This is a genomic window from Carboxylicivirga sediminis, from assembly GCF_018156225.1.
Lineage (GTDB): Bacteria > Bacteroidota > Bacteroidia > Bacteroidales > Marinilabiliaceae > Carboxylicivirga > Carboxylicivirga sediminis.
Genome location: NZ_JAGTAR010000034.1, coordinates 1 through 57671 on the forward strand (window position 1 = coordinate 1; position 57671 = coordinate 57671).

Annotated in this window: 34 protein-coding genes (1 of these 34 running past the window's edge); 22 read left to right on the top strand and 12 right to left on the bottom strand. The window is 42.4% G+C overall.

Annotated elements, in window-relative coordinates:
- Window positions 1-345 precede the first annotated feature (345 nt).
- From KDU71_RS18315 to gdhA, 4 genes are all read left to right on the top strand, one after another.
- The gene (locus KDU71_RS18315; protein WP_212192556.1) at window positions 346-675 is read left to right on the top strand and encodes a hypothetical protein; all 330 of its coding nucleotides are present in this window, start codon (window positions 346-348) and stop codon (window positions 673-675) included.
- Between the two features lie 218 nt (window positions 676-893).
- Window positions 894-5105, top strand: a complete 4212-nt coding sequence (locus KDU71_RS18320; protein WP_212192557.1) for a PEP/pyruvate-binding domain-containing protein — start codon at window positions 894-896, stop codon at window positions 5103-5105.
- 36 nt (window positions 5106-5141) lie between these two features.
- A complete protein-coding gene (locus KDU71_RS18325; RefSeq protein WP_212192558.1) occupies window positions 5142-8153 on the top strand; it encodes a PEP/pyruvate-binding domain-containing protein in 3012 nt (1003 codons plus the stop codon).
- Between the two features lie 11 nt (window positions 8154-8164).
- Window positions 8165-9502: an NADP-specific glutamate dehydrogenase gene (gdhA, locus tag KDU71_RS18330; RefSeq protein WP_212192559.1), complete on the top strand. Its 1338-nt coding sequence runs from the start codon at window positions 8165-8167 to the stop codon at window positions 9500-9502.
- Between the two features lie 54 nt (window positions 9503-9556).
- On the opposite strand, the gene KDU71_RS18335 is transcribed toward gdhA, so the two are convergent.
- Window positions 9557-10030 carry a hypothetical protein gene (locus KDU71_RS18335; RefSeq protein ID WP_212192560.1) on the bottom strand — a complete coding sequence of 158 codons (474 nt, stop codon included), beginning with the start codon at window positions 10028-10030 and terminating at the stop codon, window positions 9557-9559.
- A 171-nt stretch (window positions 10031-10201) separates the two neighbouring features.
- Between KDU71_RS18335 and KDU71_RS18340 the strand changes: the two genes are divergently transcribed.
- From KDU71_RS18340 to KDU71_RS18355, 4 genes are all read left to right on the top strand, one after another.
- Window positions 10202-10822 carry a DUF4136 domain-containing protein gene (locus tag KDU71_RS18340; RefSeq protein ID WP_212192561.1) on the top strand — a complete coding sequence of 207 codons (621 nt, stop codon included), beginning with the start codon at window positions 10202-10204 and terminating at the stop codon, window positions 10820-10822.
- 35 nt (window positions 10823-10857) lie between these two features.
- The gene (locus tag KDU71_RS18345) at window positions 10858-11457 is read left to right on the top strand and encodes an outer membrane beta-barrel protein (RefSeq protein ID WP_212192562.1); all 600 of its coding nucleotides are present in this window, start codon (window positions 10858-10860) and stop codon (window positions 11455-11457) included.
- A gap of 389 nt (window positions 11458-11846) precedes the next feature.
- Entirely contained in the window at window positions 11847-12287 is a 441-nt protein-coding gene (locus KDU71_RS18350) for an Hsp20/alpha crystallin family protein (RefSeq protein WP_212192563.1), read from the top strand.
- Between the two features lie 189 nt (window positions 12288-12476).
- Window positions 12477-12884: a CARDB domain-containing protein gene (locus tag KDU71_RS18355; RefSeq protein ID WP_212192564.1), complete on the top strand. Its 408-nt coding sequence runs from the start codon at window positions 12477-12479 to the stop codon at window positions 12882-12884.
- Window positions 12885-12910: 26 nt separating this feature from the next.
- Here KDU71_RS18355 and KDU71_RS18360 read toward each other — a convergent pair whose 3' ends face one another.
- Both KDU71_RS18360 and KDU71_RS18365 read right to left on the bottom strand, forming a co-directional pair.
- The gene (locus tag KDU71_RS18360) at window positions 12911-13972 is read right to left on the bottom strand and encodes a PorP/SprF family type IX secretion system membrane protein (protein ID WP_212192565.1); all 1062 of its coding nucleotides are present in this window, start codon (window positions 13970-13972) and stop codon (window positions 12911-12913) included.
- Window positions 13972-18354 (bottom strand): PKD domain-containing protein, encoded by a 4383-nt coding sequence (locus KDU71_RS18365; protein ID WP_212192566.1) that lies wholly within the window; start codon window positions 18352-18354, stop codon window positions 13972-13974. The genes KDU71_RS18360 and KDU71_RS18365 overlap by 1 nt, the downstream gene beginning before the upstream one ends.
- A 305-nt stretch (window positions 18355-18659) precedes the next feature.
- On the opposite strand from KDU71_RS18365, the gene KDU71_RS18370 reads away from it, so the two are divergent.
- A complete protein-coding gene (locus KDU71_RS18370) occupies window positions 18660-19571 on the top strand; it encodes a proline dehydrogenase family protein (RefSeq protein ID WP_212192567.1) in 912 nt (303 codons plus the stop codon).
- A gap of 76 nt (window positions 19572-19647) precedes the next feature.
- On the opposite strand, the gene KDU71_RS18375 is transcribed toward KDU71_RS18370, so the two are convergent.
- Complete coding sequence (locus KDU71_RS18375) at window positions 19648-20943, bottom strand: MATE family efflux transporter (RefSeq protein ID WP_212192568.1); 1296 nt, start codon at window positions 20941-20943, stop codon at window positions 19648-19650.
- A 196-nt stretch (window positions 20944-21139) separates the two neighbouring features.
- Here KDU71_RS18375 and KDU71_RS18380 point away from each other — a divergent pair, with 196 nt between their 5' ends.
- From KDU71_RS18380 to folE, 5 genes are all read left to right on the top strand, one after another.
- Window positions 21140-21742, top strand: a complete 603-nt coding sequence (locus tag KDU71_RS18380; protein ID WP_212192569.1) for a superoxide dismutase — start codon at window positions 21140-21142, stop codon at window positions 21740-21742.
- A 127-nt stretch (window positions 21743-21869) separates the two neighbouring features.
- Window positions 21870-22445 (top strand): superoxide dismutase, encoded by a 576-nt coding sequence (locus KDU71_RS18385; protein ID WP_212192570.1) that lies wholly within the window; start codon window positions 21870-21872, stop codon window positions 22443-22445.
- Between the two features lie 100 nt (window positions 22446-22545).
- The gene (locus KDU71_RS18390) at window positions 22546-23109 is read left to right on the top strand and encodes a nitroreductase family protein (protein ID WP_212192571.1); all 564 of its coding nucleotides are present in this window, start codon (window positions 22546-22548) and stop codon (window positions 23107-23109) included.
- A 130-nt stretch (window positions 23110-23239) separates the two neighbouring features.
- Entirely contained in the window at window positions 23240-23956 is a 717-nt protein-coding gene (locus KDU71_RS18395; RefSeq protein ID WP_212192572.1) for a peptidase associated/transthyretin-like domain-containing protein, read from the top strand.
- A 102-nt stretch (window positions 23957-24058) separates the two neighbouring features.
- Window positions 24059-24682, top strand: coding sequence for a GTP cyclohydrolase I FolE (folE, locus tag KDU71_RS18400; protein ID WP_212192573.1), 624 nt, complete (start codon window positions 24059-24061; stop codon window positions 24680-24682).
- Between the two features lie 66 nt (window positions 24683-24748).
- Here folE and KDU71_RS18405 read toward each other — a convergent pair whose 3' ends face one another.
- Window positions 24749-25303: an outer membrane beta-barrel protein gene (locus KDU71_RS18405; RefSeq protein ID WP_212192574.1), complete on the bottom strand. Its 555-nt coding sequence runs from the start codon at window positions 25301-25303 to the stop codon at window positions 24749-24751.
- A 195-nt stretch (window positions 25304-25498) separates the two neighbouring features.
- A complete protein-coding gene (locus KDU71_RS18410; protein ID WP_212192575.1) occupies window positions 25499-26101 on the bottom strand; it encodes a porin family protein in 603 nt (200 codons plus the stop codon).
- Window positions 26102-26242: 141 nt separating this feature from the next.
- Between KDU71_RS18410 and KDU71_RS18415 the strand changes: the two genes are divergently transcribed.
- Window positions 26243-26821 (top strand): peroxiredoxin-like family protein, encoded by a 579-nt coding sequence (locus tag KDU71_RS18415; protein ID WP_212192576.1) that lies wholly within the window; start codon window positions 26243-26245, stop codon window positions 26819-26821.
- On the opposite strand, the gene KDU71_RS18420 is transcribed toward KDU71_RS18415, so the two are convergent.
- The 3 genes from KDU71_RS18420 to KDU71_RS18430 all read right to left on the bottom strand — a co-directional run bounded on the left by KDU71_RS18420 (window position 26816) and on the right by KDU71_RS18430 (window position 29211).
- Window positions 26816-27274 carry a hypothetical protein gene (locus KDU71_RS18420; RefSeq protein WP_212192577.1) on the bottom strand — a complete coding sequence of 153 codons (459 nt, stop codon included), beginning with the start codon at window positions 27272-27274 and terminating at the stop codon, window positions 26816-26818. The genes KDU71_RS18415 and KDU71_RS18420 overlap by 6 nt on opposite strands.
- Before the next feature lie 64 nt (window positions 27275-27338).
- Window positions 27339-28631, bottom strand: a complete 1293-nt coding sequence (locus tag KDU71_RS23325; protein ID WP_212192578.1) for an energy transducer TonB — start codon at window positions 28629-28631, stop codon at window positions 27339-27341.
- Window positions 28624-29211, bottom strand: coding sequence for an RNA polymerase sigma factor (locus KDU71_RS18430; protein ID WP_212192579.1), 588 nt, complete (start codon window positions 29209-29211; stop codon window positions 28624-28626). Before KDU71_RS18430 ends, KDU71_RS23325 begins: the two co-directional genes overlap by 8 nt.
- Window positions 29212-29453: 242 nt before the next feature.
- Here KDU71_RS18430 and KDU71_RS18435 point away from each other — a divergent pair, with 242 nt between their 5' ends.
- Window positions 29454-31361 carry a vWA domain-containing protein gene (locus KDU71_RS18435; RefSeq protein WP_212192580.1) on the top strand — a complete coding sequence of 636 codons (1908 nt, stop codon included), beginning with the start codon at window positions 29454-29456 and terminating at the stop codon, window positions 31359-31361.
- 268 nt (window positions 31362-31629) lie between these two features.
- Here KDU71_RS18435 and KDU71_RS18440 read toward each other — a convergent pair whose 3' ends face one another.
- The 3 genes from KDU71_RS18440 to aroB form a co-directional block, all read right to left on the bottom strand.
- Window positions 31630-31866, bottom strand: a complete 237-nt coding sequence (locus KDU71_RS18440; protein WP_212192581.1) for a hypothetical protein — start codon at window positions 31864-31866, stop codon at window positions 31630-31632.
- Window positions 31867-32087: 221 nt separating this feature from the next.
- The gene (gene aroA / locus KDU71_RS18445; RefSeq protein WP_212192582.1) at window positions 32088-33320 is read right to left on the bottom strand and encodes a 3-phosphoshikimate 1-carboxyvinyltransferase; all 1233 of its coding nucleotides are present in this window, start codon (window positions 33318-33320) and stop codon (window positions 32088-32090) included.
- Window positions 33321-33365: 45 nt separating this feature from the next.
- Window positions 33366-34436 (bottom strand): 3-dehydroquinate synthase, encoded by a 1071-nt coding sequence (gene aroB / locus KDU71_RS18450; RefSeq protein WP_212192583.1) that lies wholly within the window; start codon window positions 34434-34436, stop codon window positions 33366-33368.
- 225 nt (window positions 34437-34661) lie between these two features.
- On the opposite strand from aroB, the gene KDU71_RS18455 reads away from it, so the two are divergent.
- The 6 genes from KDU71_RS18455 to KDU71_RS18480 all read left to right on the top strand — a co-directional run.
- A complete protein-coding gene (locus tag KDU71_RS18455) occupies window positions 34662-35126 on the top strand; it encodes a hypothetical protein (protein ID WP_212192584.1) in 465 nt (154 codons plus the stop codon).
- Entirely contained in the window at window positions 35101-35751 is a 651-nt protein-coding gene (locus tag KDU71_RS18460) for an outer membrane beta-barrel protein (RefSeq protein ID WP_212192585.1), read from the top strand. The genes KDU71_RS18455 and KDU71_RS18460 overlap by 26 nt, the downstream gene beginning before the upstream one ends.
- Before the next feature lie 239 nt (window positions 35752-35990).
- Complete coding sequence (locus tag KDU71_RS18465; RefSeq protein WP_212192586.1) at window positions 35991-36503, top strand: hypothetical protein; 513 nt, start codon at window positions 35991-35993, stop codon at window positions 36501-36503.
- Between the two features lie 282 nt (window positions 36504-36785).
- Entirely contained in the window at window positions 36786-37895 is a 1110-nt protein-coding gene (gene dprA / locus KDU71_RS18470) for a DNA-processing protein DprA (RefSeq protein ID WP_212192587.1), read from the top strand.
- Window positions 37896-38026: 131 nt separating this feature from the next.
- Window positions 38027-56779, top strand: a complete 18753-nt coding sequence (locus KDU71_RS18475; protein WP_212192588.1) for a PKD domain-containing protein — start codon at window positions 38027-38029, stop codon at window positions 56777-56779.
- 17 nt (window positions 56780-56796) lie between these two features.
- Window positions 56797-57671 carry the 5' portion of a PorP/SprF family type IX secretion system membrane protein gene (locus KDU71_RS18480; protein WP_212192589.1) on the top strand. 196 nt of this gene lie beyond the right edge of the window, so only the first 875 of its 1071 coding nucleotides appear in the window; its start codon is at window positions 56797-56799; the stop codon falls past the right edge of the window.

The following is a 57671-nucleotide window of genomic DNA, read 5'->3' on the forward strand; positions in this document are numbered from 1 at the left end:
CTCAAATCGCTTATAAATGTTTAGTTTCAAGGAATATTTGTGAAAGCATAGCGAGCTATGGTGAACAGATATGACGATGAAAATGAATATTTATAGGTGAAACTCTAAGCTTTTCCTTAAATAATCGATTTACTGCTTTAAATTTCATCACCGTAGCTCGCTACGCTTCTGAAATTTGCATTGTAAATCAGTTATTTAAGAAATTTTGAGCTCTGTAATTTTAATCGAACTCAGGTTTTTAGCATACCTTCTGTCAATAAATCAGGATTGGGTTGTGATCATCTTTCTTTTCAGTAAAAAAAGTTAAGAAATATATTTTCCATATGCGATAATTATTTAGGCTTAATGTTTAAAAATTCAATGGATTACTCTTGCTATTGGCTGTTGATGCAGCTTGTCGAAAAGTATGGCATCATCGGCTCATTAATTAAGTCGGAGATCAACTTTATTACTCCAGTTATTCAATTTATCTGCTCCAATTTTGATTTTATCGACCCAAATACTCATTTTATCACCTCAAAGATTGATTTTGCCGAATTGAGGAGTGACTTTATTTCTTCAGTTATTTATTTAATCTGTTCCAATTATGACTTTATCAGTTCAGATATTCATTTTATTACCTCAATGATTCAATTTATTGAGCTGAGGAGTGTTTTTTATTTCAATTACTTTTAATTTATCGAGTCAAATGGTGACTTTGTCAGCCTGTAATACGATGATGAAGCAGAGATATCATCCGCACCTGGTAATTGAAGATTCTCTTTGGAATAATAGCGAATAAGTTTCACACAAAGTGCTTGAATTTAAAAAAAGCAATTTCCTTGTGAATGAAGACTGTAAATAGGCACTTCTTATCCTTTTTGTGTAACTTATAGCATCTAAGATACCTTATTATGTCATCTATGCCTCATCCATTAAAGCTTCCGGCTACGGGTTCTCAGCGCGTGCTCGATACCTTGAACCAGGTTTTGGAAATTATTCAGCAGGAAAACCCGGTTGATGAAACCATTGAAGAAGTGATAGAAATAGTGGGTAAAGGCTTTACCTACCCTGATATATGTGTGCGTATCCGCTATAAGCAGATTGAGTTTTCGACCAGCGGATTTATGGAGACCTTGAACGGGCTCACTGAGCGCTTTTCAACCATAGATGGTAAGAAAGGCGTTATTGATGCCTTTTATATAGAGGAACACCCGCCAAAAGACGAAGGCGTGTTTTCGCGCGATGAGCGCTCACTGCTCAACCAGCTGGCCCGTATGCTAACAGGTTTTATTAACCGCATTGTGGCCGAGCGTAGTCATTCCGAATCGGTTGAGCGCCTCAAAGAATTATCAACCATTAACCGCACTACACGCATTATCAATGAAGGGAAGTCAATAGATGATGTGCTGCAACAAATAGCATTTATTATGCCCCTTGGCTGGCAGTACCCCGAGTTCACAGTGGCGCGCATCAGCTATGGCGGGCGCGAGTACAAGAGCGAACATTTTATGGAATCGGAGTGGGTGCAAACGCAGCGCTTACATACCAGCGACGGGCAATCGGGTTCCATAGATGTGTTTTATATCAAGGAATTTCCGTCGCTTAATGGTGACCCTTTTTTGGCCGAAGAGCGTGATTTATTAATCAACCTGTCGCGACTGATAACCGATTTTCTGAATAGCCAACTGGCCGCCAAAGATAAGTTTGAACGGCAAGAAAGGGTCAAAGAGCTGCAAACCATCAATGAAACGGCTCGTATTATTGCTCTTCAAATGCCCATTGCATATACCTTAAGTCACATTGTTGACCGCATGCCGGCGGGTATGCAGCACCCCGATTATTCGGTAGCCCGCATAACATTGGAAGGGCAGGAATACTTAAGTCCTGGTTTTGTTGAAACACCCTGGTTGCTGCGTCACTCCTTTGAAACCATCAATGGTAAAAAAGGAACTGTTGAGATATACTATTTGAAAGAACTGGCCAAAACTCAGGAAGAGCTCTTTCTGAATGAAGAGAATGACCTGATACTGAATCTGAGCCACCTGATAGTGGGCTACCTCAACAGCATGGAGGCTCGCAACCTGATGGAGAAGGTGGGGCATCCGCACCAGGTTAGAACCGTTAGCCATGAGTCAGATGTTGTGACCGAATCAACCGGTAACAGCAAGCACCTGTTGCAGAATTTTATGCACCGTAACAATGCGGCGCGGGATATTTACCACGATTTAATGCCCTTTAAAGTCAAGGAAATACTGCTGGTAGCCACTTTGTATGATGCTTATGCCATTGAAAATGAAGGACGATTCACCGAACAGGTGATGGGTGGGTTTTACCAGTTGCACCTCTCGCTATTGCCACGTGTAACAGGGGTTACCACCTATGAGGAAGCCATGGCCAAACTCAGCGAAAAGCACTACGACCTTATTATTGTGATGGTGGGCGTTGAAAAACAGTCGCCCATGGCACTCAGCCAGATGGTGAAAAAGGAATACCCCTACATTCCCATTTTCATGCTGCTCAATAACGATGGCGATATACCATATTTTCAGGCTCGCCAGCGCGAGTTAGGTGTACTCGATGAGATTTTTGTGTGGAATGGCGATCCTAAGGTGTTTTCATCCATGGTTTACCACCTTGAGGACAAGGTGAATGTGGAGAATGATACAGAGATAGGGCTGGCTCGCGTTATTCTGTTGGTAGAGGATTCGGTGCGCTATTACTCCAAGTATTTGCCACTGCTTTATGCCAGTGTGCTGGAACAAACCAAACGCCTGATAGATGATGTGAAAGAGGATGAGCTGTATGCTGTGTTAAGGCATAAGGCACGACCTAAAATACTACTGGCCCGCACCTATGAAGAGGCCCAGGAGATATTTGAAAAGTACCGCGACTACCTGTTATGCCTTATCTCTGATGTGGAGTTTTCAAAAAACGGGCAGCAAAATGCCAATGCCGGTTTTGAACTGGTTAACTACGTTAAGTCGCACATCAAAGATTTGCCGGTCATACTACAGTCATCCAAAATAGAGTATTCGCAGGATGCCTATGAGCTAAAAACTGTTTTTATCAACAAATATTCCGAAAGCCTGATTCAAGATATCAAAACCTTTATCAGCCATTATCTGGGCTTTGGTAATTTTGCCTATAAAGATGCCAATGGTCGCACCATTGCTGTAGCCCGCAACCTGAAGGAGTTTGAACGCACCATGCGCAAAGTACCAGCTGAATCAATCGTCTACCATGCACGGAAAAATCACTTCTCTTTATGGCTGATGGCGCGTGGCGAGATTAGGATTGCCCGTAAGATAGCCCCGTACCGCATCACCGATTTTGAGGGAGCTGAAGAGATACGTTCGTACCTGTTAGAGGTGATTAAGCGGCACCGCGAGGAGAAGAACCAGGGCAAGGTCATTGATTTTGATGAGGTGGAAGTCATTGATGACACCAATATTGTTAGCCTCTCGGGTGGTTCGCTGGGAGGTAAAGGGCGGGGCCTGTCTTTTATCAACACCCTCTTGTTTAATTTTGATTTTGAAACACATGTACCAGGTATTAATATTCGTACACCACGCACTACGGTGGTGGGAGCCGATGAGTTTGAGTTATTTATGGAACGTAACAGTTTCAGAGAACTCATCTTTCGTAACCTCAACTATCACCAGATAAAAAAACTCTTTCTGGGTGGGGAACTGTCTTTATCGCTGGTACAGCGCCTGAAACGCCTGCTGACCATATTTACAGGTCCTATTGCGGTGCGTTCATCCGGCTTGCTGGAAGATAGCCAGAAGCAGCCATTCTCCGGTGTGTTTGAAACCTACCTCTTGCCTAATAATGCCGATACTCAGCAGGAACGGCTTAAAGAGTTGTGCAACGCCATCAAACTGGTGTTTGCCTCCGTGTTTAGTGATTCTGCCAGGGCTTTTACCGAGGCGGTTGATTTTAAAATTGAGGAGGAGAAAATGGCTGTTGTGATACAGGAGGCAGTGGGGCATACGCACGACAATGTATTTTACCCGCATATAAGTGGCGTTGCTCAGTCGTACAACTATTACTCATTTGGTCACATGAATCCCGAGGATGGCTTCGCAGTGATGGCCCTGGGTTTTGGTAAGTATGTGGTGGATGGTGAAAAAGCCTTGCGCTTTTGTCCGGTTTATCCGGACCTGGATAATAACTCGGCCAAGGACCAGTTGAAGAATAGCCAGACAGAGTTTTATGCCATTGATTTAAGAAAGAAAAATCTGAACCTGCTTGAGGGGGAGACGGCAGGACTGGTGCGCCTCGATGTTGATGAGGCTGAAATGCATGGGACGCTCAGTCATCTGGCCTCGGTTTATAATCCCGATAATAATACCATACAGGCCGGACTGGATGCCAGCGGGCCACGTGTGCTAAACTTTGCCGATATACTCAAGTATAAATATATTCCTTTGTCCAGGGCACTGGAAGTAGTGCTCGATGTGGTGAAGGAGTCCATGGGTGCACCGGTGGAAATAGAGTTTGCTGTGGATCTGAAAAAAGACAAGGATGGACGGGCTACCTTCTACCTTTTACAGATTAAGCCGTTACTGGGTGGTGCGCAAAACTACAGCATCAATATGGAGCGCATTAATACCGATGAAATAATCCTGCAATCGGAGCAAAGTATGGGCAATGGCAAGAACAAAACCATTACTGACATCATTTATATAGATAGTGCCCGGTTTGATAAGGCCAAAACAAGGGATATGGCCAGCGAAATTGAGCGCTTAAATGCAAAGATGAAACAAGAAAACAGGCATTATATATTAATAGGGCCGGGTAGATGGGGCACGCGCGATCCGTGGATTGGCATACCCGTCAACTGGACCCAGATATCTAATGCCAAGATGATTGTAGAAACCGATCTGGATGATTTTCCTTTGGAGGCTTCCTGTGGTTCGCATTTTTTTCATAATGTTACCACCATGCAGGTGGGCTATTGCTCAGTGGTGAAGAGTGAGCCCGCATCGTTTATCAAGTGGGAAGTGCTGAAAGATGCCAGGCAAATTGAGCAGACCACCTATTTCAGACATATTCGCTTTGATAAGCCCTTGGTGATGCGCATGGATGGTAAAAAACGGAAAGCAATCATTACCTTGTAGGCACATAAACCAGTAATCAGCGTAACTATTAGTTTAATGACAAACCCACAAAATATACAGCAGACCGGCTATTTTTCTGAAACACCTTTTGGGCACCTGATGCAAAAGCGCATCCATAAAGTTCTGCTAATCTGCAGTGGCTACGATGCCTTTATGTTGGATGAGGACGGGCGTATTGATGAGCAGATTTTCAATGAGTACGTGTCGCTCAACCTGCGTTATCCACCTCATTTCATTCATGTTGAGACCTCTGAAGAAGCTTTGGAGGTGCTGGGTAGTGAGCAAATCGACTTGGTTATTACCATGTTGAGTATCGGCGGAATGGACCCTTTCTCAATGGCCAAAAAGGTTAAAGAATCGTATGAGAAGATTCCGATTGTGGTGCTCACTCCGTTCTCCCGCGAAGTATCGGTGAGGATGCGCCGTGAAGATACGAGTGCCATTGATTATATCTTCTGCTGGCTGGGCAATGCCGACATTATGCTGGCCATTATCAAGCTGATTGAAGACGAGATGAATGTGCAGCATGATGTGGAAGAGGTGGGGGTGCAAGCCATCTTGTTGGTGGAGGATTCGGTCAGGTTTTATTCGAGCTATCTGCCGCTTATCTATCGCATCATACTTACGCAGGCCAAAAAATTTATGGATGAAGGGCTGAATGAACACCAGAAAATGATGCGCATGCGCGGACGCCCTAAAATTATGCTGGCACGCACCTATGAAGAAGCCATCGCTATTTATGAGAAATATGAAGATAATCTGCTGGGAATCATTTCTGATGTATCCTATGCAAAAGGAGGTGTGAAAGATACTGAGGCTGGTATTAAGCTGGCCAGGCACGTCAAAGAACGGAATAAGTACATGCCGTTTCTGTTGCAATCCTCTAATCGCAGCCTCGAAAAGGTAGCTAAGGATTTAAAGGTCGCTTTCTTATATAAGCATTCTTCATCGCTGTTAAGGCGCCTCAAGCATTTTATTAATAAATACCTGGCTTTTGGTGATTTTGTTTTTGTAGACCCTTCCAACGGGCAGGAAGTGGGACGGGTAAGTAGCCTGAAGGAGTTGCAGGAGAAATTATTTCAAATTCCGGATGAATCCTTGTTTTACCATTTTCAGCGCGATCATGTTTCAAAATGGCTCAATGCCAGGGCTTTGTTTTCCATTGCTGAGGTGATTAAATACTTGAAGGTGGAAGATTTTGCCAATCTGGATGCCACCAAACGCTTTTTGTTCGACACCATTGCCAATTTCCGATACAGCAAGTCGCGTGGCGTTATTGCCAAGTTTTACCGCGAACGCTTTGATGAATACCTTACATTTACCAGAATTGGAGATGGCACCATCGGTGGTAAAGCCCGGGGACTGGCATTTCTTAACCTGTTGATAAAGAAGTATGATGCTATCCATGCCTTCGACAATGTATTGGTTACTATTCCGCGAACCGTCGTGCTCAGTACCGATGTGTTTGACGAATTTATGGAGGTGAATGAATTGTATCCGATAGCCTTGTCAGAGGCTAGTGATGAGGAGATACTGAAAGCCTTTGTAAAAGCGCATTTACCAGAGCGTATTCATGGTGACTTGTATAAATTTATTTCCATCGTTAATAAGCCCATTGCCGTGCGTTCATCAAGTGTGTTGGAAGATAGCCATTACCAACCTTTTGCTGGGATCTATTCAACCTACATGATTGCCAATAATGATGAGGAAAATATTGTGCTGGAACAGTTGTGTAATGCCATTAAGTGCGTTTATGCCTCTGCATTTTATAATTCCAGCAAGCGTTACATGGAAGCCACCATGAACGTAATAGATGAGGAACGCATGGGTATTGTGCTGCAGGAGGTGGTTGGTCAGCGCCATGGCGATGTGTTTTATCCAACCTTTTCAGGCGTAGGACGCTCTGTTAACTTTTACCCTATTGAACCTGAGAAAGCCGAGGATGGAACTGTTAATGTGGCCATGGGATTGGGTAAACACATTGTAGAAGGCAGTGCTTCCTTACGATTCTCCCCCAAATATCCGCAGAAAATACTGCAATTATCCAGCACCGACATGGCCGTTCGCGAAACACAAAAGAACTTTTTTGCGCTTGATCTTAAGTCATCCAGCTTTCATCCTTCAGTCAATGATTCCGTAAACATTGAGAAGCTCGACCTGAAAACAGCTGAGGAACATGGTACCTTACGCTGGCTGGGATCGGTATACGATTATAACAACCACATGATTAGGGATGGTTTAATGGCCAAAGGCTTGCGCCTGGTTACCTTTGCCAATGTGCTTAAATACGATGCTTTTCCGTTGGCCCCAATTATTCAGAAGGTTATGGAGATTGGTCAGAAGGAAATGAATCAGCCGGTTGAGGTGGAGTTTGCAGTGGATTTGCAGGTGCCTCAAGGACAGCCACCTGTATTTTACCTTTTGCAAATCAGGCCTATTGTTGACTCCAAAGAGTCCATTACAGAGAAGCTGGAAGAGCTTGAACCATCAGATACTTTGGTACATTCAACATCGGCTCTTGGAAATGGAATTATTGATGATATACAGGATGTTATATATATTAGGCCAGAATCATTTAACCCGGCCAATAACACTAAGCTGGTGTTCATTATTGAGCAATTAAATGCTCCGTTTCATCGAAACCATAAGTCATATATTTTGATTGGTCCCGGGCGGTGGGGGTCGCAGGATTCCTGGCTGGGAGTTCCGGTTAAATGGACACAGATTTCGGCGGCCCGCCTTATTGTGGAAACAGGCCTTGAAAATTACCGGGTTGATCCATCGCAAGGCACACATTTCTTTCAGAATCTGACAAGCCTGCGTGTTGGTTATTTTACGGTGACCCCTTCCATTGGCGATGGTTTTGTAGACACAAGCTACCTCGACAGTTTACCTGCCGAATATGAGGATGAGTATCTGAGGCATGTGCGTTTGCCATCGGCCTGCACAGTGAAGATTGATGGTCAGAAGGGGATAGGAGTGGTATTACCACCTGGATATAATGCTGCCAAAAATGAAGAATTTCCTCTGGAATATAGTATCGAATAAAAACTTCAATTATGAGTTTGGATAGGTTTCTGTATCAGCTACAACTTAATAATCCCAATGAACCCGAGTTTATTCAGGGTGTCAGGGTCTTTCTTAGCACAGTTGAAGATCGTATCAGAGACGACTTCAGGCTGAGCAACGCAGCTGTGTTAGAGCGTTTGACTGAACCGGACAGGGTGCTGCAGTTTAAAGTGCCCTGGCTAAATGATGAGGGCCGGGTGATTGTGAATCGTGGCTATCGGGTGCAGTATAATAATGCATTGGGGCCTTATAGCGGAGGAGTACGCTTTCATCCTGCATTAACATTGGGTACGGTTAAGATGCTGGCTTTTGAGCAGGTATTTAAAAATAGCCTTTCTTCGCTACCATTGGGAGGAGCCATGGGAGGAGCTAATTTTGATCCTAAGGGTAAATCAGAAGCTGAAATTATGCGATTCTGCCAGAGCTATATACTGCAACTGTGGGACGCTGTAGGTGCTGATATTGATATATTGGGCGGTGATATAGGAGTAGGCAGCCGGGAAGTTGGATACCTCTTTGGTATGTATAAAAAGCTAACACATCAGCACAGTGGTGCCTTTACAGGCAAGTCACCCGATTGGGGCGGTACCGGTTTACGAGCCGAATCCAATGGCTATGGCGTTGTTTATCTTTTAAAGTCCTTACTCAAGCGGCATAATGATTCATTGGGCGGTAAAACAATAGCCGTGTCTGGTTTTGGTAATATGGCCCATGGTGTTATAAAAAAAGCCAATGCTATGGGGGCAAAGGTGGTAACCATTTCAGGGCCTGATGGCTATGTGTATGATCCGGGCGGCATTGATAGTACAAAACTCGAGTATCTGATTGAGTTAAGAGCTACATCGCAGGATTTAGTACGCCCTTATTCCATAGAGTTTCCAGGGACTATTTATGTAGAGGGGAAAAAGCCATGGGAGGTGGAGTGTGATGTTGCCATACCTTGCGCCATTCAAAATGAGATAGATGTTAAGGAAGCAGGCATGCTTCAGGCTAATAAATGCCGGTATCTAATAGAGGCCGCCGATCAGTCATGTACCGAAGAGGCCATCCAGTTTTTGATGGATAACTCAATAACATATGTGCCCAGCAAGGCTGCGAATGTTGGAAGTGTAGCAATTTCAGCACTTGAACTGGCGCAAAATACCATGAAGGTGGCCTGGTCTGATTCGGAAATTGAAAATCGCCTGCAGGATATTATGGAGCGGACATATAATTTATGCCGGCAGTTCGGTAGTCAGAATAAAGAAGGTGTGAACTATTTGAGAGGAGCTAATGTAGCTGCATTTCAAAGGGTGGCTGAAGCTATGATCGACCAGGGGGCTGTGTAAAAATAAAAAGCCCGGGTTAAACCGAGCTTTATAAAGTAATGATTATCGATATTGTTAGTTCTTCTCAGGAATTATAATCGGCAGGCTTTCAATAATGGTAGCATTAATGTGTGTATAGATATACCCATCTATCTGATAAAACTGAGCAGCTACTTTCATGCCGAGTTCTTTTTTAAACTTTTTATAGAATTTCATGCGCAGGTTCTGACGGGCTTTCTGTGCTTTATCTAGTGCAATAATTTTTTTGTCAAGCTCATCTTCAGATAGTGCACCTTCTTTGGCAATAATTTCTTTAAGTAATTCAACCCGCTGGTTGCTAATGGGTTTTAAAGCAGCTTCATATTCATCATAAATCGCCCAAAAAGCTTCACTTTCTGATGTTGACAACTTAATGTTCTGTGCATAGAAAACTTTTATCTCAGATTTTAATATAGAGCCAATTAGGCCTAATTCTTGTTCTGTTTTCTGCGCATTAATCCCTGAAATTCCTGCCGATAAGATGTAAATGATAAGTAGTAATTTTTTCATAGTCTAAAAACTGTTATGGTTCATTGAACTGTAAAAATAAACCAAATTAGTCATATATTTGTTCTTTTGTTTGAATCAAAAAATGTAACTGCTTGCAAAATTTTCCTTAAAATTGTTACTAAGCGCAACTATTAACGCGTAATTTTATCTAACCTTAAATAACGATATTATATGAGAACACATTTGAATTTTTTATTAGTCATAGGGCTATTATTTTCAGTTTATGCCTGTTATCCGGGTGGAGCTGAGTATGTTGATGAATTAGATACCTCAATATCAAAATATGATCCAGCCTACAATTGGGATGCATTAGATGGTAAAACCTACTCATTACCCGAAGAAATTTTGTATGTCAAAGATGGCGATGAGGTTGAAAAACCTAACAGGGTGCATGATGAAAATATTCTTAAGCAGATGCGTGAAGAATTAAATAGTCTGGGTATGGTTGAGGCCGAAGCGGATACTTCACTAGCCATTGCTATAGTGATATTAGAGCAGAATAATTCTGGTGCAGCCTGGGTTCCGGGCGGTGGCTGGTGGGGCGGCTGGTACCCTGGTTATCCCGGTTGGGGATGGGGTGGCTGGTATCCATGGTACCCTGTTTATTACAACTATAAAACCGGATCTATTATTATAGAAATGGCTGATTACGAAAATCGTGATGCAGAGAAGAAAACAGCGCCACTTGTTTATACAGGTGTTCTTGATGGTTTAATGCAGGGCAGCCAAAGCTATACTGCCAGTCGCATCGAAAGAGGCATTGATGAATTATTTAATCAGGCTCCTTTTTAACCTAACATTACCTCAATCTTTTAATTACAACCAATATGAAATTAGTAAAATACATATTCATTTTTGCCCTTACAATCATTAGTCTGGAGGTAAGCGCACAAACCAAAACGAACGTATTCTATGGTATGGCATTGCCAATGGGCGATACCAAAGATTATATTAATCCGGCCAGTTTCAGAGGCGCCAACATCGAATTCGAGAAGTTTGTAAACCCAAGCATCGGAGTAGGTCTGTTGGTTGGCTGGAACACTTTCTATGAGGCCAAAGACAGGGCAACACAACCATTGCCAAGTGGAAATGGTGAAATTACCAGTAATGAATACCGCTATTTAAATGCGATACCTATTCAGGCAACAGGTAAATATTATTTTGCCGATGACGATGCAGTTGTAAGGCCATTTGTAGGAATTGCAGCAGGTACCTATTATATGGAGCAACGGCGCGATAATGGATTGTTCTCGACAAGTGATAAGGGCTGGACCTGGTCAGTGGCTCCCAAAGCAGGGTTGTTAGTGCCTGTTAACTACCGAACCAGTCTGGCAATAAGTGTTGATTACAGTACTTCATTTAAATCCTCGGATGTGCCTCAACAGAATTGGTTAGGCATTAATATTGGGTTTAGCTGGGATTATTGATTGGTGTAAAGTTCGATAATATTAATAAAAAGCGAGTTGGTAGATACCGACTCGCTTTTTTATTTCCTCCTAAAAAGAGGTTGCACTAGGCAACCTCTATACACACAGGAATTGTTGGGAGGAAAATAACTCTCATAACGCCCCAAAGGTCTTCTTTTAGCGCATGCCTGTAGTTACCTCTCTGTTATTTATACTTTAAATAAAGATTACCAGTATTAACTTGAGAGGCGAGTCAATTTGGCACCTATTAATTTAAAACCAAGACACATTGGCATGTATGAATTGTAATAATCTGTAATAGTGGCAGATAAGCGGTGGTGGCATTATCATTGAAGTAACATGACCAAACAGAAAACAATTAAAAATTTAAATAATAGGAGATTTTAATTATGAGACTAGTGAAATTTAACAACAGGTATCCACAATCAAGTAATTTGTTAAATCATTTCTTTGGCAATGAATTGTTAAGTGCAGCTGATACTTTAAAAGGAGGACAGTGTTTTGATACGCCTAAAGTGAATATTGAGGAAAATGATGATGCTTTTGCTATTGACGTAGCCGCACCGGGTTATGAAAAGAAAGATTTTAATGTAACGGTTGATAACAATGTATTAACGATTGAAGTTGTTAAGGAGGAAGAGGCTGGGAATAAAAAATATTCACACTATGAGTTTACCTATGGAAGCTTTAAGCGTTCATTTTCGTTACCAAAGGATAAAGTGAATGACGCCAAAATATCTGCCACATACAACAATGGTATACTAAATGTATTACTGCCAAAGAAAGAAGAAGCAAAGGCCCAGCCAAAGCGGCTGATTGATATTTTTTAATTAATTTTTCAGACGATACTTTTTCATAATCAAAGTGATTTTTAGGGCTGCCGAAAGGCAGCCTTTTTTTTTGTGTATTGCATAAAGTCAGGATGTGTATTATTAACCATGTGATGTTAAATAAAGTAAAATAATTAAGTGTATTCCATAAGCTGGCTGTCATTAGCATAAACCAGTAAACCTAATTCTATGAAAGTTAAAGGCTTTTTATGCTTTGCATTGGCTCTCGTTTTGTGTTCTTCATGCGAATACCTCTTAGATGAGGTGATAGATGATATGCTTTACAATGCTCGCTGCGAAGTGGTAAGGCAAACGGAACTTATACTTGTTAAACCGGGTAAGGCAGTTATGGAAGTAAAGGTGAAGAACAAAGGTTCTTTGGATGCTTGTGATGTATGGGTGTCAGTTTGTTTAATGAATGGCGACTTACTAGTTGAAAAACAGCAAGTATATATTCCTTATTTAAGTGCCAAGTCATCGACCACAGTCAGGCTAACATTTACTCAGCTAATTTATGGTTCAGAATATTCCAGGGTTGATGTTTCATTATACTGGACAGAGGTTGAACGTGAAGATTATGACGACGATGACTGGTAGAATTTCCTGCTAATTGAATATAGAGGTCAATATAATCGCCTCTTCTTACGTGTGTACTTACCACCTTTGCTGCTCAATGGATTGGCCGATTCACTGCAAGGAACAGCGGGTCTTTTGCCGCCCAGCCGCAAGCCGCCTCGCTGATTAAATTCGAAAATCAACGATAATTCATGTGCCCCGGCTGTTGACCACCCAAGACTTGAAATGGTAATGTCGTAGCTGTACCCAATTCTGAGAGGCCCCAAGTCATACGCTAGTAAAGCAACTATGGCATCCTGATTAAGGCTTTTGCTGTTAGATTGATTAAACACTGGTATGCCACGGTACCACATGCCAAGCTCAATAGGCGAATTATGCCAGTAAACACCCACATCGAGTTGGTTGAACTGCCCCTGGTGCTGATACCTGAAACTGGTTGAAAAGGCTCTTTGCATTCCTGTTCGCCGGCGCTGTTCTGTCCAAATGTTCATTCCTCCAAAGACTACATATTTGTAATCAAATTTAGATTCCTCATTCAGGAATGTGTAGTTGGGTCTTGATAAATGGTCAATAGTAACTCCCATCCAGTATTTGGAGCTGTAAACAAACACAGATGCAGCCATATCAATATAGTGTATCTGTTCGTTATTGAGGCGATCGTATGAACCTGAGGCACCTACTCCACCTGGTGGTTGATCGGGGAATATTATTTTACTGAAATCGACTGATTTATTACCATAGGCAAACTGGATAGCTGGTACAACTTGCCACTCTTTCGATATCATCAGGTTATAGGAATATTGGAAGGCGGCATGTGTACTCGTAAGCCCAACACTACCCGCTTTATCTTGAAGGAGGTAAAAGCCTAATCCGCTGTTAAACTGGGGAAAGAAGTTATCGAACGAAATGGCATATGTCGAAAAGGCCTTAGAAATTTCGGGCCATTGGTTGCGGTAGTTCATAATCAGACGGCCTCCATCGGTGGCACCAGCTAATGATGGGCTTAGGTACAGCGGATTAGCATAAAACTGCGAAAAGTGATAATCCTGTGCCCAGCCTGAGTGATTAAGGCCACAAAAAGTAAGCAATATGATTAGCAGTTTCCTCATTATCTGAATAATGTTACATCTCCGGTTAATGTTTCAGTCAAACCATTTGAATAGCGGCAATATACCTTCCAGATATAAACTCCTCCGGGGCATAATTTTCCTCGGAAATAACCATCCCAGCCAATATTTATGTCTGTACTTTCAAATAGGATCTCTCCCCACCTTGAATAGACTCTAAACTCGTATTCTACAACTCCTTCTGTTACAAATGGGTAGAATACATGGTTTTCGGGTGAGCCGGGTACATATACTCCGCCATTGGAGCCGTTAGGATTGGGGGTAAACGAATTGGGGAAATCGATGCGTCCTGCTTCTTTGGCCGTAACTGCATTTCTGATAGTTAAAGAGTCTTTACACCCTTTGTCGTTAATTGCAATGAGTGTTACATCATAACTGCCAGGATCCTGGTAGGCATATTGGATGGAATGTTCGGTGGAGGTATTACCATCGCCAAAATCCCACAGGTAATTGATGGCGCCTTCCGATTTATTTATGAAGGATACTGTTTCTGGTATTTTAACAACAGTTGGTCTCACTTCGAAGTTGGCAAATGGCTTATCATAAACATGGATGACCACATCATTGCTTTCAACAATACCACCTGGGCCTTCTATCAACAGTGTGACATTATATTGGCCGGGTGTATAGTAGGTATGCTTTGGTGCTTTTTCGGATGACACATTTCCGTCGCCAAAATCCCAAAAGTAGGTGTGAGCATCGATAGAATTGTTGTAAAACTGAACTTCCAAAGGCGGGCAGCCTTCGCTATCAGGACCGTAATCCAGAATTGGCAGGTTGGGATGTATCAACACCCGTTGCATCAGAGAATCACTGCAATATTCGGCATCTGCTCTTAGCCAGATTTCATATTCGCCAGATGCATTGTAAGTATAATTACCAGGCTGCTGCGCTGATGATGTGTTGCCATCACCAAAGCGCCAGAGATACTCAAGGTTGCTGCCTGTAGTCAGGTTATTGATATTAACAGTTGATTCAGGCATTTGGAGCTCCTGCGGTGTAACAGTATATTCAGGAATTGGTCTACGGTAGGCCGTAACCTGTGTATAGGCTGTGTCGCTGCATGCAAACATAGAAGTTGCAATCATTGATACTTCGTAAGTTTGATTACTGGTTGTATTGTTGATGTATGTATGGTGCCCATTAAAGCTGTCGGATGTATTGCCGTCGCCAAAATCCCAGAAATAGCTGTTGGCTCCTTCGGTATTGTTTTGAATACTCTCAAAATAAGGTGTACAACCTGCTCCACCATCTGTAATAGCGGCTTTTACTTGCGGAAAGACACTCAATGATACTTCACTTGAGTCCTTACAGCCATAACTGTTTTCAACAATTAGTTTGGGTAGCCAATAATTAATTGATGTAGTTGTATTGGTATAGGTGTGTGAAGCAGAAGCATTTCCTCCTCCATTCTCGGTGTCTCCATCGCCAAATAGCCATCGGCTTGATTGTACATTAACTGAGTTGTTTTCAAACTCAACTAATAGAGGGGAACAGCCTTCAGTAACATCAGGAGTGAAACTACTGACAGGAGAAGGATTGACGGTAATAGATGTTTTGCTGGTGTCAAGGCAGCCGAAAGCCGAGCTGGTGTAAACTTGTACCTCAATTGTTTTCGGCGTGCTTTCAGTGTTTTCAAAAACGTTCATCATGGCGTTGGCTCCATCAGTTATATTACCATCGCCAAAATCCCATTTATACCACATGGCACCAGGCTCTGTTAACAAGTCAACTCTTAGGGGATGACACCCTTCCGTTGGAGAAGCGCTGATGGTGTAGTCATATTTTGGATATACAGTGATGTATGTATCGGCCGTATCGCTGCATGAGTAGTTATTGTTGGCTATCAATTCAACGTGATAGGCTTGCACATACTGTTCGTTGTTAAAAAACGTGTGATTAGGGTTTTCTCCTGTTTCAGATGGAGAACCATCGCCAAAGTGCCATTCATATGAGCTGGCTCCCTCTGATTGATTTGTGAAAGTTATTTCAAGCGGGCTGCAACCAGGGTTATCGCTATTGGCAAAGTTAGCCCTGGCATTAGGTAGTACACTTATATCATAAATACTCGTGTCGGCGCATCCAAAATCATTTTTAGCGATAAGTGATATCTCATAATCGATAATGTCAAATGTGAAATTGGTAAATGCATGCAAAGGGTTTTCATCTTCCGAAGTAGCCCCATCACCAAAATCCCAGTCATATGAATTGGCATTGGTGGAAATATTCTCAAATTGAACGTCTGCCGGACTGCATTGCTCATTGTCAAATGGCTGTATTTGTGCTACCGGTATTGGGAAAAAATCAACCTGTGTATCTGTGCTGCCAATACAACCATTATTGTTTTCCGTCCACCTGAAGCTATAGTTGCCTGGTGTTGTAACAGTAACGCCTGTAATATCTGCCGAGGCATCTTCAAAAGTTACAGTGCCAGGACCTGTTAATAGAGTCCATTGGCCAAGTCCAACATCTGGTGTTACTTTTATTTGGTAAACGAGTCCGCAAGTGTCAGCATTCTCCATTGCAATAGGCGTTGGTACCTTTGCAAATGTAAAAGTTACCTGATCGCTTGAGATACATGAATTATTGTCCTCTGACCACTGGAAGGTATACTCGCCATAGGTATCTACATTAATATCTGAGGTAGGTGAGTTAACATCTGAAAAGGTAACACTTCCTGTTCCGGAAATAAGTGTCCAAGTACCAACTCCTATAGATGGAACGGCAGCCAGTTGAGTTGCCATGCCACAGACTATGGTATTATCCCCGGCATTGCTAACCGGTTGTTGGTGCACAACTATTGTAACGGTTGTAAAGTCGGAACAACCATAACTGTCCGTTACAGTGTATGTATAGGTGTAAGTGCCGGGTGTCAGGCCTGTAAAATCAGGGTTTTGTATGTTGGTAGCCGATAGTAAAGCTGTGTTGGTGCCTGTCCATAAATGCTCCACAAACACTTCTGAACCTCCTGTTGGCATAGGATCTATATTAAAAGAAATGCCGGTACAGGCAACGAAATCGTTGTTTGTGAATTTAATGCTGATTGTATCGGTAATTATTTGAATTGCATCTTCATCGAAACAGCCATTTGGGGATGTTACCCGGTAATTCAGATTAAAAATACCTTCAGTATTAGCCTGGAATACAGGATTAGGGATTGCTGTGTTGCTGAGGTAGGCAATGTCACCTGTCCAGATATGGGTATATGGTGTGGTGCCCCCACTTGGATTTCCATCCAACTCAATTATGATGCCCGGGCAGGCACTGGCGGGTGAGGACGGGGTTATTGCAGCAGAGGGGGTAGGTTTAACTTCTACCAATACATCGTCAGTACCAACACATCCTGCGGCACTAAATACGGTATACTCAATTAGGTGAATGCCTTCACCAGCCATCGAAGGATCAAACTCACCCGTAGACGCATCGACTATGCCATTGCCAGTCCATACACCACCTCCTGTAGCAGCAGTCAAAAAGATAGGTGCATCATTTTCGCAAAGCGGGGCCGGCTGAGTAATGGTTGCATCAGGATTATCAACAATAACGATGCGAGCCCTGGTAATCACCGGATCGTGTGTTGGATAGGGATTACAATAGTTCCAGTTACGTAGCTCAATTTCAAACTCATCGCCCACAGCTCTTTGATCATTCACTTGAATAGGCATTGCTTCACTAATGGGCGGGGTTGGTCCAAGTATTGGCTCTGTGGTCTCCTCAACCGGTGCTTCGAAAGGATAAGCTCTAAGTGTGCCATCTACCAATGCGTCATCAATGAAGTTACCTGCTCCAGAGTTGGTGCCATATACCCATTGTACCCATCTTTTTCGGTCGTTGGGTACATCTTCTTCATCGGGGGGGGTACAGTTCCATTGGCTGTTGTCAACAAAATTAGCTGTGCCTCCATTGCCAACACAAATTGGATATTCAACAGGGTTGATGTTCATCTCGCCACCGTTCATATCATCCGTGTCCCAAACAGTAACTGTTTGTTCCTGCACTGAACTGGTGCACTCAATACCATCCACCACCAATGTTACTCTTGGGTGATAATTACATTGGTCGCCACCTATTGGATATATATGGTTGTTACTGGTTTCCCATTCGCCAGTTGCTGCATCAATAAGCGTTGCATTAATTATTTCTATTGGTGAACCGTCATCCCAGTCGTAACGCATTTGTACATTACCGGTACCGCCATCGTCCACACCACGATACACCACATCCCAGATAACTGAAACAGGGGCACACAATTTGTCGGGTTCAATATTATTAGCTCGTGAGGTTATATTGCAGGATTGCGAATAACCACGCGTACTAATAACTACCAACAACGCTATTAAAATTGCTTTTATTTTACCGTCCATAAGCATTTTAAGAGGTCGTTCTGTTATCTCTTCTAACTAGTGAAGAGTATATTTTATTATCGTCAAATTACGATTTTTTCCTATTTATGTCATTTATCATTTAAAATTTCACTCATTGTTTGAATAACGTGAGTTTCGTCATTTTTTATTTTCCAAAGTGTTCCAAAATTTACAATCCTGAATTCAAGAATTACTCCCTGGGAAACAAAATATTGCTATTGACATTTTGTCGGTATTACGCAGCTATTGTCTGTTTGTTCCGATAAAGGCAATTTTTTTTATAACTAACTAAAAGGAAATCTACGATGATGAATAAATTAATTGCAAGAACGCTTCCGTATTTTCCGAAGAAATTTGTGTGGATTTTTTCGCGAAAATATATTGCGGGAGAGACGATCGATGAAGCTATTCTGGCTTCCAGGCAATTGAATGAAAAGGGCATGCTGGTTACTGTTGACCTTCTGGGAGAGTTTATCACAAATTTGGAACAGGCAAAAAGTAATAAAGATGAATATTTAGCAATCATTGAACGCTTTGAAGCTGAAAAAATCAAGGGAAACTACTCCTTGAAGCCCACTAGTTTTGGTCTGTTACTTGATGCAGAGGTGTGTTATGAATACGTTAGGGAGATTGTTGCAAAGGCGGCTGAGTACAATAATTTTGTTCGCATCGATATGGAAGATTCAAAGTGTGTGGATCTGGAGATTGATATGTTTCGTCGCATAAAGGCTGAATTTCCTAAGCATGTGGGATTGGTTTTTCAGGCTTACTTAAAGCGTACGATGCCCGACCTGGAGGCTTTAATGGATATTCATAATGAAGAGAATCCGATTAACTACCGTTTGTGTAAAGGTATTTATGTAGAACCCAAAGAGATAGCCTATAAAGACTATTATGAGGTAAACGAGCATTACCTAAAAGACCTGGAGTACCTGTTGAAAAATAAGGTATATGCAGGGATTGCTACTCACGATAGAAAACTGGTTGAAGGCGCTATTAAAATCATCGAAGAAAATAATATTCCCGAAGAGCAATTTGAATTTCAGATGCTTTATGGTGTAACACCTGAGCTGCGTAAAGAGATATTAAGCAAAGGTTATAAGATGCGGGTATATGTGCCTTATGGTAAAGATTGGTTTGGCTATAGTACCCGCCGCTTGAAAGAAAATCCTAAAATGGCCTCACATATTATTAAGTCTTTATTTATTAAAGGCTAAGCGTGCAATTTAATTAATTGAGTGTGGCATCTCATCAATACGGTGAGATGCCATTTTGTTTAGTAGCACAAAGGGGTTATTGCCTGAATACGCTTAGATGTTTATAAAAAAGGGTTTGAAATAATCCGCGGCTTAGCATAAACGCATTCATAGATAGCCATAAGGCGTGGTTGCCAATTGAACCCTTCAGCAAGGTAAAAAGCAGAAAGAACATAACTGTTGCCAAAAGCATAGTGTTACGCATGAGGCGTGAAGCTGTGGCTCCAATATAAATACCATCCCAGATGAATGATGAAAATCCGGTTAGGGGCAACAGCATTAACCATGGCAGGTAGTCAGATGCAGTGCTAATCACTTCCTGCTGATTGGTAAATAGCAGGAGCAAATATTGACCGCCTAAAGCATAGAGCATTAAAAAAATAAAGGCAAATGCAAAGCCCCAGCCAAAGAGGTAACGCACAGCGCGCTTTACTTCAGTTATGCTGCGTCCTCCTGTAAACTTACCAACCAGAGCTTCAGCTGCGTAAGCAAAACCATCGAGAAAATAGGAGAACAAAAATAGAAATTGAAGCAAGGCACTGTTGGCAGCCAATATAAGGTCACCATTTCCGGCCGATTTGGAAGTGAAAAAGGTAAAAACAATAATGATACAAAGGGTGCGCAGAAATATGTCGCCGCTAACGTTTAAGAACCCAAACATGCCTTTTTTGTCTATTAATTCATACCAGTCAAATTCCTTAAGTATGTAAGTGTATTTTTTTAAGAACAGGATGATGGACAACATAAAACCAACCACATTGGCCACTACTGAACCCAGGGCTACGCCCTCCACTTTCATGTTCAGTACTTTCACAAAGAAAAAGGATGAGGCAATGTTGACAACATTAATGGTGATGGAGATAATCATTGGATAAATGGCGTTTTGCATACCTAAAAACCATCCGTTAATCACCATTAAGGAGATGGCAAGCGGAGCAGCCCAGATGCGCACATAAAAATAGTCACTGGCCAATTGCTTAACTTCATCACTACCCTCCAGAATTTTCAGGCTGATGCCAACAACTCCTTTCTGAAGCAGAAGAAGTAACAGGCCAGCCGAAAATGCCAGCAATAATCCTCTGAAAAGCATCATGGCCATTTCTTGTTGATTATTTCTGCCAAAAGCCTGTGCTGCCATGCCGCTTAAGCTCATGCGCAAGAAAGCAAAGCCCCAATACACAAAGTTGAATATGACACCACCGAGCGCAACAGCTCCCATAAAAACCGATGAATCCTGGTAGCCCATCAAATGCATGTCAACCATGCCCAATAGGGGGACAGTCAGATTCGTCAGAATATTGGGGATGGCGAGCTTCAGTATGTCTTTATTCATAATGTGTGATATTGGCCTACGAAGATAACTTTATTTGAATAACTGACCGAATACTCTGTAAGGTGTTGGTTGATAAGAGTTAGGTGGTTATTTTATAAATAAAAGATAAAATAGTCTTTATTTTATTTGGACTAATTCCAAATAGTTTTTAGTTTTGAATCGTTATTCTAATTTTAAACCTAATAATAACAATAATATGGCTTTTGAATTACCAAAACTAGAATATGCCTACGATGCATTAGAACCACATATAGATGCACGTACAATGGAAATACACCACACAAAGCACCATGCTGCATATACTAACAACCTGAATGGAGCTGTGGCCGGAACCGAACTGGAAGGACAATCAATTGAAGATTTACTGGCCAACATTTCAAAGCACTCAGTAGCTGTGCGCAATAATGGCGGTGGTTTTTTTAACCACAATTTATTCTGGACTGTAATGTCGCCCAATGGCGGTGGCGAACCAACTGGTGAGTTGGCTGAGGCTATCACTAAAGACTTTGGCTCATTTGATGCCTTTAAAGAGGCGTTTAATAAAGCTGCAGCCACACGTTTTGGCTCAGGTTGGGCATGGTTGGTTAAGCAGGCCGATGGTAAGTTGGTGGTGAGTTCAACCGCTAACCAGGATAATCCATTAATGGATATTGCTGATGTGAAAGGAACACCAATCCTTGGATTGGATGTATGGGAGCATGCTTATTACTTACACTATCAAAATAGACGTCCTGATTATATTGGTGCGTTCTGGAACGTTATCAATTGGGACGAAGTAACGAGACGTTTTAAAGTTTAGTTTGTTCATTTTGTCTGGGAAAAAGGGAATTCAAACGTGAATTCCCTTTTTATTTTTTTAAGGTTTTTGAAAACATAAAAAATGTAAGTTTGTTTAATCCCAAGACAAATATTTAAAACGAACAAATATGAACTTTGAATTACCAAAATTACCGTATGCGCTGGATGCGCTAGAACCTGTTATCTCAAAACAAACCATGGAATTTCACTATGGTAAGCACCATCAGGCTTATGTGAATAACCTGAATAACCTGGTTAAAGGCACTGAATTTGAAAATGCCGATCTGGAAACCATTGTTAAAAAGTCGGAAGGTGGTATCTTTAATAACGGTGCACAGGTTTGGAATCACACTTTTTATTTTATGTCGTTTAAACCTAATGGAGGCGGAGCTCCAAGCGGGGCTTTAGCAGAAGCCATCAATGCTTCATTCGGTTCTTTCGATAAGTTTAAGGAAGAGTTTTCAGCTGCTGCAGCTACTCTGTTTGGATCGGGTTGGGCCTGGTTAGTTAAAAAGGCAGATGGCTCATTAGCCATCGTAAAAGAGAGCAATGCCGGTAATCCAATGCGCGATGGACTAACGCCAATTTTAACCTGCGATGTATGGGAGCATGCCTATTACCTTGATAAGCAAAACCTGCGTCCAAAATACATCGAGGAGTTCTTTAGTATATTGGATTGGGACGTTATTTCAGCCAGGTATTAGTATTAGGAAATTATCTTACTTTTTAGCGAGACTTGATAACATTTTTTGTATATTAAGTCTCGCTTTTTTTACCCGTAAACAATAACTAAAAAACGTTTTTATGCTGAAAGATTTAATTCTTAAAAACCGCAGTTACAGGCGCTTTTATCAGGATGAACCAGTGGAGGTGGAAACCTTGCGTGAGCTGGTTGATCTGGCTCGTTTATCGCCATCGGCCCGTAATGCACAGCCCTTAAAATATTTCTTAGCCAATTCACCGGAAATAAACGATAAAATATTTCCACACCTGTCATGGGCAGGCTATTTGAAAGATTGGGCAGGCCCCGAGAAGGGCGAACAGCCTTCGGCCTACATTGTGGTGTTAAACGATACTGATATTTCGGCCAACTACTTTTGTGATGATGGTATTGCTACCCAAAGCATTTTGTTGGGAGCTGTGGAAAAAGGCTTGGGGGGTTGTATAGTGGGTTCATTAAACCGATTACAATTACACAGAGAGCTTCGCTTGTCGGATAATCTTAAAATTGTGCATATCATAGCATTGGGTAAGCCAAAGGAAGAAGTAAAGATTGAAGCGATGAAAGAGGAAAGTATCAAGTATTGGCGTGATGTACAGCAGGTACACCATGTACCTAAGCGCGATTTGAAAGACATTATTGTTTAAACAGTTTAGTGTATTATTAGAGGCCCGATGTAGTTCTGCATCGGGCCTCTTTATTTGTGTTTTATCCAACCAAATGGCAGCTGGATTGTTACAATTAGTGAACATCTGTTTAAACCATATCTATTAAACTATGAAATTAGGAACACTAATCACTCTGCTCATTTTAATATCCGGTGGCCTTTGTGGACAAGTAACAAACAATGATTCCATCCGGGTTACGGGTGTAGTACTTGAAAAAGATAGTCTGACAGTTTTGCCATACTCCCGTCTTAATCGTCAAACAATGGATTATGCATCGGATGAGAAAGGACAGTTTTCGTTTTGGGCCCGACAGGGTGATGTAGTTCGATTTTCTCACATGGGATTTAAGGATACCTACATTCAGATAAACGATTCATTAAACCAAAAAAATTACCTGTTAGGCGTATTTCTCTCGCGAGATACTATTGAGATTAGCGAAGTTATAGTCATGCCACGATATGAGCGCCTGGCTCTCGAAGCCAAAACAATGCCGTTGGTAATAACGCCAGATATGGCCCGTGCAACAAATAACGTGAGGAACTCTACAAGGCAGGCACTGACACAAACACCTATACGCATGGATGCTGAGATGAATCAAGAAATGGTGTTGCAAGAGAGAACCTGGAGTACTATCTATAAAACACAAATCCCGCCCAGTCAAACAATAGGTGTTACTTCTGATAACATGGCATTGATGCGATTCTTTGAGCCAAAGAATAAACAGAAATTGATGGAGACCGTTCCAACGGCCTTGTCGCGAAACGAGTTGGAATTAATATTACGGATTTATGAACAACGTACTCAAAAGGGCTTGCCAGTTCCTTAAAGAAAAGTGTGAAAGATATAAATCAGATAAATATCAGTTATAAATTAAAAGAAAATAGGCACTTTTGCAGCTTGCAAAATTTGTTCTGTCAAAAAAAGCACAATGGAATTTACTTTAAACGGAGATAAGGGATATTCAAAGGTGGAGTCATACAACGACGAAACAACCAATGAATTATCGAATCACTATCATAAAATACTTGAATCGTTAGGTGAGGACCCTTCGCGTGAGGGGCTGGAGAAAACACCATTAAGGGTGGCCAAAGCCATGCAGTTTTTAACACAGGGCTACCATATGGATCCGGAGGAAATAATTAAGTCGGCCATGTTTCGCGAAGATTATCAGCAGATGGTTGTGGTGAAAGATATTGAACTGTATTCGATGTGTGAACACCATATGCTGCCATTTTTCGGTAAAGCCCACGTGGCCTATATTCCGCGTCATCATATTACCGGATTAAGTAAACTGGCTCGTGTAGTGGAAGCTTTCGCCCGTCGACTGCAGGTGCAGGAACGTTTAACAACGCAAATTAAAGAGTGCATTCAGAATACACTTAACCCACTTGGAGTGGCTGTTGTTATTGAAGCTCAGCACATGTGCATGCAGATGCGTGGGGTACAGAAGCAACACTCGGTAACAACTACATCTGATTTTACGGGTGCTTTTCAGAAAAACCTGGCTACACGCGAGGAGTTTATGAAAATCATTAGTTCGAATTTACACTAGGAGTAATAATACTGAGAAGCCCCGCTAACCTAATTAGCGGGGCTTTTTCATTACTTTTATTGTCATTTAAAAGAATAATACCGCACCAATTTGCAAATATTCAGATTTTAGATCGGCATCGGTTTGATTAACTAAACCCCAGGTATAGCGAGCCTCAACACCGAGCATTAAGAATTTAAAACCTACTCCAAGATGAGCACCTGCATCAAGCGTTGAAAAGTCCCCAACATCGGCTCCAACTTCTGCAAAATCTGATGAGCCACCGAGTTTAACGGCACCATTGACACCACCGAGGGCATACACCGGCCCAAGCTTTAATTTTAGAGACAGGGGTACACTTAAATAATGCAGTTTCAGTTCAGCACTACCTGTTTTACCCCCAACCTGGAAGTATTCAATGCCAGAATCCCATTTGAGCATGGGTACAATATTACTGCTGTTAAAATAGCCTACGTAGAAGTTGTTGTAAGGATCATCAAAGGCCTTATCACCATCTATCTTAAAAAAGCTGTTCTGATAACCGGCCCTAATCCCTCTTCCGTCAGGCCCTTCTTCGGCCTTTACGTTTGAACCAAAGCTTAGCATACCTATGGCCAGGCAAATAATAAGTATTCGTTTCATAGTCTAATAATTAAGTTGATTTGTTGTGCCACACAAATTACTTAATACAAACCAAAAAGTAAAGTTGAGCGTTCTTTGAGGTGATAAGTGAGGGAAGGTATTGGCAGTAATACACACAAAAAAAAGCCGGCCTTTAAAAAAAGAACCGACTCTTATTATAGATTTAGGTATATTTTATATTTCTGGAACAGGCTTTTATATGCCAAATAATTTAAAGCCAACGGCAAATGTTAAAACATCGGTTTTTTGACCGATTTGTGCTTTTGAAATATCTTTCATACCCCACTCGTAACGTACATCGGCTGTGAAGCGCCAGAATTCAGCACCAAGGCCCGCCTGAAATGTCCAGTTGGTATTCTCAACACCATTGTAATCAGGGAAATCAGTTGTTGACTTGGCATTAAATGATGCAACCGGGCCAGCCAAGCCATATATGCTGGCTACTTTCAAATCTAGTAGGCGTGCATTTACCAATAGAGGAATATCCCAGGTATGGTAAGTTACATCAAAACTCATAGGTGTTTGTCCATCAATACTTATACCCTTAAATTCACTTTGTTTTTTAGCATAGTACATTTCTGGTTGGAAGCTAATGTTGCCAACTAACCGCAGGCGACCATAAGCACCAAAAAGAAAACCATTATTGGCTTCGTTTTTAACGGTTTCACCATCCGGGATGTCGCTCAGTTTTATTTTGGTAGAGTTAAAACCGGCTTTTAATCCAACTGCAACACGATCCTGTGCTGATGCCATGCTCACTATAGCTAGCAGGGTAAGCATTAATACTGCCTTTTTCATTGTATTAGGTTTTAATGATTTTTTGTTAGTGTCAAGTAAATGACACCTGCCATGTCAAATACACTTATATAAATTTTTTGTAAGGAAATAGGTATAGCTTCGTCTAAGTCCGTAAATAATCATAAATCAAATATTTATACCATGAAGAAAGGTGTTGCATTATTTTTATTTTTTATTGGAAGTATTTATTGGGTGACAGCTCAGGAGGGCATTCGGGTTAATGAATCAGCTCCCATGTTTACGGCCATCGATCAGCGTGGTGATACCATTGATTTAGCCGAAGAACTGACCGAAAATAAGGTCGTATTGCTGTTTTATAGAGGGCAGTGGTGTCCGTATTGCAACAGGCATATGTCTGCATTACAAGATTCTGTTCATCTGATTAATGCAAAAGGAGCCATGGTAATAGCAGTTACGCCCGAAAACCAGGAAGCCATTGAGGAGACCATAACAAAAACAGGGGCCAAATTTCCGATTATTTACGATAAGGATCATCAAATAATGGACGCCTGGGATGTGACATTTAATTTGAGTAAAAGTAAGCATGTCGCCTACCAGGCAGCAGGCATAAATATTAACCATGCAAGCGGCAATAACGACCGGGCTTTGCCAGTACCAGCTACCTATATAATTTCACGCGAAGGCATTGTAACACACCGTCACTTCGATAAAAATTATAAACAGCGAATGAGTATTCGGGAGATACTGGATAATTTATAATGCATCAGTCTGGCTGATTAGCTTTTTATACGTTTCTAGCACCAGGTAGTTGTTGTCATTAATAAAAAGGACGAGTGGATTGTTTTCACCTCCCTCAAATCGGGTGGTCTTACGTATTAAAGTAAGCACGTATAGCTCCCAGCTTGATTCGCAGCATTGCGATTCGCAGTTGCTTTGTTTTATGCTGAATGAACCGTCGATATTAGCATCATACTTGCCTTCGCATTGGCTGTTGCCGAAACTAAGCCTGAACTCACCTTGTTTTGGGAAATCAATAGAGATGGTTTGCTGCTCTTTTGGTCCCTTAAATGGGTAATCAGGCGCATTAATTGCTTCCAGCTGGTATTCCTTGTTAAAATAGTGTTTTTCGGTAATGTAGGTGGTTGGATCGCAGTTGCTCAATAGAATTATACAACAAATTGCAGTAAGAAATTGGGTTGATTTGGTTAGCATACTGGTTGTTTTAGGTTAGGACAAAGGTAGTTAGATTGCTTGTTTTTAAAAATATATATACAATTTATTTGGGATGAAATTGAAGCTTTATTTTGACTGTATCTTCCACCGGAAAACCTTTATCGGTGGCTGGTAACCATCTTGAACCATTGCGTATTGCACGTATGGTTTCAATGCTGTAAGATTCGCCCGGACTGCGTTTGATTTCAATATTTTTTATTTCGCCTCTTTGATTGATGGTAATAAGCGCCACAACCTGTTCCTTTTTGCCCGTGCCATTAGCAGGGTAGCGCAGGTTCTTCTCCAGCTCAATGATGTAATCATCCAGACCTTTCTCGGGCCGGGCATCTATCTTTTCATCAATCTGACGTTTTTTCTCTGCGCCGTATGATATTGTCACCACCTCACTTAAGGCATAATTTTGTTCTTCCAGTACAAAGTTAAGTGAGTCATTAACCAATAGATCCGACTCTTGTGGGACAAAGCCTATGAAATCAACCCGTATAGACTTGCTGGTGTCTTCAACCGGGATAGCCATTTCATAACTGCCATCAGTTTTGGCCACCGTTGACAGGCTGGTGCCTTTAATATTGACACTGGCTCCCGGAACTGGTTGCTGGCTGCGATCGATAATCCGACCTCTCACAACCAACATATCACCACTACTGCCACTGTCGCTCAGGCCTTGCAGGCTGTTGCCTTCCAGGGTGCCGTAGTCAACGCTCATCACCTCTTTTTCTATCCGGCCAGCCGATGATTTGTGCTTCGGTACTTCAATTTTCATTTCTTCTGTATCGGCCAGCTGAAAATCAGAGTATGATTTAAGCGGTTCGGCGGATTTGTCCGCCTTTGCTGCTACAGCGACCGGTACTTCCATATCAGGTAGAGATTCTTCCGCATCGTTTTCTACCTCAATCATTGCTATTGGCTCTGCTGCTTGTTCGCTCGATATTATTTCAACCTCTGTTTCAGGTTTTATTGCTTCAATAGACTCAGCTTTGGCTGCAACCGGAGCTTTGGGTAGCTCCATGTGGTCCGATACCGTTGGCAGTTGTTTGGGTTGGAGTAGCCACAAAACAGATATAAGTCCAATGGTAAGAGCAAATGATGCTGCTGCATAAAAGGCTGGTCGTTGCCAGATGAATTTCCGTTTACTGATTTTTGATTGAAGAGATGCCATGTCGTCCCTGAACGCTTTGGCACCAATGGACGATAAACCTTCGAGTGCTTCATTTTCGAATGAGTCGTTGAGTAGCCGGCGCTCAAATTCGTGCGCTTCATTGGGCTGCATCTCATTGTTCATATAACGTTGAAATGCATCCGCATCTGTGGTTGTATGTATCTTTCGTTTATTCACTGTATGACTCTATACACAACTTTAAATTTCGCTTCCCATTCTGGATGTAGCTCTTCACCTTTTTAATATCAATGTTTAAATTATCACTTATTTCCTGGTAGCACAACTCCTTAAAGTAGAACAGCTCAATGCAGGCGCGCTGATGCTCTCTTAGCTTATTCAAACACGCTTGCAGACGTTTGTCCATTTCTTCGGGCTCCCAGTTATCACCATTAGGATGCATTATAGCATCTGATTCCATAAAAGGAAGTTCACTTTTTTCAAAATCTTTTTGTTTGCGCAGCTGTGTTTGCTGACTTCGCAATTGCATCAGACAATGATTTTTAGTCACCACATATAGCCAGGGTTTAAAATTGTTAACCTCTTTGCTAAGCAGCTCCCTGCCTAGTTTTTCGTATAACTCCATCACAGCATCCTGCGCATCCTCCCTGTTCTTAAGGTATTTCAGGCACACGCCATAAACCAGGTGCATATAGCGCTCAAACAGCAATCCAAGTACATCAATATTACCGGTTTGCTGAAACTCGCTCAATAGATGTTCGTCGCTTTTCTCCTTGTTTTTAAACCACTTAATCGCCATATGTTACTCTGGTGAATTTAAAAGTAGAAAAAATATCAAAAACTTTTATGGAATCCATCGTAAAGCTGCATCCTAATGGCAAAACGTTTCATGTAAAAACCAATAATGTGTTGTATGATTGCTCTAAAATGCTTGATGTTTTTTGTTTCCTTTTTGTCACAAGGAACAAAAGGAAGTCTGGTTTGGGCGAAGCGCCATTAAAGTAATTATACAGTACCCTATTGATTTAAAACCTTAAGATTATGAAAAAGAAAGTTTTGTTTTTAGTCGCATTAGTTGCCATGCTAGGCATAGGCATACAAGCGCAAACACGAATGGTTACTGGTTTAATTACCGATGAAGCAGGAAGCCCATTGCCGGGCGTTTCGGTGGTGAGTAAAACTACATCAGAAAGCACAGTCTCCGATACGTATGGTAAATACGCGATTAAAGTATCAGGTGAGAAGGATATTCTTCGCTTTAATTTTATTGGCATGGTGCCGCAGGATATCAAGGTAGGGAAGCAAACCGTTATAAACGTAGTACTCAAAGCTGATGTATGTGAAGTGGAAGAAGTGATGGTGGTTGCTTATGGCTCTAGTCAGAAAAGGTCCTTAACAGGTGCAATAAGTGGCATCAAAATTAGAGGAGCAGGTAGAAAAGGTAAGCGACAGAATGCTTTACAAGGACAACAGGCCTATTTTGTAATGAATGATTACGAAGCTGATTTTAATACCGAGAATTATGCCTCTATTAATGAGAACGGTTATAAGCAGGTGACACAGCAACCATTGTCAACTTTCTCGGTGGATGTCGACAGGGCCGCTTACACCAACGTGCGCCGTTTCTTAAACAGCGGGCAGATGCCGCCTCATGATGCAGTGCGTATTGAAGAGATGATCAACTATTTTGATTATGAGTATGAGGCTCCTGCAGATGATCAACCTTTTGCGGTTAAATCAGAACTGGCTGTTTGTCCCTGGAATACTGAGCATCATCTGCTGAAGATTGGTTTGAAAGGACGTGAGATTGAAAAGGATAACCTGCCACCGTCCAACCTGGTGTTTTTAATCGATGTGTCGGGTTCGATGAGTAGTAACAATAAGCTGCCACTGCTTAAGTCGTCGTTCCGATTGCTGGTGAATGAGCTAAGACCCGAAGACCATGTGGCCATTGTGGTGTATGCAGGAGCAGCCGGTGTGGTGCTCCAACCAACATCGGGCAGGGATAAGAAAACGATTCTGGCTGCCCTTGATAAGCTGGAAGCAGGCGGATCAACAGCTGGTGGTGCCGGACTTAAACTGGCCTATAAGTTGGCTAAGGAACATTACCAGGAGCATGCCAATAACCGCATCATCCTGGCTACCGATGGCGATTTTAATGTGGGCGTTAGTTCCAATGCGGCCATGGAAGAGCTGGTTGAGAAGGAGCGTGACAGTGGCATCTTTATGACTGTATTGGGCTTTGGTATGGGTAACTACAAAGACGACTGCATGGAGATAATAGCCGATAAGGGAAATGGTAATTATGCCTATATCGATAACCTCCAGGAAGCACAAAAGACGCTGGTGAGTGAGTTCGGCGGCACCTTGTTTACCATTGCCAAAGATGTGAAGTTTCAGATAGAGTTTAACCCGGCTAAGGTGCTGGCCTATCGCTTGATTGGTTATGAGAACAGGCTATTGAATGATGAAGATTTTAACGACGACACCAAGGATGCAGGTGAGATAGGAGCTGGTCATACGGTTACCGCTTTGTATGAAATCATACCGGTAGGGGCAAAGGATAGCAAGGAGTTGGTTAAATCAGTGGATAAGCTGAAGTACCAAAAGCAAAAGGAGCCTGTAGTGGCGGCTTCGGATGAGTGGTTAACCCTTAAACTGCGCTATAAGCAACCCAATGGAAATAAAAGTCAGCTGATGGAACGACCTGTCAGCGGTGTGGTTAAGCGCTTTGAAATGGCTGGTGACGATTTTCGTTTTGCAGCAGCAGTAGCCGGTTTTGGTATGTTGCTTAGCGACTCGCAGTATAAAGGTGATTTAGACTACGAAACCATCAGGGCGATGGCAAAAGCGGCCCGGGGCGAAGACGAGCAGGGCTTTAAGGCTGAAATGATACGATTGGTAAAAACCGCCGAATCATTGGATGCCAACCTGGTTTATGCCGAATAGGATTCCAAAAGGAAGGTTCGCATTTCAATAAGAAGATAGGGCGAACCTTCTGTTTCATGTTATCTCAATAGCCTTCGTTAAAATTACTGACAGATGCAAATTCTCCACTTATGGCATTACATTCCTCATGGACATGGTATTGTCTTGTTGTACATCAAGTCTGTTCAAATTTCAATCAGATTAGCGGCGCCTCTGAATGATTGGTTTTAACCGGCAGATGAGTGTTCTTCAAAGCCAATAGAGTTATCGCTACTTGCAGATGATTTCCTTACCCTGCAGATTCGGTTCCGGTAAGTGTTAATTGAGTGTTCTTAAATGTCAGATGAGTGATATCGACTGTAGGATCGGTGTTTTCCACTGCGGATAGGAATTGTTTAAATGTAAGCTGCCATTGCTTCAAAGTAGCTGTTGATTTATTAACTGTCAGCTGCAATTGTTTTACTGTAGATGTTGATTGTTGCAATGTAAGATGGCAATGCTTCAGTTCAAATATAGAATTCCCCACTGTAAGCTACAACTGTTTAACTTTAGATAGTGATTGCTTAACTGTATGATGGTAATGTTTCAGTTCAGCTGTTTATTTCCAGGCTAACAGACACGCTTTTTCCAATGAACGTATAAAATTATACGCATTGACGCCATATTTCACAGTCTGACAAATATACCTAAAGGGGTATTAAAGCGTCTGAATAATCGCTATCGCATCAGCCAACAGCGATTAGCTTTTTATCCTTCGATAAAACTGATACCTGCCAAGGCAATGTCTTCCCAGTAGTTGGGGTACGACTTGGTGACCACCATCGGATCGTTAATCACCAGGTTGGCATATTTAAACGCTGCCGGAGCAAAGGCCATCGCCATGCGGTGATCCTTATACGTGTCAATGGTAATAGCTGCTTCCTGTTCGATGACTGTGCGTTCGCCATCCCACTTTAAATCATCAGTATCGTTGCTGCTTAGCTGGTAGCCCAGTTTCTTTAGCTCGTTAATCAGTGCATTAATGCGGTCAGTTTCTTTAATCTTCAGCGTTTGCAGGCCGGTAAAGTGGAAAGGGATATCCATCAGGCAGCAGGTCACCGCCAGTGTCTGGGCCAAATCGGGCTCATTGATAAAGTTATAGTTAAAGCGCCCTGGCTTTTTACCGGTATTCGTCAGTGTGGTGCCTTTCTGCGAGAATTTGGTTTTCACACCCAGCTTATCAAACATATGCTGCACCTGCGAGTCACCTTGCAGGCTTATCTTTTTTAGTCCTTTGAGCGTGACTTCAATGGCCGGATTAAGTGCCACCATCTCATACCAGTAGCTGGCTGCACTCCAGTCCGATTCAGCCGTCACTACCTTGGGCTGATAGGGTGCTTCAGGCACTGTGATCACATTGCCTTTCCAGTGCGAAGTAACACCAAAATCTTTCATCAGAGCCAGAGTCATCTCCAGGTATGGCCGCGAAATAATCTCACCAGTCAGTGTTAGTTTGAGCCCATTTTCGATGGTTGGCGCCACCATTAACAGCGCCGAAATGTACTGACTACTCACATTACCAGGCAACTCCAGTTCACCACCTTCCAGGTTACTGCCAAAGATGCGCAATGGCGGGTAGCCCTCTTTCTCAATATACTCAATCTTAGCGCCCAGCTTGTTCAACGCATCCACCAGCGTTTTAATGGGGCGTTGCTTCATGCGCTCCGAACCGGTCAGTGTCCATTCGCCCACTATCTTCGATAAAAAAGCCGTCAGAAATCGCATAGACGTACCGGCTGCCCCCACATCAAAGCTATTGGTGTTGGAGTTAAGTACACCCAGCATCGCTTTAGTATCGTCACTGTCCGATAGGTTTTTGATTTCATACGGACTGTAGCTTAAAGCATTGAGCAGCAACAGTCGGTTACTGATGCTTTTTGACGATGGTAACTGTATCTGGATGTGATCTGCTGAAGTGGTTGTATTGAGTTGATAGTGCATGGTAAAATGTGATTCTGAAATTGGACAATGATTGGAATGATAAAACTAGCTGATGTTTGTATAAAAATGAAGGGCATCAAACACTTCATCTTTCGTAGCCTGACAGTTTATCTGAATCTTACCGATAGACTCCAGCAATGTAAAGTTAATCTGGTTCGATTCATTCTTCTTATCGTGTGTCATCAACTGGTAGAGCTCTTCAAAATGCGCTTTGTCAAATTCGAAATGGCCAAATATGGCTTCCAGATGATTGGCAATTTCCATTACCAGTGGCATCGGAAAGCCCAATCGTATATGCGAAAGGTATAGTTCACAAATCATTCCAAAAGCCACTGCATAGCCGTGCAGCACAGGTCGGTTTTCGTGCATCGCCAGGCTTTCAAAGGCATGCCCAAAGGTATGGCCAAAATTCAGGGCCTTACGGATGTGATTCTCTAATGGGTCGTTCTGTACAAAATGGTCCTTAATACGTATCGAATCGGCTACCAGCTCTTTCAGCAGCTTGTAGTCTGGGTTCTTAATGTCATAGTTTTTCAGCTGCTCCCATTTGTCAGCCGAATAAATAAAGGCATGCTTCAGCATCTCGGCAAAGCCCGAGATAATATTCTCACCGTCCAGCGTGTCCAGAAAGCTGGTTTCGATCAGCACAGCCGTGGCCTGATTAAAAACACCCACTTCGTTTTTAAATCCTTCAAAGTTAATACCCGTTTTGCCACCAATGGATGCATCCACCTGTGCCAGCAAAGTGGTAGGGATGTTAATAAACTGAATGCCCCGCTTGAAGGTTGAAGCTGCAAATCCACCCAGGTCGCATGGCATACCGCCTCCAAGGGTAATCAGTAAGGATTTGCGGTCGGCGCCACCATGGCTCAGCAGGTGCCATACTTTTGACAGTGACTCAATGCCTTTGTTATGGTCGCCCGATGGGATAATCACCGTTCTGTCAGCCGATAGTCCAATGGCGTCTTTTATCTTGGGGTAGCATAATTCGTAGGCTGTTTCATCTGACAGTAAAAAGACTTTATCGTGCTGAAAACTATTGATGAAATACTCAATGTCTTTCTTTAAATCCTCAACAATAAATACATTCGACTCTTTAGATAATAGCGGATACATTTTTTATGTAATAACGATGAAACAAGCTAACTATGCATCATACCAAAGGACCGCATCAAATTGCTTAGCAGCTATTGCCATGATGCCTGCAAAAATAGTTATTTTTAGCAATTGGATTGATGTTTTTACTTTTCTTTGGGAAAAAGTAACGGTTTGTAATATTTAAAACCTGATAAATATCACATTGAAAGCATTTGACCCGATGAATCATTTTAATCGCGATATATGACCATCAAATTTGACAATAAAGGCAGGGCTAAGAAAGTCAGTAATGTTTTACGCATTATTGTGATGCTGGCCATTGTGCCCATTGGCGTAAACTATTTATGGATTGAAACCACCGATAAGATGGTGGAGATGTTTATGTGGCTGTTTCTGATCGTTATAATTGCCTTGTATTATACAGGTGGATTTTGTTATGTTGAGGTCGATGTAACACCCGCCAAACTGGATGTAAAGTACTATAACCTGTTTCCTTTCTGGCGCGAATATAAGCGCATTGTTATTCCGGTGGAGCGCATCAAGTATGTTAAAGTCAGAAGGGGATTAGGCAGATTCGGCGCTGGTTTATTAATTTGCGGTCGAATAAAGGGGCGATTGGCCATGTTTCCATCCGTTGGATTAAGTGCCTGTAGTCAAAAGCAAATAGAGGAATTAAAAGTGTATGCAGCATCGTTTTCGGATAAATAGCTATTGGAATATAAAGGGGAGAGCCATTGTGTTATCACTGGTTTTACTCACTGTTGCGCAAGGTCTAATGGGGCAGTTCAGTAATAAGGACTGGTACATCAGCCCTAAAATATCATTTGCCGACTATAGCAACCGGCATGATTGGGATGGCTATAGTATTCAAAAGGTGCCGCCTATCTCATTAGCTGTCGAGAAAGGACTGACCGACTACCTGAGTGCAGGGGCACTGATGGGCTTTAGCCGCGATAAGTATAAAAACGATACATTAGCCACCAATGTGCATCGCTACTCCGAATTTGCTTTTGGAGGTGTGGCCAACGTGCATTTTGCCGGATGGATAGAGAAATGGACCAACTATAAAGTGTTTTTGGGCGATTGGGATTTTTATGCAGGCCTTAGTTTGTTAATGAAATGGAATAATGCCCGGGAAGATGATGTCTGGAATGAAGAGACTCAGCAGTTAGTGAGTTCTAAATCAGCTGACTTTAACTTTAGTGTTAGTCCTTTGGTGGGTGTTCGTTACTTTGTTAATGATAACTTTTGTATGCTTCTTGAGATAGGGCCTGGTAATATGGGCTTTTTCACCACCGGTATTACCTTTCGTATTCCTTCTCAATACTATTGATTCAATTGAAGCAGATAGTGCATTGCGGACAGTGACCATCAATTATTCACCTTTCAGTAATCACTTCTCACCTCTTTATCTTATGTCTTAAATCAAGCTACTTCTGAATAGGCTTTTTCATAGATAGTTGAAGGTGGTTAAAAGCTTTAATTGAACGGCAGCAAATATGTTCAACAATAGCTCCAGAAAGCTTGACGATAGAACAGTGCGGTCGTATTATTACGCCAAACTATTTTGTTATGAAAAGGATACTATTTACCGGATTTGCACTGTTGATTGTATTAGGTATAGCAGCGCAGGAACCATTTAAGGTTCATAAGCCATTTATCGAACAGAAGCTCGGAAATATGATTGGGCAATGGGAATATATGGCCATTGTTTCTATCGGTTATGCCAAAGCTGAAGGAAAAACCGCCACTGAGTTTGGGCATTATGTTGGCGAACAGTTTAAGACCTCCTGGGACAAAGAAAAGGGATTTAAAGGATTAGTAAATGGAATGCTCTGGAATTTATCCTGTTTCTCACTGGAACCTGAAATGGAAATAGTTAGTCAGACAGCCGATAAAGTAGAAATGAAGTGTAAGAAATTTGCTCCGTATTTGGAAAAGAATCAACCAGTTTTCGATGTTAGCTATCAGGAGTTTATGGATTTTATGGATGCTTTGATGGCACCAATTGCTGAGTATTTAGGATGTTCTCATGAATTAAGGACTGATGAAAAGTGGGTGTATATTACTGTACAAAAGAATTAGGGCAATGAACGCTTCTGCTTAAGTTATAGCACTGTTTGATAAATCTGGCAGTGCTTTCTTATTTTTAATTTGCAATTTAATTTGCATTACTGCATCATGTAGTTTATTAGTTTAAATGCGTTAAGTTCTCATCACTCTCTTCTCATCTTTGGTTTCTCTTTATCTTATGCATGGAGTCAAGTGTCTTATGTCTTAACCCTAAGTAAAACATAATTTATTCAAGTTAGGGCTTGTTTGCATCAAAATAATTTCTACTTTAGTAGTTGATAATCAAACCTTAATTTGTCAGAGCGCTTAAAATATCAAATTGGCATTAGTCTGATCAAGGGCATCGGTCCTAAACTGGCCCGTAACCTTATCGCCTATATTGGCGACGAGCAAGCCGTTTTCTCCCAAAGTTTAAGAGCATTGACTGCTATACCCGGAATTGGTTCAGGGCTGGCACAGGCCATTAAATCTGCTGATGTGCTGCCGCGTGCCGAGCAGGAACTGGAGTTTATTCATAAGCACAACATCAAAGTGCTTTATTTCACAGATGATGATTATCCAGCACGCCTTTCTCATTGTGATGATGCCCCAATAGCGTTATATAGCAAAGGGGTTACCCAGTTGAACCAACAGAAAATGATTGGAATAGTTGGAACCCGCATGGCCTCTGATGATGGCCGGGTGAATTGTGAGCGTTTGGTGGAGGAGTTGGCACAACGGCATTCGGGTACAGTTATAGTAAGCGGGTTAGCTTATGGTATTGATGTTTGTGCGCATAAAGCGGCTCTTAAGCATGGTTTACCCACTTATGGTGTTTTGGCGCATGGTCTTGATCGCATTTATCCATCGGTGCACCGCAATGTTGCCAGGCAAATGCTGGAAGAAGGTGGGTTGATAACCGAATTTATGTCAGATACAAAACCTGACAGACCTAATTTTGTGAGGCGAAATCGTATTGTGGCCGGAATGGTGGATGCTTTAGTGATGGTGGAGTCGGCCATAAAGGGAGGTGCTATTATAACAGCACGTATTGCTCAGTCATATAATCGCGATGTGCTGGCTTTTCCTGGCAAACCTGGGGATGAGTTGGCCAGGGGAGGCAATTACCTGATTAAAAAAAATATTGCTGCATTAATTGAAAATGTTGAAGACCTGGAATATGCTCTTGGGTGGGAAGGTACTGAAAGAAGTCAGCCAACTCAAGCTTCATTATTTCAGTCATTTAATACCAAAGAAGAGGAACAGTTGTACCATGTATTATTGGAGAATAAAGAGCTGACAGCTAACGAGCTGTGTATAAAAAGTGGACTGCCGGTAAGTAAAGTCAGCGCTTCTATGTTATCATTGGAGTTTGCAGGGCTTGTAAAGTGCTTACCAGGTAATGCATTTCGGCTATATAAGTAAATTAAGCAATCTAATTACTAAAACTATTGAAACATTTAGCGCAAAAAGTCAGCGTTTCAACAAACAAAAATGACTATTTTGCGTACAGTTTTTTTAAGATCTAAGAAGTATAAGAAACTAAAAAGGGGGTTATGGGCGTAAATACCCAAGCGTTAATCGGTTACCGATTAAAAAAGAGGATGGCATCTTCGATGTTAATCCTTGTGTTGTTATTAATATCAGGAGTTAAGGCCGTTGGCCAAATCTATCAATACGACAATAAATGTACCGGAGGAGTCATTTATGCGTCAGAAGTATTGGCAAATGCTATTGGAGCAGGGGCAAATATTCCACTGGCCGATCAAACCGGAGGTGTATTCGTAACAAGTGATCCTGATTTAATACTGGCAGGGAATGATGAAAATGCCATTATCTATGGAACCAAAGATGTGGGTGGTGGCCAGCGATTAGATTGGATTGTTAATGGAATAACCTACCGCATTAATATTAAAAAACTGCTTGGAAGTGCGGGAGCACCGATCGTTATAGATTTTTACACTAATACCCCTGATGTTTGTACAATTCCATATAATGCCATCGTTTATGTAACTATTCAAGGTGGTAGCTCTTTCTATGATATAACCATCACTGATGAGACAAATGCGGTTATTTCAGAGCTGTTTAACGTTAGTACGAATATTACCAATTACCCCATTAATTTAGGTAATTTTTCAATCGATAAAACATTTACAATTAAAGCAGTTTCGGACGGAGGGGCCTGTGTTGCTGATGTTTCAGCTGTCATGCCAGTCTCTTTTACTGCATCAAATATTCCGCAGACTTATCAGTTGCAGGATATTAATGGTAATACCTATGCAACGGGCTGTTCAAGCAGCGGTGTTGATCTTTATCTGTCAAATAGTGAAGACCAGGTAACCTATAATGTTTATAGCGGAGGAACCCATGTGCTTGGCCCCATAAATGGCAATAATACCGGTAATCAACTGTTTCTTGGAACAGTCAATACAATTGGCATTACTTCTTATTATGTTGAGGCTACGCATAATGGCTCAGGCTGTCAGACAACGATGGGTAATATGACAGTTAACCTGTCCAATGCCCCTGTGGCTAGCATTGCACCTGGTACAGTATTTGAGAAATGTTTCGGTGCTCCGGATCAGTTTGATATCACGCTCAATATCTCGCCTATTGATCAAGGACCATGGAACGTTGTAATTACCGACGGTACCAATGATTATGCATTTGTTGCAAATACCTATGATGATGCCTGGCGAACGCCAAATATACAAGCTACAACAACTTTTACCATCAAGTCCATAGTTGATAAGAACGGATGTGTTAATACTGTCAATAATGGCTCTGCGCAAATAACTGTTAATCCTAAACCTGCGGTTACGTTAGTAGGACCCGACAGGGTTTGTATGGGTAATTCAATCAACCTGGGGACTTCTGTGGCGCCGGTTGGAATAGTTATAGTTGATTATGATTGGAGCACAGGAGCAAAGGGACCTGGACTTGACAATATTAATGTAACACCTAGTATTCAGCCAATTCATACATATGATGTTACTGTTACATCAGATAAAGGTTGTATCGGTTCAGCTGTCAAAAATATTACTGTTAATTCGCTGCCTGCAGTTTCGTTTACATCTCCTAAGTATACTTTCTGTCAGGATGATCCTTCGGTGACGCTTTCAAGTGTTCCGGCCGCGGGAGGTAGTTACAATATTGGTTCAGCAGTATTTGATCCATCAATCATGCCAGTTGGTAGCCAGAGTGTAACTTATACATACACCGATGTAACGACAGGCTGTACCAATAGTGATACCAAGTTGTTTACCGTTAATCCGGTGCCGAATGTTTCTATTACTGGGCTTAATGCTTCATATTGTGCTGACGCAGGTGTTTTGACCATGCAAGGTAACCCGCCCGGAGGAGGAGCAGTTCCTTTTGGCAGTTTCACTTGTTTCCCCAATGGAGGCTTCTTTAATGATAATGGTGATGGTACAGCTGATTTTAATACTGTTCAGGCAGTAGCTGATCAGGGGCCCGGGGATTATTACTTCTCCTATACTGCTGTTAACTCATTGGGTTGTGATGCTACTGCAACCGAAAGTGTAACGATTAATGCAGATCTGAATGCAACCGTTAATTATACCGGTCTAGCTAATTTCTATTGTGGTGATGATCCTACACAGGATGTCACCTTAACAGGCAATGTGCCAGGTGATGGCATTTTTACCATTCTACCAGCTTGGGCCGCAACTGGAGCCGATGCTGCTTTTGTAGACAATGGCAACGGAACTGCGACTTTTAATCCTTATAAAGCTGGTGGTGGTACCTTTGATATTACCTATGAATATACTGATGCTACCGGTTGTACTGGACGCAGAACCTATTCAACAACGGTTGGGGCCACGCTTGTTTTTGATCTGGATGGCCAAACTTTCTGTCAGGGCGATCCGGTACAAACATTATCGGCAACACCTGTAGGAGGCTACTTCTCAATTGAGGCGCCTGATGGTACTGTGCACTCCCCAATTGCTAATGGCAACAGCACCTGGTTTGATCCAACAACTCGAATGCCAGGCATTTATCAGATTAGCTATCGCTATGACAATGGTACTGGTTGTTTGACTTCTCAAACTTATCCAGTTGAGATCAAAAAAGCGCCATATCCCGACTTTAGTATCGAAGGAACTGGTAAGTACTGTGAGCAGCAGGGACCGGTTAAATTGACCAAGGTCACAACTAATCCGGGTGTATTTACCGGAACAGGTGTTACAGAAGTAAGTAATGTGTACTATTTCAATCCGGATATTGCCGGAGAGGGGATTCATACAATTACTTTTACCACCGATAGCTTGGGTTGTCGTTCAACCAAAACCATGGATGTGGAAGTGGTTACATCACCTGTGCTTGATATTCAGGTGGACCCATCACTTACCTATTGTGATAATGAACCTGGTGTGGTGATTGAAGGATTGGTTGATGGTACAACCTCATTAACAGGTAACTTTACCAGTGCTACTAACCCTGGTGGTGATCTGCTGGTGCTCAATGAATATGCAGCTGAGGGCATTGGCCTCAATGATGGCAAAGGCTGGTTGTATCCGGGAGTGGGACCTGGTAATTATGCTGTTACATACATTTATGAGAACCCGGGTAATGGCTGTATTTATCAGCATACTGAAAATATTCAGATACTTCAATCTGACGGTGCCAACTTTAATGGTATAAGTGACGGTGCTGTGCTGTGTCAGGGAACCGGTATTGTTAATCTATATGGGTTATTGCCAAATGGAGGAACGGGTCGATTCCCAACTCAGAATCCAGCCGATCCAACGCCAGATCCAACAGCTGATCCGGATAAAAACACAGGTGTGATTAATTCAGGAGCACTGGATGGGGAAGCTTATTTTGATACACGATTATTATCTCCGGGGAATTATACTTTATTATATGAATATACCAATGCTGCAGGATGTACTAATTACAGCGAAAAGAACTTCACCATTGTTGAAGGACCTGTAGATGTTTACCAGGTAACCGGTGGTGGTGCCTACTGTGTGGACGATCCAGTTGCTACTAAGGGTGTATTTATTGGTATTGATGGTTCTACCGCGGGTGTAACTTATGAGTTACGATTAGGTGGTACGCCTGTTCAAACCAAGACCGGACCAGCTGGCGGAGGCCCTATGAATTTCGATAATCGTGTAACGGATGTTGGAACTTATTCGGTATGGGCTCGACTTGGTGGTTGCGAAGCGCCAATGTCAGGTAATGTAAATGTTGAGTTGTATGACTTGCTGCTTCAACTTGATGGTGTCAATGCAGTGAAGCATGTCACTTGTTTTGGTGCTAACGATGGTGAGGTAAAATTAGTAGCTTCCGGCGGAAGTGGTAACTATACATTTGAGTATAGTTTGAATGGTGGTGCCTGGACTGTGAATCCAAATACTACACCAGATCACTTTATTAATCTGGTACCTGGTAATTATCAGTTCAGAATTACCGATCAGTCGGGTACAGCATGTGCCTTACCAGCTGGTAGAGAGGTGAATGTAACCATCAATTCTGCTGCTGCAGCCTTGAATGTTGTTTATACCCAGCTTAGCAAAAACGGCTGTGACTGCTCAGTGCCAGCTGCAGACTGTGATGGTGCTGCACTGTTAACCATCTCAGGAGGAACGAAATATACCGACCTGGTAACCTATCCAAGTGGTTACCTGGTTGAGTGGCCGGCAACGGTGACTAACCTGAGTGCCGACCTGTTAACAGCGACGCACTTATCAGAAGGAACTTATACCGTAAATGTGACTGATGCCAATGGTTGTACTTCTTCGGTTATTGTAACAATTGAGAAAGAAGCCGACTTGACATTAGTACTTAATAGTCAGGATGATAATCAGTGTTTTGGGGTTAATACGGCTAAGGCGAGAATAACAGCCACAGGTGGTTCAGGTCAGTATCAGTATTCATACGATGGAGGAACAAACTGGACATTACCTACAGCTTCAACTACTTACGAAACAGGAGTGCTGGCTACCGGTAACCATAACATATTAGTACGTGACAGCGAGCATCCGCATTGTACGGCCGGTTTTACAGTTACCATCGTTGGACCTGCAAGTGGTTTGGTTGTTGGTGTAACCCCAGCTGGCGAAACATGCGTTGGCGATGCTGACGGATACATCACCTTGAATATCACTGGAGGTACAGCACCTTATCGCTACCAAATGGATGGCGCAGGTGCGATTATGGCAGTTCCGGCTAACTTCGAAATTCACGGAATTAGCAATGGCGCACATACCATTACAATATTAGATGATAATAACTGCTCTGTTAATGAGGTGTTTACCATAGCAAAAGCACCAGTGATTGATTTAAGCGGTGTAGTTACAAATGCAACATGTGATAGTAGTAATGATGGTAAGGTGGTGCTTACAGCGAATCCTGCCAATGTTAATTATGTTTACTCAATTGATGCAGGTGCCAACTGGCAATCATCTCCAGTTTTCGATTTTCTATCGGCTGGTACTTATAATTTTATAGTACAGGACAATGTAAAAGGCTGTACTGCAGTTCTTAATAATCTAGTTGTCGCTGATGACCCGGCAATAGCAATTAATCCGGCTGCGGCTATTCAGCATGTGGTTTGTTTCGGTGAAGCCAATGGATCATTTACAGCCGTAGCAACTGGTGGTCAGCCAACTGGCTCATTTGAATATGCCATTGCTACCGACGCAGGAGGAAATCCGATTTACCAGGATTCACCAATCTTTAGTAGTTTACCAGCGGCTACTTACGACTTGTGGGTGCGCAATAAGGGAACACTTTGTGAAGTGTATCAGTCAGATTATGTAGTTATCAACAATCCGGCCGCTCCACTATCAGTATCATTGAATAGCAAAACAGATATTGAGTGCGTTGGCGGAAACACCGGTGAGATTGATATTGATGTGAATGATGGTTGGCCAGGTTATACATATCAGTGGCGCAACAAAGCGACCAATGAAAATTTCGGAACTACACAGGATCTTAATGCTGTGACAGCAGGCAAGCGAATTGCCGGAGCAACCTATGAAGTGGTGGTAACAGATAACCAAGGTTGTACGTTTACTTTTGAAGAAACTGTTACGGAACCATCGGCATGGAATGCAACAGTGAGTACAACACCTAATACGATCACCAATGCCGCGACCGATCCGGCAATTATTGGAAATGGAACCGCAGCATTATCACCCGTTAGTGGCGGTAGCGATCCAGCTACGTATACATATGAGTGGTTCGATAGTTCCAACACATCCATCGCAACTGGTGTCATGGCTATCTCAAATTTGGATCCGGGTAACTATTATGTGATGATCACCGGTAGTGCAGCCGGATGTGATCACCGTGTGGATTTTGTTATTGGTGATACGACAGTTCCTTTGGCTTTCGACCTGGCAAAAGTAGATGCCGCTTGTTATGGTGAAAATGGAAAATTAATTGTTTCGATAACAGGTGGAACACCTGACTATACAATTCAATATCAGCGAAATGCTGATCCTGTTCAATCAATTTCCGGAACATCAGCTAATTACCATGAAATAGCTGGGGCTGCCGGAACCTACCTTGTAACTGTGCTTGATAACAGTGGTGGAACTGTAACGCAAACTATTACAATTATACAACCTGACGCATTTACTGTTAGTGGAATTGAAAACTACGATAATTGCGAGGCAGCAATTGATGTGACTATATCTGAAACGGATGATTACCGTGTCACTTGGGTGGTACCAGCTGGTGCGCCTGCCATTGCTGTACGAACTATTAATTCAGGTAATTCATTTACTGAGAGCGGATTAACTTACGCAGGCGATTACATTGTAACCGTAGAGAATATCGCTTCAGGTTGTATTCAATCTGACATAATTACCTTACGTGAACCAAAATTAACTGTCGTTGAGGATCTTACACAGCATAAGGATTTACTGTGTAATGCTGCCGATAATGGTTACCTGGCAGTCAGCGTGACTGGAAGAGAGCCTGGACACGTCTTTAATTATATTTGGCAGAATGTAACAACAGGCGCTCCTTCAATTGATACGGGTTCAACACCATCAATCGGATCGGCACATGCAGTTGATGCCGGAGTATGGCAAGTGACTGTCACTTCATCTGATAATTGCGTGGCAGTGTTGGGTGGTATGATTATTACTGAGCCGGATGCATTAACCTTATCAGATCCGCTTGTTAAAAATATCACAACCTGTTCTTCTCATGATGATGGTCAGGTTGAAGTTTCGGTGAGCGGCGGAACTGCTCCTTACACAGTGACCGTGACTAATGGAACGATCACCAGAACACAAACTTTATCCGTATCAGCATTTATATTTACAGATCTGCCTGCCGGAAGTACGTATACCGTTAGTGTTATTGATGATAATACTTGTGCACCAGTTACTAAGCCATTTGTTATTACAGCTCCTCAAGCTGTAAGTGTTACAAATGTGGACGGTACCATATCGTGCTATGGTCCTAACGATGGTATTATTTCGTTTGATATCACCGGAGGTGTTCAGGATGCTTCTAATAATCATAACGTATACGATTTAGTGATTACAGGCGACAACGGTTTTAACCTTGGTACGCAAATCGATGTTCTCGCGATTCCATCGTATACCTATAGTTTACCAGGCTTAGCACCAGGAACTTATACTATTAAAGTGTGGGATAACCTGGCAACAGTGGATCCAGCAAGTGGATGTCCGAATCCTGCTTATGAAACCAGTGTGACTTTATCACATCTGGAGGTGACAGAATCAATTATTAATAAAACCTGTCCTGGTGGTATTGATAATGGTTCGATAGAGTTAACTATTATTGGTTCAGGTAATTATATGTGGGTGTGGACTTATCCTAATGGTACAACTGTAAGTTCTCCTGGTATCATCAGTCAGTATAATTTAGCAGCTGGCACCTACACATTATCACTTACAGATGTTGATCGCGGATGCCCATTACCTCCTTTAACGTATACTGTAGATTACGATCGCCAGGTTGAAATTACCAATTGGGAGTTAAAAGATGTAGACTGTTATAACCAGGCCAATGGTTCGATTACGAATATTACTCATACTGCCACAGTACCACCGGTTTATACATGGACAGGTGTAGCAGCTGGTAATGAGAATCTAACTGAGCAGACGAATCTGGATGTTGGGTTTTACCAGCTGGAGATTAGGGAACCTGGAACAGGGTGTTCGGCCATTGAAACATTTGAGATCAAACAACCGGATAATCTACATTTTAATTTATTGAATACCTTAAGTTGTTCACCATTCAATCAACGAATATATGTAGATGGATTAGTGGGTGGCAATGGAGTAATCGCTAATTATACTTACAGATGGATAGGACCGGATGGTAACTTGTTACCTGATGTGACTGATAATATTGATGTTACACAAGAGGGTTTGTACACGGTTACAGTGACAGATGAATTGGGTAAGTGTAGCCTGACTAAATCAATAAGCATCGAAGGTGAGATGTCTGTTGTGATTACCAAACAACAGCATGTCAGTTGTTTCGGACTTGCTGATGGTGCAATCGAAGTGAGCATTCTGGGAGGGCCATCAGACAGGCAGTTTGTGTATAACTGGGAAGTGTTTGATGGTACGAACTGGGTAAATACCGGGGCGCCAACAGCTAATGCTTCTCTTACAAATATTACGAAAGGAACTTATCGCGTTGTTGTAAGTGCAGTTGACGCCATAAACTATCCATGTTCTGTTACTTCATCTGATATTGTTATAACGGAACCACTTGAAATTCAATATGTAAATATTAATCCGATTAATATTACTACTTGTTCGAGCGCAGCAACAGGCGCAATTGAATTAGCTGTTACTGGAGGAAGTGGTGTTTATTATTTAGATTATACAGGTGATAATGTGACTGATTTGGTATCTAATGACGGCTTGTTCAGGGTTGATAACCTGACAGCCGGACTCTATCAGTTAAGATTAAGTGACTCAAATGGTTGCGTAACAAATCCTGTGATTGAGGATGTTCCAGTTACTGCGCCTGACCCATTGGTGTTGACTATTGATAATGTGGCGACTACTATCGACTGTGAAACAGAAGGTACTGGTGCGATTGTGTTTGATATTCGTGGTGGTAACAAAGATGGTAGTGGTAATCCACATTATCAGATAACAGTTACTGGAGAAACCCCTCGCGATGTTTATGCCGAAGGAACGGAAAGCTATTCTGATTTGAGTTCAGGAACCTACGTTATTAAGGTAGTCGATATGCTGGCATCAACCCAGTCGGCCTGTACGCAGCTTGAAGAAACAGTTACTTTGGAACTGTTAACGGTTGATGGCTTGGTAATTAATAATACATGTGCTTCAACCTCTAATAATGTGGGCGCTATTCGCAATATCACCATTAGCGGATCAACCAATTACGATTGGCAATGGGATGAAGTGAATGGTGACGTAGTGAGTGATAACAACTCACTCAACCAGGAGAATTTAGCGGCAGGCACCTATATATTGAATGTGACTGATAATGACCGAGCTTGTACCATCTCCAAAGAGTTCATTGTTGGGGAAGACATTACCTTGAATATTACCGGAGTAGCTGTGCCTGTAACATGCTATGGGGCCAATGATGGTAAAATATCTGGTGTAAATATTACAGGTACAGTTGATTATACTTTTAATTGGTCAGGGCCTGGTCCGGTTGATAATACGCGCATTGATGGTCAGGAAAATCTGGAACCTGGCTCGTACTTGCTGGAAGTTATTGACAATACCAATGGTTGCCGCGTTAATCAGACCTGGTTGATAGAAGAGTCCCCAGAAATTACTTATGATCTGGAATTTGTCGTAGAAAGTTGTGAGCCTTATGAGCGTGGTATTAATGTACTTAATCCGTCAGGAGGTAATACCAGCTCGCCTGCTGATTTTAGTTATACATGGCGAGGCCCTGGTAACGTGGTTTATAATGGCCAGAACCTTACCGGATTAACAGTAGGCGGAATCTATACGGTGACTGTTGCGGATAATAATTGCTCAGTTACAAAGTCAATTGATGTACCTAAAGAGTTGGTAATTACACCCACTATTACAGAATTAAATTGTAATGGTAATGTCAATGGTGCCATCGCCATCAGTATAACAGGTGGATCGGGTAACTTCAGTTATCAGTGGACAAGAAATGGAGTAGCCTATAGTAATAACCTCGATATTAGTGGACTAGATGCCGCAACATATGAATTAACCGTTACAGATAATACAGAAACAGACGGAAGTAATTGTACTTATATCTGGTCCTACGATCTAAATGCGCCTGCTCCTATAATAGTGACTGGCACAGCAACGGATATCATCTGTAATGGCGATGCTAATGGGCAGATAGCCATTAATGTAAGCGGTGGTTCAGGTATCTATACTTATAACTGGACAACAGTTGATGGTAGTGGCCTGGTGCCAGCAAACCAAAACCAAACCGGCCTGTCAGGAGGTACCTATACGGTAGTGGTTGAAGATTCGAAAGGTTGTGTATCTGCGCCATTTGATTTTACGGTTAATGAATTGGAGGCCATTGACTTTACATTCATCCCAACAGATGCCGATTGCGACGGAGCTAACGGAGCTATTGATGTAACGCCTTCAGGTGGAAGTGGAACCTATGCCTACCACTGGAGTGCCAGCGATGGTGGCGTGGTAAGTGCCGCCGATAAAAATCAGGAAGACTTAAGTGGTTTGGTAAGTGGTACGTATACGCTTAAAGTGTGGGATGCCGATCCATTGGAAAACAGAACAAGCTGTTTTATTGAAAAAACGATACAACTAACCAAACCAATTACAATTGAACCAACGGTGAAGAACCAGACATGTGCAGGTACTGAAAATGGTGAGATTGGTATTATTGTAAATGGTGGTACTGCCCCCTATTCATTTGTTTGGTCAACGGCCGATGGCAACGCGGCCAAATTGGATGTCAATGCTCAAAATCAGAGTGAACTTTCACCAGGTACTTATACAGTTGAAATAACTGATTCACGTACAGTTGCTTGTGTGAAATCCTTTGACATTGTGGTGGGTATTGACTCTAATATCGAAATAATCAGTAATGTGTCACCAGTAAATTGTAACGGTGGAACCGATGGCAGTATCACCTTAGTGCAGGTATCAGGTGGGCTGGCTGGTAACTATAGTTACAACTGGACGGGCTCAGGCACAGGAATAGTGCAGGGGCAACGTAACCAAAGTGGCCTGAGCGCTGGTAACTATGTTGTTACTGTAACCGATGATGATACTGGTTGTAATGTTCAGGAAGCATTTAAGGTAAATGAACCATCTGTCTTATCAGTAAGTGTTGATAACCTGGTTGATGTGCTTTGTAAAGGCGATTTGAGTGGTGAGATAAGAGTTGTGGCAAGCGGAGGAACTCCATTCATCGATGGAGTAGGAGATCCTTACTATGAATACGTATGGATTGGCCCATCTGCTAACCTTATTCAGGATTCAGATACGCAAACCGGCCTCGTAGCTGGTAATTACTCCGTAACAGTTAAAGATGCTAACGGCTGTAGCTCTGCCACACTTGATATTGAAATTCAGGAACCAGCAACAACTTTATCTGCAACATTGGATAATGTAATTGATGTAAGTGCCACAGGTGGTAATGATGGACAAATATTCATTACTGTAAGTGGTGGAACAGGTGGAAAAAATATCGCCTGGACAGGTATCGATCTGTTGGGTAACCCAATACCTGGTATTACGCAAAATACAGTTAATCCGCGTGACCTGGTGGCTGGTACTTATAAAGTTGTCATCACAGATGATAATGGATGCGATGTCACTATTGATGGTATCGTTGTGGAAGAGCCTAATATGCCTCTGACAATGACTGTTTTAATCGATCATATCAAACCATGTCATGGCGATGGAAATGGTGCTATTTCAGTAACAGCTAATGGTGGTACTTCACCTTATATAATTACGCTTTACGACGCAGGTAATAATGTGATTCAAACTGTTAATGCTGATGCACTGAGCCAGAGTAACCTGGCCGCAGCTGTGTATCGGGTCGAGATAAGCGACAACGGAGGTAATACCATCAGTCGAAATGATTTGGAAATTACGGAACCTTCACCATTAGTGATTACTGCTACAGTAACGCAGCATGTTGATTGCTATAATGCCTCAACCGGTGCCATGAATTTCCGTGTTGACGGTGGTGTGCCTGATGCTTCGGGCTACTATAAAGTAACCGTTACAGGGCCACAAGGTTATCGTAGCGAATTAGATAACATCGAAGAGGGAATTGATTATCCATTAAATAATCTGCCTGCAGGCGCCTATTGGCTGTCTGTTATTGATGATAGCAATGGCGATGGTGCTTTTGTATTAAGTGATAACTGTTCGGCACCAACAACAGCTACTATCAATCAATTGAGTGCTATTGTAGATGTGGACAATGATGTCACTATATGCGTGGGTCAATCGGCTGCCTTGCAGTTAACTGTGAGCAACTATCCGGTAAGTGCAGCTAATCCGTTGGATGTTACCTTAAGTGATGGAACAACTGCGACTCTTACTGGTATAAGTACAATTGTGAATGTTACGCCTATTGCAACTACTGTATATTCAGTGGTTGATATTGAAGATGGCAGCGGATGTCCAAAGGGACCTGGTAATAATGGCAGCAGTGCTACTGTAATTGTAAATGAGCAGCCAATCGCTCAATTGTCGTTGGTAGGTGATGGTGAGATTTGTGAAGGCGAAACGGCATCATTGCGTATACGTTTAGTGGAAGGCGTATCGCCTTGGTCGGTGACCTATACCGATGGTGTAACATCAACCACACTGAATAATATTAATACGGCAGATAGGAGCACTATTGTCAATGTATCACCTGTGAGCAATACCACCTATAGCCTGTTGTCGGTAACCGATGACAATGGCTGTTCAGGATTGGTGGCAGGAACAGTGGATATCATTGTTAATGAATCACCATCTGTTACAATGGCAGTTTCTGGCAATACAACCATCTGTCAGGGAACAGCATCCGCTTTAGAGTTTACTTTCCCAACGGGTTCGCCAGATTACAGTGTTACCATTAGTGAGAATGGAGTTAATCGCACCTTTAATGCTACGCCATTGGTGGGCAATGTTTATACTTTGCCAGTATCACCTGTGGTAACCACCAACTATCAGTTAGTGGCAGTGGCCGATTCAAAGGGGTGCAGTGTGCCTATTAGTAGTGGTACAACTTTAACCATTAATGTGGAGAATAATCCGGCTGACGCAGGCGTTATAACAGGAGATATGTTGGCGTGTCAGGGAAGTACAGGTACCTATTCGGTAGGAGCTATTGCGGATGCCGATTCATACTTGTGGACTGTTCCGGCAACTATGGGCACCATCGTAACAGGCAATGGTACAAATACCATTACAGTAGAGTTCTTGAATTCATTTACAGGTAGCGGCTTAATCACAGTGAGCGGCGTAAATAGTTGTACCACCGGCGTTAGTTCAACGATTGGTGTAACAGCCAGCTTGCTGCCGGCTAAACCTAATACACCGACTGGACCAATAAATATTTGTGAAGAAGAAACAGGGCTCAGGTACCGGATTGACCCGGTTACTAATGCCAGCTCATATACCTGGTCTATTCCAGAAGGTCTTGATTTTGTTGGTGATAATACGGGAACAGAAATTGAATTGGAGGTGAAGCCTGCTTATAACAATTTCGTTGGTGAGGTAAAAGTGACGGCTACCAATGCTTGTGGAGACGGACTTGAGTCAGATCCTTTATTAGTAACAGTTTCGCCATTACCAGTGGTTAATGCCGGAACCGATGAGTTTGGAGTGTGTGCATCAACTCATCAGTTGAATGCGATTGATCCAGGAGCTGGTTTCACCGGGCAATGGACAGTTACAAAAGGAACAGCGCGCATTGTTACAGGAGAGGAAAACCTATTTAATGCCAATGTTACTGGTATTTCTCATGGCGAAAATACCTTTGTATGGACAGTCACTAACAATGCAACCGGCTGTTTTGCTTCCGATGAAGTGAGCTTCTATAACGATCAGGTGGTCATCAGTGCTTCAGCCGATAACAATCATGTTTGTAATGGTGAAGTGACAGTAACAGGCACGCCAGTTTATGCAGATGCTAGTCACGGCTATTGGACCGTTATTGTTGGAAGTGGTAACATTGAAACACCGTCTGCGCCAACAACGCGTATCACTAATTTAGGCGATGGCCTCAATACCATTGAATGGACTATCGTTAAGAATGGCTGTGAAAGTAAGGCCACTGTTGATGTGTTTAATAACCAGCCAACCATGCCGGTTATCTACGATAAGGATGGTAATCCGGCCACTGTAATTGATCTGGTTTGTGGTGAAAACTTTACAGATATATCTGCCACAGCACCTGTGCTTGTAGGTGAAGTTGGCACATGGCGTGTTGTTTCCGGTTCGGCCAATATTGGTGCTAATCCCAATGCTGCCAACATCAATGTTACTGATGTTGCCCTTGGCGAGACAACCATTACCTACACCATGCAAAATGGTTCATGTATTGAAGTGGCTACTGTAGTGCTTCGCAATAATAAACTGAATGTATTTGCTGGCGATGATGTTACTCAATGTGATGACACGTTTACACTTGATGCCACAGTGCCGGAGCCTGGAGTTACAGGACAGTGGTCTATTCCTGCGGGCATGGGAACAGGAGTGTTCAGTAATGGTAATAGTGCAACCGCAACAGTTAGTAATTTAGGCCGTGGAGCCAATACTCTACGTTGGACATTAACTAAGAATGGTTGTGAAAGCTTTGATGAAATTGTCATTACCAATAATTCGTCGACCGTAGCTTCGGTAGGAGCGGCACAAACCATTTGTGCTTACGAAGCTGTTTTAACAGGCAATACGCCTTCTGCGGCCATGGGAGAAAGAGGCTTCTGGTCGGTAATTAAAGGCTCAGGTACTTTTGATGATGTCAATGCACCTGATACAAACGTTACTGGTTTGGCTCATGGTGAGAATATTTTCCGTTGGACGATTGTTCATAATGGCTGTTCTTCATCTGCCGACTTGATTGTGAACAACCTGCATGTGGATGTATATGCTGGTAAAGACACAATTATTTGTGGAAAAACAGTGACATTGAACGCCAATACACCGTTACCGGGTCATACTGGTGAATGGTCATTGATTGCAGGTGAAGGTGGTGGTACCTTCAAGCCAGAAGATATTAATAATCCAAGCATCTTAATCGGAGGATTGGATTATGGCCGTAATGGTTTTGTATGGACCATAAATAATGCAGGATGTACATCATCCGATAGCATTTTTGTGACCAATGACAATCCTTATTACTTAGACTCAAACGGGGATAAACGAGAGATTTCAGCCGGTGACCCCATTTACGTGAATAGTCCTAACGCCGTAATGGTAGCAGATACACCGGAAAGTCCGGGAACTGGTATCTGGTCATTGGTATTAGGCGGCGGTGATATTGATAATCCTACTAATCCTGGGACATTAATTACAAACTTGAGGCAAGGAGAAAGTATATTCCGCTGGACGGTGACGAACGGAACCTGTAGTTATTTCTCTGATGTAACCATTACCAATGGCGCGGTTGAGCAGGCTAATGCCGGTCAACGCGATACTACTTGTACGGGTGAAATTAAGCTGAATGCGAATGAGCCTATCAATGCATTGGGAGAATGGAGCGTACTGGTTGGTAATGGTAATTTTGAGGATAAAACTAAGTTTAACACCGTTGTTACAAACTTGGATAAAGGCGAAAACCATTTTGTATGGACGCTATACAATGGTAGTACACAATCGAAAGATACAGTGGTGATTGTTAACAACATTGTGGCGCAGGCCTATGCAGGTTTAGATAAGGCCATTTGTAATACTGATACCTTTGAATTAAGTGCTATTGCTCCAGAAGTTGGTCGAGGTACGGTTCAGTGGTCCGTTGTAAGCGGAGGCGGTTTGTTCGACGATGTGGCATCTCCATCAACCATTGTGAGAGATTTAGGTCAAGGAGCAAATGTGTTGAAGTACCGGATATCTTTAGGTAAGTGTTACACCGAGGCCTATATAACAATTTCAAACAATACACCAACCACACCAGATGCTGGTGAAGACCAGGTGATTTGTACTGATTCGATTCAGTTATTGCCTAACACGCCTGCTTTTGGAACCGGTAAATGGAGTGTGGCAAGTGGATATGCAGATCCTGATCCACTACTTAGCGACTGGGCTAAAAAACTGGCACCAGGTGAGAATTTGCTTGTGTGGACCATTGACAATGAGAATTGTAAGCTTTCTGACACCATTAAGGTGCAGAATAATCAACCGTCAATTGCTTTTGCAGGCCACGATAGAGAAGTATGTGAAAGTGAGGTTGTGCTATCAGCTAATAATCCTGAGCAAGGTGTTGGCCACTGGGAGTTAGTAGCTGGTTCGGGTACCATTACTGATGCAACTGACCGCAATACCCTGGTAACTGGTTTAGGTAATGGTGTCAATCGATTCCGATGGATTATCGACAATAATGGATGTATCTCAACCGATGAAGTGGATATCCACTTCAACCTGATTGAGGCCTTTGCTGGTTACGATGATGTTATTTGTGAAGACTACAAAGTGCTTTCGGCCAATGCTGCCTTCCCGGGTACGGGAACCTGGGGTGTTGAAGCAGGTGCCGGAACAGCTATTTTTGACGATCCAAGCGATCCATATACCACTGTTAGAGGATTGCAGCCAGGACCAAACGAGTTGCTTTGGACCATTAATTATGGAGGCTGTTCTTCTACCAGTAAAGTGATTATTACGAATGATAGTCCTTCACCAGCTTTTGCAGGCGATAATCAGTCATTGTGTGTGAGTAATTCAACAGTGCTCTCTGCTAATGATCCGGCCAGGGGTGATGGTGAGTGGACTATATTGAATGGCTCAGGCTCATTTAGCAGTATGATTGAGCATAATCCAACTGTCACAGATTTAGCCTTTGGCGATAATATCTTCCGCTGGACAGTCACACATAATAGCTGTGTGTCAGAGGCCGATGTAATGGTAAGCTTTAATCGAATTGATGCTTTTGCAGGTGATAATAAAGATTTATGTTCTGATGAAGTACAACTGGCTGCCAATACAGCTAATCCTGGAGTTGGAACATGGACGATTGTTGGTGGTACCAGTCAAGCTGTCTTTGAAGATATTAATAACCCTAATTCCAAGGTTAGTAATCTGGCGAAAGGTGCCAATGTGCTACGATGGACCGTTAATTATCGTGGCTGCGAAACCAAGTCAGAAGTAGTTATGACCAATAACTCACCAAGTAAAGCTTATGCAGGTAACCTGCAGGAGTTATGTATTGATAATACCACTCTGGATGCGACCATTCCAATGCCTGGTGTTGGAGAATGGGATGTGCTAATGGGATCAGGTACAATTGCAGAAGTGAATAATGCTAAAACGGCTGTTACTGGTTTGTCAAAAGGTGATAATGTGTTCAGGTGGACCGTCACTAATGGTGTTTGTACTTCTATCGATGAAGTGCGCATCATCAATAACGAACCATCTGTGCCTTATGCCGGAAAAGATGAGGAGAGTTGTCAGAACTTTATGAATCTGAAAGCAGAAGCACCAACCTTTGGTAGTGGTTTGTGGAGCATAGAGCAGGGTGGTGGTAATTTCGATGATCCAACCAGCCCAACAGCTACAATTACGAACCTTAATCCGGGGACTAATATTTTAAGATGGACCATCACTCAGGGACAGTGCGAACTGAGCCATTCAATTACTGTAACTAACAATGCTGCAGCTATAGCTAATGCAGGGCCTGATGTTCAGGATTGTAAAGACTGGTCGCAGCTGGATGCCAACATTCCTCAGACAGGATTGGGTATCGGCGAGTGGTCGCTAGTGTCGGGTAAAGGTGATTTTGATGATATTTCGGGTGCCAAAACAACTATTCGTAACCTGGGATTTGGCGAGAATATTTTGATGTGGACCATTACCAATGGGGCATGTTTCTCATCTGATCAAGTAACCATTTTTAATAAAACACCAGATCAGGCAGCTGCAGGCGATGACCGCACTACCTGTGAAGATTATATTGTGCTTAATGCCAATATACCAGTTGATGGAGTTGGAGAGTGGACGGTAGTAAGTGGCAGTGGTGCTTTTGATGATGCCACCAAGTACAATACCATGGTAACAGGAGTCGGCTATGGCGAAAACATCTATAAATGGACGATTGCTTATGGAGATTGCGTTACAGAAGATGTAGTGGTGATCACCAGTAACAAGGCCTATCCGTTTGCCGGTGAAGATGATGTTACTTATGAGCCGGAATATGCTATGCAGGCACAAAATCCAGGTTCGTTCAATGGTGTGTGGTCTGTTGTAGCCGGAGGCGGTACGTTTGATGATCCAAACTTCTTTAATACAACGGTGCGTAACCTGCCTGCCGGAAAGAGTACCTTCCGCTGGACCATTACGACTGATGGGTGTGAGGCATATGATGATGTAATTATTGAATATAAAGAGGTGCCGGAAGCTGGCTTTACGGTTAATAACGAGGCTGGTTGTTTCCCATTGGAAGTGAAGTTTACGAACTATTCGGTGGGCGGAAGTGCGTTTACCTGGGAATTTGGTGATGGAGGAACAACAACTGAAAGAAGCCCGGTTTACACTTATCAGAATCCGGGAACATATACAGCTGTATTAACGGTAGCTGGTCCCGATGGCAATGATGCTATTTATACTCAGCAAATAATTGTTCATGATCATCCGGTAGCTGATTTCAATGTAGGACCTGAAATTGTGTACCTGCCGCAGGATGAAATCAGGTGTTACGATATGTCGGTTGATGCGGCCAGTTGGTTCTGGGAGTTTGGTGATGGTCAGACTTCTACCGAGCAGAATCCATCATATACTTATGCCAAAGAAGGAGTTTATTCCATCAGCCTGACTGTTCAGAATGAGTTTGGTTGCGAAAACAGGTATACGCAATCAGATGCCGTAACAGCGTTGTTGAGTGGATTTATTGAGTTTCCTAATGCCTTTAAACCACGTCCTGGAGGCGCAGGTAATTCGGGTACAATTGGTGAGCGAAATGATGCTATATTTAAACCTAAACACCGCGATGTTGAAGTGTACCATATTCAGATATTCAACCGTTGGGGACAGCTGATTTTTGAGTCGCACAACGTAGAAGAAGGATGGGATGGCAATTATAAAGGCCAACTGGCACCGCAGGCTGTATACGTTTATAAGGTAGCAGGTAAGTTTACCAATGGACGCGAGTTCAGCAAAGCAGGTAGTATATTATTAGTGAGATAAAAACCATGATAAACAATATGCACACATTTGAAAGAATACTTAGTTATCTTATAAAGAGCACTTTCGTCTTATGCTGTTTGCTGTCAATCAGTGTCAGGGCGCAAGATGTATCCTTTTCTCAAATGTATGCTACACCTATGTACCTGAGCCCTTCTTTTACAGGGCTTACTCAAGGTACAAGAATGAGTTTAACGTATCGCGATCAATGGCCAGGTATTGCCAAAGCCTATCGTTCATATGCTTTGGCAGCCGACCATTTTTTTGATCAGTACAGCAGTGGTCTTGGCATTATGGTTTTGCGCGATGACAGTGGTAATGGTTTATTGGTAAGGCAGGATATTAGTGCGCTTTATGCCTATGAAATTGAAATTGCCCGGGATATATATGTCAGACCGGGTATTGAGTTCATCTACAAAGAGCGTAACCTGAGTTTGCTGGATGCCATTTTTCCCTCGGACCAGGGAGATGGAGGTGTAGCCTTGCCAAGTGCCGGAAGTGGAAATAGCGAGTATAATCACAAACAGTTTGATGCTGCTGCATCAGCCATGATTTATAACGATAACTTCTGGTTTGGTTTTGCCATGCATAATCTGGTTAAAAGCAATGTGGGCGTCACCGATATTGAAACCTATAATCCGTTTAAAACATCGGTGTATGGCGGCTATAAATACCGCTATAAAGATAAAGCCAGACGTAACGATGAACAAAGTATTACGCTAGCATTTAACTATCGTATGCAACAAAACTTCAATCAATTGGATATCGGCACCTACTGGTACATTAATCCCATGGAACTTGGCTTGTGGTACCGTGGAATTCCGTTTGCTTCCAATGGAGGACTCATTAACAACGATGGCCTGATCTTTATTCTCGGCATCAATGTGGGACCAGC

Excerpts from the sequence above, each read along its gene's own strand:
- KDU71_RS18315 (WP_212192556.1), top strand. The coding sequence starts at position 346 with ATGTTTAAAAATTCAATGGATTACTCTTGCTATTGGCTGTTGATGCAG.
- KDU71_RS18320 (WP_212192557.1), top strand. The coding sequence starts at position 894 with ATGTCATCTATGCCTCATCCATTAAAGCTTCCGGCTACGGGTTCTCAG.
- KDU71_RS18325 (WP_212192558.1), top strand. The coding sequence starts at position 5,142 with ATGACAAACCCACAAAATATACAGCAGACCGGCTATTTTTCTGAAACA.
- gdhA (WP_212192559.1), top strand. The coding sequence starts at position 8,165 with ATGAGTTTGGATAGGTTTCTGTATCAGCTACAACTTAATAATCCCAAT.
- KDU71_RS18335 (WP_212192560.1), bottom strand. The coding sequence starts at position 10,030 with ATGAAAAAATTACTACTTATCATTTACATCTTATCGGCAGGAATTTCA.
- KDU71_RS18340 (WP_212192561.1), top strand. The coding sequence starts at position 10,202 with ATGAGAACACATTTGAATTTTTTATTAGTCATAGGGCTATTATTTTCA.
- KDU71_RS18345 (WP_212192562.1), top strand. The coding sequence starts at position 10,858 with ATGAAATTAGTAAAATACATATTCATTTTTGCCCTTACAATCATTAGT.
- KDU71_RS18350 (WP_212192563.1), top strand. The coding sequence starts at position 11,847 with ATGAGACTAGTGAAATTTAACAACAGGTATCCACAATCAAGTAATTTG.
- KDU71_RS18355 (WP_212192564.1), top strand. The coding sequence starts at position 12,477 with ATGAAAGTTAAAGGCTTTTTATGCTTTGCATTGGCTCTCGTTTTGTGT.
- KDU71_RS18360 (WP_212192565.1), bottom strand. The coding sequence starts at position 13,972 with ATGAGGAAACTGCTAATCATATTGCTTACTTTTTGTGGCCTTAATCAC.
- KDU71_RS18365 (WP_212192566.1), bottom strand. The coding sequence starts at position 18,354 with ATGGACGGTAAAATAAAAGCAATTTTAATAGCGTTGTTGGTAGTTATT.
- KDU71_RS18370 (WP_212192567.1), top strand. The coding sequence starts at position 18,660 with ATGATGAATAAATTAATTGCAAGAACGCTTCCGTATTTTCCGAAGAAA.
- KDU71_RS18375 (WP_212192568.1), bottom strand. The coding sequence starts at position 20,943 with ATGAATAAAGACATACTGAAGCTCGCCATCCCCAATATTCTGACGAAT.
- KDU71_RS18380 (WP_212192569.1), top strand. The coding sequence starts at position 21,140 with ATGGCTTTTGAATTACCAAAACTAGAATATGCCTACGATGCATTAGAA.
- KDU71_RS18385 (WP_212192570.1), top strand. The coding sequence starts at position 21,870 with ATGAACTTTGAATTACCAAAATTACCGTATGCGCTGGATGCGCTAGAA.
- KDU71_RS18390 (WP_212192571.1), top strand. The coding sequence starts at position 22,546 with ATGCTGAAAGATTTAATTCTTAAAAACCGCAGTTACAGGCGCTTTTAT.
- KDU71_RS18395 (WP_212192572.1), top strand. The coding sequence starts at position 23,240 with ATGAAATTAGGAACACTAATCACTCTGCTCATTTTAATATCCGGTGGC.
- folE (WP_212192573.1), top strand. The coding sequence starts at position 24,059 with ATGGAATTTACTTTAAACGGAGATAAGGGATATTCAAAGGTGGAGTCA.
- KDU71_RS18405 (WP_212192574.1), bottom strand. The coding sequence starts at position 25,303 with ATGAAACGAATACTTATTATTTGCCTGGCCATAGGTATGCTAAGCTTT.
- KDU71_RS18410 (WP_212192575.1), bottom strand. The coding sequence starts at position 26,101 with ATGAAAAAGGCAGTATTAATGCTTACCCTGCTAGCTATAGTGAGCATG.
- KDU71_RS18415 (WP_212192576.1), top strand. The coding sequence starts at position 26,243 with ATGAAGAAAGGTGTTGCATTATTTTTATTTTTTATTGGAAGTATTTAT.
- KDU71_RS18420 (WP_212192577.1), bottom strand. The coding sequence starts at position 27,274 with ATGCTAACCAAATCAACCCAATTTCTTACTGCAATTTGTTGTATAATT.
- KDU71_RS18430 (WP_212192579.1), bottom strand. The coding sequence starts at position 29,211 with ATGGCGATTAAGTGGTTTAAAAACAAGGAGAAAAGCGACGAACATCTA.
- KDU71_RS18435 (WP_212192580.1), top strand. The coding sequence starts at position 29,454 with ATGAAAAAGAAAGTTTTGTTTTTAGTCGCATTAGTTGCCATGCTAGGC.
- aroA (WP_212192582.1), bottom strand. The coding sequence starts at position 33,320 with ATGCACTATCAACTCAATACAACCACTTCAGCAGATCACATCCAGATA.
- aroB (WP_212192583.1), bottom strand. The coding sequence starts at position 34,436 with ATGTATCCGCTATTATCTAAAGAGTCGAATGTATTTATTGTTGAGGAT.
- KDU71_RS18455 (WP_212192584.1), top strand. The coding sequence starts at position 34,662 with ATGACCATCAAATTTGACAATAAAGGCAGGGCTAAGAAAGTCAGTAAT.
- KDU71_RS18460 (WP_212192585.1), top strand. The coding sequence starts at position 35,101 with ATGCAGCATCGTTTTCGGATAAATAGCTATTGGAATATAAAGGGGAGA.
- KDU71_RS18465 (WP_212192586.1), top strand. The coding sequence starts at position 35,991 with ATGAAAAGGATACTATTTACCGGATTTGCACTGTTGATTGTATTAGGT.
- KDU71_RS18475 (WP_212192588.1), top strand. The coding sequence starts at position 38,027 with ATGGGCGTAAATACCCAAGCGTTAATCGGTTACCGATTAAAAAAGAGG.